At 45.9% G+C, this 57,671-nt stretch carries 55 protein-coding genes (1 of these 55 running past the window's edge); 16 read left to right on the forward strand and 39 right to left on the reverse strand.

Annotated elements, in window-relative coordinates; translation table 11 throughout:
- The 9 genes from AB4133_RS15835 to fkpA form a co-directional block, all read right to left on the reverse strand.
- Positions 1 to 142, reverse strand: a 142-nt coding sequence (locus tag AB4133_RS15835; RefSeq protein WP_242456805.1) for a GTP-binding protein, incomplete at its 3' end; no start/stop codon positions are given.
- 147 nt (positions 143 to 289) lie between these two features.
- Positions 290 to 2,386, reverse strand: a complete 2,097-nt coding sequence (fusA, locus tag AB4133_RS15840; protein WP_017061101.1) for an elongation factor G — start codon at positions 2,384 to 2,386, stop codon at positions 290 to 292.
- Positions 2,387 to 2,552: 166 nt separating this feature from the next.
- On the reverse strand, positions 2,553 to 3,023 hold the full coding sequence (gene rpsG / locus AB4133_RS15845) for a 30S ribosomal protein S7 (RefSeq protein WP_010435163.1): 471 nt from the start codon (positions 3,021 to 3,023) through the stop codon (positions 2,553 to 2,555).
- A 107-nt stretch (positions 3,024 to 3,130) separates the two neighbouring features.
- A complete protein-coding gene (gene rpsL / locus AB4133_RS15850) occupies positions 3,131 to 3,505 on the reverse strand; it encodes a 30S ribosomal protein S12 (protein WP_004737194.1) in 375 nt (124 codons plus the stop codon).
- Positions 3,506 to 3,687: 182 nt separating this feature from the next.
- Positions 3,688 to 3,963, reverse strand: a complete 276-nt coding sequence (gene tusB, locus AB4133_RS15855; protein WP_017063711.1) for a sulfurtransferase complex subunit TusB — start codon at positions 3,961 to 3,963, stop codon at positions 3,688 to 3,690.
- Between the two features lie 8 nt (positions 3,964 to 3,971).
- Entirely contained in the window at positions 3,972 to 4,328 is a 357-nt protein-coding gene (gene tusC / locus AB4133_RS15860) for a sulfurtransferase complex subunit TusC (protein ID WP_017063710.1), read from the reverse strand.
- The gene (gene tusD / locus AB4133_RS15865) at positions 4,325 to 4,714 is read right to left on the reverse strand and encodes a sulfurtransferase complex subunit TusD (protein WP_372104549.1); all 390 of its coding nucleotides are present in this window, start codon (positions 4,712 to 4,714) and stop codon (positions 4,325 to 4,327) included. Before tusD ends, tusC begins: the two co-directional genes overlap by 4 nt.
- Complete coding sequence (locus AB4133_RS15870; RefSeq protein ID WP_004729851.1) at positions 4,708 to 5,433, reverse strand: transcriptional regulator; 726 nt, start codon at positions 5,431 to 5,433, stop codon at positions 4,708 to 4,710. The genes tusD and AB4133_RS15870 overlap by 7 nt, the downstream gene beginning before the upstream one ends.
- 205 nt (positions 5,434 to 5,638) lie before the next feature.
- Positions 5,639 to 6,415 (reverse strand): FKBP-type peptidyl-prolyl cis-trans isomerase, encoded by a 777-nt coding sequence (gene fkpA / locus AB4133_RS15875; protein ID WP_017061105.1) that lies wholly within the window; start codon positions 6,413 to 6,415, stop codon positions 5,639 to 5,641.
- A gap of 131 nt (positions 6,416 to 6,546) precedes the next feature.
- Here fkpA and AB4133_RS15880 point away from each other — a divergent pair, with 131 nt between their 5' ends.
- On the forward strand, positions 6,547 to 7,524 hold the full coding sequence (locus AB4133_RS15880) for a WD40 repeat domain-containing protein (RefSeq protein WP_017063707.1): 978 nt from the start codon (positions 6,547 to 6,549) through the stop codon (positions 7,522 to 7,524).
- A 5-nt stretch (positions 7,525 to 7,529) separates the two neighbouring features.
- Positions 7,530 to 7,757: a SlyX family protein gene (locus AB4133_RS15885; protein WP_009848930.1), complete on the forward strand. Its 228-nt coding sequence runs from the start codon at positions 7,530 to 7,532 to the stop codon at positions 7,755 to 7,757.
- Between the two features lie 180 nt (positions 7,758 to 7,937).
- Here AB4133_RS15885 and AB4133_RS15890 read toward each other — a convergent pair whose 3' ends face one another.
- From AB4133_RS15890 to kefG, 5 genes are all read right to left on the reverse strand, one after another.
- Positions 7,938 to 8,903: an isoaspartyl peptidase/L-asparaginase family protein gene (locus AB4133_RS15890; protein WP_017066209.1), complete on the reverse strand. Its 966-nt coding sequence runs from the start codon at positions 8,901 to 8,903 to the stop codon at positions 7,938 to 7,940.
- A 217-nt stretch (positions 8,904 to 9,120) separates the two neighbouring features.
- The gene (gene slyD / locus AB4133_RS15895) at positions 9,121 to 9,711 is read right to left on the reverse strand and encodes a peptidylprolyl isomerase (RefSeq protein WP_017061108.1); all 591 of its coding nucleotides are present in this window, start codon (positions 9,709 to 9,711) and stop codon (positions 9,121 to 9,123) included.
- 94 nt (positions 9,712 to 9,805) lie between these two features.
- A complete protein-coding gene (locus AB4133_RS15900) occupies positions 9,806 to 10,006 on the reverse strand; it encodes a YheV family putative zinc ribbon protein (RefSeq protein ID WP_029235422.1) in 201 nt (66 codons plus the stop codon).
- Positions 10,007 to 10,162: 156 nt separating this feature from the next.
- Positions 10,163 to 11,959 (reverse strand): glutathione-regulated potassium-efflux system protein KefB, encoded by a 1,797-nt coding sequence (gene kefB / locus AB4133_RS15905; RefSeq protein ID WP_017063703.1) that lies wholly within the window; start codon positions 11,957 to 11,959, stop codon positions 10,163 to 10,165.
- Positions 11,946 to 12,530 (reverse strand): glutathione-regulated potassium-efflux system ancillary protein KefG, encoded by a 585-nt coding sequence (gene kefG / locus AB4133_RS15910; protein WP_017061111.1) that lies wholly within the window; start codon positions 12,528 to 12,530, stop codon positions 11,946 to 11,948. Before kefG ends, kefB begins: the two co-directional genes overlap by 14 nt.
- Positions 12,531 to 12,704: 174 nt before the next feature.
- Between kefG and AB4133_RS15915 the strand changes: the two genes are divergently transcribed.
- The 6 genes from AB4133_RS15915 to crp all read left to right on the forward strand — a co-directional run bounded on the left by AB4133_RS15915 (position 12,705) and on the right by crp (position 18,422).
- Positions 12,705 to 14,627: an ABC transporter ATP-binding protein gene (locus tag AB4133_RS15915; RefSeq protein ID WP_017061112.1), complete on the forward strand. Its 1,923-nt coding sequence runs from the start codon at positions 12,705 to 12,707 to the stop codon at positions 14,625 to 14,627.
- Positions 14,624 to 15,094 (forward strand): TIGR02444 family protein, encoded by a 471-nt coding sequence (locus tag AB4133_RS15920; protein ID WP_017066206.1) that lies wholly within the window; start codon positions 14,624 to 14,626, stop codon positions 15,092 to 15,094. The genes AB4133_RS15915 and AB4133_RS15920 overlap by 4 nt, the downstream gene beginning before the upstream one ends.
- Positions 15,095 to 15,302: 208 nt before the next feature.
- Positions 15,303 to 16,295: a hydrolase gene (locus tag AB4133_RS15925; protein WP_019825349.1), complete on the forward strand. Its 993-nt coding sequence runs from the start codon at positions 15,303 to 15,305 to the stop codon at positions 16,293 to 16,295.
- 95 nt (positions 16,296 to 16,390) lie between these two features.
- Positions 16,391 to 16,603, forward strand: a complete 213-nt coding sequence (locus AB4133_RS15930) for a YheU family protein (RefSeq protein ID WP_010435208.1) — start codon at positions 16,391 to 16,393, stop codon at positions 16,601 to 16,603.
- A gap of 77 nt (positions 16,604 to 16,680) precedes the next feature.
- A complete protein-coding gene (locus tag AB4133_RS15935; protein ID WP_010435210.1) occupies positions 16,681 to 17,550 on the forward strand; it encodes a phosphoribulokinase in 870 nt (289 codons plus the stop codon).
- Positions 17,551 to 17,789: 239 nt separating this feature from the next.
- Positions 17,790 to 18,422, forward strand: coding sequence for a cAMP-activated global transcriptional regulator CRP (gene crp / locus AB4133_RS15940; protein ID WP_004729651.1), 633 nt, complete (start codon positions 17,790 to 17,792; stop codon positions 18,420 to 18,422).
- A gap of 183 nt (positions 18,423 to 18,605) precedes the next feature.
- On the opposite strand, the gene AB4133_RS15945 is transcribed toward crp, so the two are convergent.
- The 18 genes from AB4133_RS15945 to pilM all read right to left on the reverse strand — a co-directional run bounded on the left by AB4133_RS15945 (position 18,606) and on the right by pilM (position 39,312).
- Positions 18,606 to 19,397 carry a DUF1338 domain-containing protein gene (locus AB4133_RS15945; RefSeq protein WP_017071309.1) on the reverse strand — a complete coding sequence of 264 codons (792 nt, stop codon included), beginning with the start codon at positions 19,395 to 19,397 and terminating at the stop codon, positions 18,606 to 18,608.
- A gap of 211 nt (positions 19,398 to 19,608) precedes the next feature.
- Positions 19,609 to 21,066 carry a succinylglutamate-semialdehyde dehydrogenase gene (astD, locus tag AB4133_RS15950; protein ID WP_102319996.1) on the reverse strand — a complete coding sequence of 486 codons (1,458 nt, stop codon included), beginning with the start codon at positions 21,064 to 21,066 and terminating at the stop codon, positions 19,609 to 19,611.
- A 39-nt stretch (positions 21,067 to 21,105) separates the two neighbouring features.
- The gene (gene astA, locus AB4133_RS15955; RefSeq protein ID WP_372057606.1) at positions 21,106 to 22,125 is read right to left on the reverse strand and encodes an arginine N-succinyltransferase; all 1,020 of its coding nucleotides are present in this window, start codon (positions 22,123 to 22,125) and stop codon (positions 21,106 to 21,108) included.
- 107 nt (positions 22,126 to 22,232) lie between these two features.
- Positions 22,233 to 23,444 (reverse strand): aspartate aminotransferase family protein, encoded by a 1,212-nt coding sequence (locus AB4133_RS15960; RefSeq protein WP_372225020.1) that lies wholly within the window; start codon positions 23,442 to 23,444, stop codon positions 22,233 to 22,235.
- Between the two features lie 464 nt (positions 23,445 to 23,908).
- Entirely contained in the window at positions 23,909 to 24,487 is a 579-nt protein-coding gene (locus AB4133_RS15965; RefSeq protein ID WP_009848915.1) for an aminodeoxychorismate/anthranilate synthase component II, read from the reverse strand.
- A 200-nt stretch (positions 24,488 to 24,687) separates the two neighbouring features.
- On the reverse strand, positions 24,688 to 27,282 hold the full coding sequence (locus AB4133_RS15970) for an ExeM/NucH family extracellular endonuclease (protein WP_372137670.1): 2,595 nt from the start codon (positions 27,280 to 27,282) through the stop codon (positions 24,688 to 24,690).
- 385 nt (positions 27,283 to 27,667) lie between these two features.
- Positions 27,668 to 28,684 carry a tryptophan--tRNA ligase gene (gene trpS, locus AB4133_RS15975; protein ID WP_016796005.1) on the reverse strand — a complete coding sequence of 339 codons (1,017 nt, stop codon included), beginning with the start codon at positions 28,682 to 28,684 and terminating at the stop codon, positions 27,668 to 27,670.
- A 150-nt stretch (positions 28,685 to 28,834) separates the two neighbouring features.
- Positions 28,835 to 29,521, reverse strand: coding sequence for a phosphoglycolate phosphatase (locus AB4133_RS15980; protein ID WP_017061120.1), 687 nt, complete (start codon positions 29,519 to 29,521; stop codon positions 28,835 to 28,837).
- 102 nt (positions 29,522 to 29,623) lie between these two features.
- Positions 29,624 to 30,298 (reverse strand): ribulose-phosphate 3-epimerase, encoded by a 675-nt coding sequence (gene rpe, locus AB4133_RS15985; RefSeq protein ID WP_010435263.1) that lies wholly within the window; start codon positions 30,296 to 30,298, stop codon positions 29,624 to 29,626.
- Between the two features lie 200 nt (positions 30,299 to 30,498).
- The gene (locus AB4133_RS15990) at positions 30,499 to 31,347 is read right to left on the reverse strand and encodes a Dam family site-specific DNA-(adenine-N6)-methyltransferase (RefSeq protein ID WP_017061122.1); all 849 of its coding nucleotides are present in this window, start codon (positions 31,345 to 31,347) and stop codon (positions 30,499 to 30,501) included.
- 69 nt (positions 31,348 to 31,416) lie between these two features.
- Positions 31,417 to 32,934 (reverse strand): AAA family ATPase, encoded by a 1,518-nt coding sequence (locus tag AB4133_RS15995; protein WP_017068836.1) that lies wholly within the window; start codon positions 32,932 to 32,934, stop codon positions 31,417 to 31,419.
- A gap of 79 nt (positions 32,935 to 33,013) precedes the next feature.
- Complete coding sequence (gene aroB, locus AB4133_RS16000; protein WP_123310792.1) at positions 33,014 to 34,102, reverse strand: 3-dehydroquinate synthase; 1,089 nt, start codon at positions 34,100 to 34,102, stop codon at positions 33,014 to 33,016.
- 25 nt (positions 34,103 to 34,127) lie between these two features.
- The gene (aroK, locus tag AB4133_RS16005; protein WP_017061125.1) at positions 34,128 to 34,646 is read right to left on the reverse strand and encodes a shikimate kinase AroK; all 519 of its coding nucleotides are present in this window, start codon (positions 34,644 to 34,646) and stop codon (positions 34,128 to 34,130) included.
- Between the two features lie 176 nt (positions 34,647 to 34,822).
- Positions 34,823 to 36,541: a type IV pilus secretin PilQ gene (locus tag AB4133_RS16010; RefSeq protein WP_137001068.1), complete on the reverse strand. Its 1,719-nt coding sequence runs from the start codon at positions 36,539 to 36,541 to the stop codon at positions 34,823 to 34,825.
- A 35-nt stretch (positions 36,542 to 36,576) separates the two neighbouring features.
- On the reverse strand, positions 36,577 to 37,095 hold the full coding sequence (locus AB4133_RS16015) for a pilus assembly protein PilP (protein WP_017061127.1): 519 nt from the start codon (positions 37,093 to 37,095) through the stop codon (positions 36,577 to 36,579).
- A complete protein-coding gene (locus AB4133_RS16020) occupies positions 37,082 to 37,711 on the reverse strand; it encodes a type 4a pilus biogenesis protein PilO (protein WP_017061128.1) in 630 nt (209 codons plus the stop codon). The genes AB4133_RS16015 and AB4133_RS16020 overlap by 14 nt, the downstream gene beginning before the upstream one ends.
- Positions 37,704 to 38,303: a PilN domain-containing protein gene (locus AB4133_RS16025; RefSeq protein WP_017061129.1), complete on the reverse strand. Its 600-nt coding sequence runs from the start codon at positions 38,301 to 38,303 to the stop codon at positions 37,704 to 37,706. The genes AB4133_RS16020 and AB4133_RS16025 overlap by 8 nt, the downstream gene beginning before the upstream one ends.
- The gene (pilM, locus tag AB4133_RS16030) at positions 38,287 to 39,312 is read right to left on the reverse strand and encodes a type IV pilus assembly protein PilM (RefSeq protein WP_372225024.1); all 1,026 of its coding nucleotides are present in this window, start codon (positions 39,310 to 39,312) and stop codon (positions 38,287 to 38,289) included. Before pilM ends, AB4133_RS16025 begins: the two co-directional genes overlap by 17 nt.
- Before the next feature lie 151 nt (positions 39,313 to 39,463).
- Here pilM and AB4133_RS16035 point away from each other — a divergent pair, with 151 nt between their 5' ends.
- Positions 39,464 to 42,025 (forward strand): penicillin-binding protein 1A, encoded by a 2,562-nt coding sequence (locus AB4133_RS16035; RefSeq protein ID WP_032546261.1) that lies wholly within the window; start codon positions 39,464 to 39,466, stop codon positions 42,023 to 42,025.
- A gap of 111 nt (positions 42,026 to 42,136) precedes the next feature.
- On the opposite strand, the gene oxyR is transcribed toward AB4133_RS16035, so the two are convergent.
- Positions 42,137 to 43,030: a DNA-binding transcriptional regulator OxyR gene (gene oxyR, locus AB4133_RS16040; RefSeq protein WP_017061132.1), complete on the reverse strand. Its 894-nt coding sequence runs from the start codon at positions 43,028 to 43,030 to the stop codon at positions 42,137 to 42,139.
- Here oxyR and AB4133_RS16045 point away from each other — a divergent pair.
- The 3 genes from AB4133_RS16045 to AB4133_RS16055 all read left to right on the forward strand — a co-directional run bounded on the left by AB4133_RS16045 (position 43,029) and on the right by AB4133_RS16055 (position 45,721).
- A complete protein-coding gene (locus AB4133_RS16045) occupies positions 43,029 to 43,208 on the forward strand; it encodes a hypothetical protein (protein WP_017096544.1) in 180 nt (59 codons plus the stop codon). The genes oxyR and AB4133_RS16045 overlap by 2 nt on opposite strands.
- A 44-nt stretch (positions 43,209 to 43,252) precedes the next feature.
- Positions 43,253 to 43,981, forward strand: a complete 729-nt coding sequence (locus tag AB4133_RS16050) for a glutathione peroxidase (RefSeq protein WP_017061133.1) — start codon at positions 43,253 to 43,255, stop codon at positions 43,979 to 43,981.
- Positions 43,982 to 44,254: 273 nt separating this feature from the next.
- On the forward strand, positions 44,255 to 45,721 hold the full coding sequence (locus tag AB4133_RS16055) for a dihydrolipoyl dehydrogenase (protein WP_372225027.1): 1,467 nt from the start codon (positions 44,255 to 44,257) through the stop codon (positions 45,719 to 45,721).
- A gap of 282 nt (positions 45,722 to 46,003) precedes the next feature.
- Here the strand turns inward: AB4133_RS16055 and AB4133_RS16060 are convergent, their stop codons facing one another.
- Positions 46,004 to 46,351 (reverse strand): RidA family protein, encoded by a 348-nt coding sequence (locus AB4133_RS16060; RefSeq protein WP_004729674.1) that lies wholly within the window; start codon positions 46,349 to 46,351, stop codon positions 46,004 to 46,006.
- A gap of 87 nt (positions 46,352 to 46,438) precedes the next feature.
- On the opposite strand from AB4133_RS16060, the gene AB4133_RS16065 reads away from it, so the two are divergent.
- Positions 46,439 to 46,687, forward strand: coding sequence for a DUF3624 domain-containing protein (locus AB4133_RS16065; RefSeq protein ID WP_029235423.1), 249 nt, complete (start codon positions 46,439 to 46,441; stop codon positions 46,685 to 46,687).
- A 255-nt stretch (positions 46,688 to 46,942) separates the two neighbouring features.
- On the opposite strand, the gene argH is transcribed toward AB4133_RS16065, so the two are convergent.
- The 4 genes from argH to argC form a co-directional block, all read right to left on the reverse strand.
- Complete coding sequence (gene argH / locus AB4133_RS16070; RefSeq protein WP_017061136.1) at positions 46,943 to 48,817, reverse strand: argininosuccinate lyase; 1,875 nt, start codon at positions 48,815 to 48,817, stop codon at positions 46,943 to 46,945.
- Between the two features lie 347 nt (positions 48,818 to 49,164).
- The gene (locus tag AB4133_RS16075) at positions 49,165 to 50,376 is read right to left on the reverse strand and encodes an argininosuccinate synthase (protein WP_017061137.1); all 1,212 of its coding nucleotides are present in this window, start codon (positions 50,374 to 50,376) and stop codon (positions 49,165 to 49,167) included.
- Between the two features lie 113 nt (positions 50,377 to 50,489).
- A complete protein-coding gene (gene argB / locus AB4133_RS16080; RefSeq protein ID WP_017061138.1) occupies positions 50,490 to 51,278 on the reverse strand; it encodes an acetylglutamate kinase in 789 nt (262 codons plus the stop codon).
- Between the two features lie 12 nt (positions 51,279 to 51,290).
- Positions 51,291 to 52,295 carry an N-acetyl-gamma-glutamyl-phosphate reductase gene (gene argC, locus AB4133_RS16085; protein ID WP_017061139.1) on the reverse strand — a complete coding sequence of 335 codons (1,005 nt, stop codon included), beginning with the start codon at positions 52,293 to 52,295 and terminating at the stop codon, positions 51,291 to 51,293.
- 153 nt (positions 52,296 to 52,448) lie between these two features.
- Between argC and argE the strand changes: the two genes are divergently transcribed.
- The 3 genes from argE (at position 52,449) to AB4133_RS16100 (ending at position 57,362) form a co-directional block, all read left to right on the forward strand.
- Positions 52,449 to 53,585 (forward strand): acetylornithine deacetylase, encoded by a 1,137-nt coding sequence (argE, locus tag AB4133_RS16090; RefSeq protein WP_009848891.1) that lies wholly within the window; start codon positions 52,449 to 52,451, stop codon positions 53,583 to 53,585.
- 252 nt (positions 53,586 to 53,837) lie between these two features.
- Positions 53,838 to 56,474 (forward strand): phosphoenolpyruvate carboxylase, encoded by a 2,637-nt coding sequence (gene ppc, locus AB4133_RS16095; RefSeq protein ID WP_017063683.1) that lies wholly within the window; start codon positions 53,838 to 53,840, stop codon positions 56,472 to 56,474.
- Between the two features lie 348 nt (positions 56,475 to 56,822).
- Entirely contained in the window at positions 56,823 to 57,362 is a 540-nt protein-coding gene (locus AB4133_RS16100) for a PadR family transcriptional regulator (protein ID WP_017061141.1), read from the forward strand.
- Between the two features lie 124 nt (positions 57,363 to 57,486).
- On the opposite strand, the gene metF is transcribed toward AB4133_RS16100, so the two are convergent.
- A protein-coding gene (metF, locus tag AB4133_RS16105) for a methylenetetrahydrofolate reductase (RefSeq protein ID WP_004729683.1) crosses the window boundary here: on the reverse strand, positions 57,487 to 57,671 show its end. It continues 715 nt past the right edge of the window; the window shows 185 of its 900 coding nt (coding positions 716–900); its start codon lies off the right edge, out of view — the gene reads right to left on this strand; it ends in the stop codon at positions 57,487 to 57,489.

Genomic DNA, 57,671 nt, shown 5'->3' on the forward strand with positions numbered 1-57,671 from the left:
CGAAATCTTTAGCAACACCGCCGTATACTTTTGCAAGAGTAGTACAGATAGCAGCAGTTAGAGTTGTTTTACCGTGGTCAACGTGGCCGATAGTACCAACGTTTACGTGCGGTTTCGTACGTTCAAATTTTTCTTTAGACACAATCGTGTTCCTTCCTAGTTATGATTCGCCACGTTCATTATTGAGCGAGACGCGCCAGAAATTGCTATTTTATGCGCCAACTCTCGTTAGCGCAATATTTGGACGCATTGTTCTTTCAAAAAATGAAAAAAAATGCCTTCCTTTTGTTTAACCACGCTCTGCAATGATTGCTTTTGCAACATTGTTAGGCACTTCAGCGTACTCACTAAACTCCATAGAGTAAGAAGCACGACCTTGTGTCGCAGAACGTAAATCAGTTGCGTAACCGAACATGACAGACAACGGAACTTGTGCACGAATTATCTTCAGGCCAGCTGTCCCCTCGTCCATACCTTCGATGATGCCGCGACGACGGTTAATATCGCCAACAACGTCACCCATCCAGTCTTCTGGAGTAGTTACTTCAACTTTCATCATAGGCTCAAGCAGAACCGGTTGCGCTTCAAGTGCACCCGTTCTGAAAGCCATAGAGGCAGCGATTGTAAACGCCATCTCACTTGAATCTGTTTCATGGTAAGAACCATCATATAGTGTAGCTTTGATATCCAAAACTGGATAGCCAGCAAGCACACCATTGTTCATCTGCTCTTCAACGCCTTTAGCAACTGAAGCGATAAACTCTTTCGGTACGATACCATTGGCAATTTCATCCACAAAGACAAAGCCTTCGCCAGCTTCTGATGGTTCTAGTTTCAGCCATACGTGACCGTACTGACCTTTACCACCATGTTCACGGATAAATTTACCTTCCGCTTTCGCTGTACCACGAATAGTCTCACGGTAAGCCACTTGCGGGTTACCAACGTTGCAGTTCACGCTAAATTCGCGCTTCATACGGTCAACGATGATATCTAAGTGTAGTTCACCCATACCAGAAATCAGAGTCTGGCCAGTTTCCGCATCCATATCAACGCGGAACGATGGGTCTTCCGCTGCTAGTTTACCTAGAGCGATAGTCATTTTGTCTTGATCAGCTTGAGAGCTTGGCTCTACAACGATCTGAATAACTGGGTCTGGGAACTCCATGCGCTCAAGAACAATCTTATGGTTCTGGTCACAAAGGGTTTCACCAGTAGTCACATCTTTCAGGCCAATGATGGCTGCGATGTCACCTGCTCGTACTTCTTTTACTTCTTCTCGCTTGTTTGAGTGCATTTGAACAATGCGACCTAAGCGTTCACGTTGTTTCTTCACAGAGTTATAAGCTGTTTTACCGCTTTCAACAACACCAGAGTAAACACGGATGAAAGTTAAAGTACCAACGAATGGGTCTGTTGCAATCTTAAATGCTAGCGCTGAGAACGGTTCTTTGTCGTCTGCGTGACGCTCTGCTTCGTTCTCATCTTCATCGATACCTTTAATTGCAGGTACATCGACTGGAGAAGGAAGGAAATCAACAACTGCATCTAGAACAGCTTGTACACCTTTGTTTTTGAATGCACTACCACAAGTAGCAAGTACGATTTCATTATTAAGGGTACGAGTACGAAGACCTTGTTTAATTTCAGCTTCTGTTAGTTCACCTTCTTCAAGGTACTTATCCATCAGCTCTTCATTTGCTTCTGCAGCAGCTTCAACAAGTTCTGTACGATATTCTTCAGCCATTTCTTGCATGTCTGCAGGAATATCTTCGTACGTGAAAGTCATGCCTTGGTCAGCTTCATTCCAGTTAATTGCCTTCATCTTGATAAGATCGACAACGCCTTGGAAGTTTTCTTCAGCACCAATGTTCAGTTGAATTGGAACAGGAGTTGCGCCTAAGCGGTCCTTGATCTGTTCAACTACGCGCAAGAAGTCAGCGCCGGTACGGTCCATTTTATTAACGAAAACCATACGTGGAACTTGGTACTTATCAGCTTGACGCCATACTGTCTCTGACTGAGGTTCAACACCAGATGAGCCACAGAACACAACAACTGCACCATCAAGTACACGCAGAGAACGTTCTACTTCGATTGTGAAGTCAACGTGCCCAGGAGTGTCGATGATGTTGATACGGTGGTCCGAGAACTGAGCTTCCATACCACGCCAAAACGTAGTAGTTGCTGCTGAAGTGATCGTAATACCGCGCTCTTGCTCTTGCTCCATCCAGTCCATGGTTGCTGCACCATCGTGAACTTCGCCGATTTTGTGAGAAAGACCGGTATAGAACAGAATACGTTCACTTGTGGTTGTTTTACCTGCATCTACGTGAGCAACGATACCGATATTACGGTATTGCTCTATAGGAGTTTTACGAGCCACGGTTGAATCCTCTTATTAGAGACTTAGGGACTATTGCTATGTCTAGATTAGGCGTTAAAAGCGATGCTTCGCTAAAAATTGCTTGCCCTAGAAATAGCAATAGTTCCTAGCATAAGCATAGGAACTAAAGAAGTGCTGCAAGGAACCTTGCAGCACTAAAAAGGTATTACCAACGGTAATGTGCGAACGCTTTGTTTGCGTCAGCCATGCGGTGAACGTCTTCACGTTTCTTAACCGCAGTACCTTTGTTCTCAGACGCGTCTAGCATTTCAGCAGCTAGGCGTTGAGCCATAGATTTTTCACCACGCTTACGCGCAGCTTCAACTACCCAACGCATAGCAAGAGCGTTACGGCGAACCGGACGAACTTCTACAGGTACTTGGTAAGTTGAACCACCTACACGGCGAGATTTAACTTCTACCGCTGGGCGAACATTTTCAAGAGCTTCTTCAAATACAGCTAAGTGGTCTTTACCAGACTTCTCAGCCATTGAATCTAGTGCAGTGTAAACGATTTTTTCTGCAGTAGATTTCTTTCCGTCAACCATAAGGATGTTAACGAATTTTGCCAGCAATTCAGATTTGAACTTAGGATCTGGAAGGATCTTACGCTGACCTATTACGCGACGACGTGGCATGGATATTCTCCGTTGTCTTCTTCAGGTTTTTTCCAAAACTTTTCAGAATAATAAATAAAATAGTGTTTGGCCTTACTTAACGATTTCTTTTTAAAAAAGAGAATCAATTAAGACTTAGGACGTTTCACACCGTACTTAGAACGGCCTTGTTTACGGTCGTTAACGCCAGCACAGTCAAGTGCGCCGCGAACAGTGTGGTAACGAACACCCGGAAGGTCTTTTACACGACCGCCACGGATTAGTACAACACTGTGCTCTTGTAGGTTGTGGCCTTCACCGCCGATGTACGAAGTTACTTCGAAACCGTTAGTTAGACGTACACGACATACTTTACGTAGTGCCGAGTTAGGTTTTTTAGGTGTAGTAGTGTAAACACGAGTACATACACCACGTTTTTGTGGGCACGCTTCTAGTGCAGGCACGTTGCTTTTAACAACTTGCTTTACACGAGGTTTGCGAACCAACTGGTTAATAGTTGCCATTAACTAGCTCCTGAAATTTACTTGAAAGTAAGCTTTGTGAAAAATCTATCCCTAATCACAAGTCGTAATTAGGGACGCAAAATTCTATTCAGCAGTGGGAGGTGTGTCAAGAAATATACAGATCTTTTTTAGCCGTCTAGAGCTCAGGATGGTCTACTTTTAACCAAACTGATAAAACACAGCTACCAAGTGACTGATTTGTCGTTCAAAACCGTCAGTTTAACGAAGCCATCGAAGTCAACTTGATCAATGGTACTTGAGACAAGTAGTTGTAAACCTCGGCTATCGAGATCTGGTTTTAACACCGACACCTGCTCTACTGCGCAGATTTGAGTGAATAACTCATGATTGGGAAGGCAAACATACACCGCATCTTCCACCAAAAGATACTGATCTTGTGGCTGAGAATAGGTCAATGCGAGTTTAAGTTTGTCGACTGATTTTACAATATGAAGCATAGCGTCCCCTAGAAAGTCAGTATCTGTTGGCACTGAGCTAACTTCTGCGTTAACTCGTCGGCTTCAACGGTGGTCACATCGATCAGCAGGTTGTCTGCTGAAAGACCAAACTGACTCAGACTACGCTGACACACATACACCTGTTCGATGTCGTACAGGTCCATAAGTTTGAATGCAGAGATGTAGTCACGCGATAGTGTTTCGTCGGGCTGCTGCGCTTTGAGAAGCTGTGTCACGCCATCGCCAACAAAGAACACGGCAATGTCTTCACTATATGCGGACGCAGCAAGCAGGGCGTCTAACCCTTCTCTACCCGCAGCGGTCGTATGAGGGAAACTGTTAAATATAAAGGCTAACTTTCTCAAAACTGCACAACCCTATCTTGCGTTAGTAGCGCTTCCGATAAGCTCCCTAATCCGGCTTGAGTAAATCCAGTGGCTAGGTTAGAGGCACTTAGTTGATGTTGCTCTGCTTCTTCAAAGCTAATCACTCCGCGTCTTAGCGCAGCTGCCACACAGGTTTCAAGGCTAACATCGTGTTCATCAGCCAGCTTTTGCCAAGCAGAAGCTAAATCAAATTCATCGTTAGCCGGTACGGTAAGGTCTGAGCCGTTACTGACGCCATCTTGATAGAAGAACACACTGTGAAGTTTGTGGCCCTGTTTAATCAGAGCCACGGCAAACTGGTAGGCACTTCTTGCTGACTGTGAGCCATAGACTGGCCCATTCACTAGGAGTGTATAGCTTAGCAACCCTCTTCATCCTCTGTTTTACGTTGGCGGATGTATAGGTACACGGTGTGCTTAGAGATGTTCAGTCGCTCAGCAACGCGGTTGATCGCGTCTTTAATATCGAAAATACCTTTGTCGTACAGCTCCATCACGATCTGACGGTTCTTAGTATTGTTCGATACCGATTTGTCAGCGTTAATTTCTTCAATGGTGCGTTCAACCGTTTGGTCGACAAGTTCTTCAACGTCACTAGCGAAGTTAACCGATGATGCGGCTTCGTCTGCGTCTTGTGTAGGCATGAACGATTGCAGCACTTGTGAGAATGGCGCGTCTAGATTCACGTTAATACACAGTAGGCCAATCACTCGGTCTTCACCGTTGCGGATAGCAACCGTGATCGACTTCATCAACACTCCGCCTTTAGCGCGAGTGAAGTATGAACGTGAGAAGTTACGCTTAGAACCTTCAATATCTTTTAGCATCTTCAATGCAAGATCGGTGATCGGCGAGCCAACCTGACGACCTGTATTTTCGCCGTTGGCAATTTTAATCGCAGAAGTATTGAGGTCTTCTAAAGAGTGCAAAACGATTTCACAAAACGGACCAATAAGGCTCGCAATACCGTCAACAACGGCCTCATAAGATCTTAGAATGATTTTATCGTGTTCACTGAATGGCATAACGTGGACTGATTCCATTTCAAGTAACACATCTGCATTGACTGTTTCTGTAGTAGTCACTTATTCCTTACCTTCGTGTGAAAAATCAACAAATTTATGTAAGTTTATCAGAAAATTTTAATTGCACACCTAGCTAACATTGCAACTAGTGATTTAGAACAAGTTTAAAAATCAAATACTCATCTTCAAATCATAAAAAAAGCCTAACTCAAAGTTAGGCTTTTTATTCAATCAACGTATTTTAGTACGAGGCTTTTAACCGATATTACTGTGCAGGAGCTGCTTCAGCGTTATCGATGTTTAGTAGTTCTACTTCGAATACTAGCGTTGAGTTAGCAGGGATAGTCGGTGTGTCTTGCTCACCGTATGCTAGCTCTGGCGGGATAACGAACTTGTACTTAGAACCAACTTGCATCAGTTGTACGCCTTCAGTCCAGCCTGGGATTACGCGGTTAAGTGGGAATGTTGCTGGTTCGCCACGATCGTAAGAGCTGTCGAACTGAGTACCGTCTGTTAGCGTACCTTTGTAGTGTACTTGAACGGTATCAGTGTCTTTTGGAGAAGCGCCTTCACCAGCAGTCATTACTTGGTAAAGTAGACCAGATTCAGTTTGCTTAACGCCTTCAGTTTTAGCGAACTCAGCGCGGAAGTCATCACCGGCTTTCTTCACTTCTGCAGATTTTTCTGCCGCTTGTGCTTGCATCGTTTCAGCAACACGCTTGTCTAGAGCTTCAAGAGCTGCGCGAGTTTCTTCTTCGTTAAGTGCTGTTTTCTCTGCGAATACGTCTTCGATACCTTGAAGAACCATATCTTTGTCTAGGTTGATACCTAGCTCGCTTGGCTTATCAATGCTTGTGCTTAGGTAGTTAGCGAAAGATACACCGATTGCGTAAGCCGCTTTGTCATCTTCTGTTTTAAAGTTTACTGCTTCAACTTTAACTTCTTCTACCTGTGGAGCTTCTGCCTTTGGTTCTTCTTTCTGACAACCAACTGCTAGCATAACCGTTGCGGCAAGCAGTGATACTTTTAAAACTGATTTCATTGAATTCTCCAATTAATGGCCAAGCCATTGGTTATTGTGCACAAATCTAATGATTAGATTGGTGTGAATACGTTAGTTATAACAATATACTAGTCATATGTCTTTCGACACAAACCGGATTATTAGATGTGATGCGAATATTTTTCCACTCATTGCTATGTACAATTGTCATCACCTTGTTAAATGGTTGCTTTTTCTTCCAAGATGATGAGCAGCGTTGGGAAATTGAGCCCAATGGTGCCACCAGCTTTGCACTCAGCAGAGATGGACGCTTCGCCCTGCTCTACTCTCAGCAAAAGCAACTGCTCCTTTGGGACCTCGCCGAAGACCAAGAGTTGGCTCAGCTTGGTCCACAAGACCAGTTAGAAAACCAAGTATCGCGTATCCGTATCTCGGACAATGGCCGTTTTGCCATTACCGCTAGCCAGATGAACTTCGCCGTTTGGGACCTCTCTTGGACTCAAGCACAAGGGCTTTGGTCTATCTCCGATGGCTTAATTCGCGATGTCGATATCTCTAGCAATGGTGAAAAAGTATTGCTTGGCCTGTCTAATGGCAAAGCGATCTATGTGGACTTAGTCACCGGACGCCGTCTTGAGTTCCTTGCTCACCGAGAAAAAGTTAATTCTGTTTCCCTTTCTTCCAATGGTCGCTACGCATTATCAGGTGGCAACGACTATAAAGCCTACCTGTGGGATACCGAGTCAGGCTTGGTATTACGCACCTTTGAGCATGAACAAAGAGTAGTACGAGTCGCGCTACAACGCGATGGCGAGCTGGCTTTTACCTCTGATGGCGGCAATCAAGCGATGATTTGGGATCTTGAAACGGGCGAACCTCAAGCGCAATTGCAAAGCTGGTCTCGACAGTTGATTTTTTCGAGTGCTCGTTTTTCTGATGACGGCAGCATGTTGGTGACGGGCACGCCATCCAGCCAAGTGAGTGTGTGGAATACTCAGGATGGCAAACGAATTTCTCGCCACGATGCTGAGCCACTAAAAGATGCTCGCCCTCCTCGTGCGGTAGTGTATGATGCAGCCTTTGATGATAAGAACCGTGTGATATCGGGCACCTCTGCGGGCATTGCCCAAGCTTGGAATGTGGATTAAGAACGATGACAGAAAAGCGAGTTGAACAACTAGAAAGCCGCGTAAATGACCTAGAGTGTCAGCTAGCTTTCCAAGAACAGACCATTGAAGAACTCAATGAAGCGCTTAGCCAACAACAAATGTTAATCACGAGAATGCAAGATCAGATGAAGTTCGTGGTTGGCAAAGTAAAAAATATGGATGGCTCTAATCTAGCTGACGCATCAGAAGAGACGCCACCTCCACACTATTAAGTGCGGTTCAAAATAACCAATTAAATCTAACGACGCATATCGTTAGTTTCTCGTCCTCAATGTGTAAACACATTTCAGGACGGGACATAGAAAACTAAAAGGGCGACAGATACTTATCTGTCGCCCTTTTGTTTATTTCATCTCAGTGAATAAGCTAAAGCCAATTAAGCCGATACCAACTTAGTCGTCGGCATAAATCTTCACTTCAACACGACCTTGAGTATCAACGCTTGCACGATACATTCCTGAGCTGTTCATACCAAAATGTATATCGCCTTGGCCATCGATAGCGATCAAGCCACCTTCTCCACCCATGGTTTTCAATTCACCTTGAATGATCGTTTCACAAGCGGTGTGCACATCTTCTTTCAGATAACGCATTCGTGCTGCGACATCACTGGCGACCATTTTACGTAGGAAGAACTCACCCATCCCGGTTGTTGAGACGGCAACATTGCCATTTTCAGCGATGGTTCCTGCACCAATGATCGGAGAGTCACCCACACGACCGTATTTCTTATTGGTCACGCCACCGGTACTGGTTGCTGCCGCTAAGTTACCCGCTTGGTCTAATGCGACCGCACCAACCGTGCCGTACTTTTTATCGTCAGGGTATTTCTCAGCTTGCTGCTGATCATATTTCGCTTCAGACAGAGCAAAGATGCCTTTCTCTTTCATCGACTGAAGTTGGTCATAGCGGCGCTCAGTAAAGAAGTAGTCTTGCTCGGTAAAGGTGTAGTCATGCTCAAACGCAAACTTCTCGGCACCTTCACCAATCAGCAACACATGGTCGCTTTTCCGCATCACATCACGTGCAAGCTCAATTGGGTTTTTGATATGGCGAACGCCTGCAATAGCACCTGCATCCATTTCGCGGCCATGCATCACAGAAGCGTCCATCTCAACAAATTCATCATGCGTTAAAACAGAGCCCCTACCGGCATTAAAGTGTGGGCTGTCTTCCATCACCTTAACCGATGCCACTACCGCATCCAGAGCATCACCACCCGATTGCAATATTTGATAACCAGCCAAAACCGATTTTTCCAAAGCCTCGGTAATACCCGCTTTTAATTCATAGCTCATTTGCTCGCGCAAGATGGTTCCTGCACCACCATGAATGGCAATTGAAAAAGGCTGTGACATACAAACTCTCCACTGACGTCGTCTTATAATGTTGTGCTATCAATACCACATCCATGGTTCGATGTCTGATAACGAAAACCAAACTTTTACGAATGCTTAGATTTGCGGACACTTAGTTTGGTAGAGAAAAGCGAGGTCAAAAAGCGAGACTCCTAAACGCAAAAAGCCTCCACAAGGGAGGCTTTCAAGATTCTTAAACTAAACCGTTAATTCGGTATTAGTGAGAACCACAGCTACCGCCGCCGCAGCAGCCGTCTTTTTTCTCTTCACCGTGGTCATGGCCTTCGCCACCACAGCAACCGCCTTCGTGGTCATGATCGTGGTCGTGACCGCCACAGCCGCCTTCTTGGTGTACGTGACCGTGTTGAACTTCTTCTTCAGTCGCTTCACGAACCGCTACAACTTCAACGTCAAACGTTAGAGTTTGGCCAGCTAGCATGTGGTTACCATCAACAACAACTTCGTCGCCATCTACTTCAGTAACTTCAACTGGGATTGGACCTTGGTCAGTATCCGCTAGGAAACGCATGCCAACTTCGATTTGCTCAACACCTTGGAATACGTCAGCAGGAACACGTTGAACTAGTGCGTCGTTGTGTTCGCCGTATGCGTCTTCTGGAGTAACAGTTGCAGAGAACTTGTCGCCAGCTACTTTGCCTTCAAGCTCTTTTTCAAGACCTGTAATTAGGTTGTTGTGACCGTGAAGGTAATCTAGTGGAGCTTCTGCAGTTGATTGGTCAACTACTACGCCATCTTCAAGTTTCACTTGATATGCAACACTAACTACTACGTTCTTTTCAATTTTCATGAGAGCTCCAAGGAGGTTTGGACTAAGCTCGAACAGTTGAGCTTAGGAAAAATTCTGTACCGGGATATTATGGGGATCAATTAACGAAACTCAATCATTCTGGCTTAAAAATACCGATCATTTCTTGATTCGCGTGTTCAGATTTCTCTACAGTTTTCGGTTTACGCTGTTCTGTGAAGTCACAATCGACACATTCCACCAGCTCGATATTATTTTCAATCCACCAACGGAGTGTGTCTTGAGTGTTGCAACTTGGGCAGCTTGCCCCTGCGATAAAGCGTTTTTTCTGTTTCACGTTCATATCCTTTACTGCTCTGGATTCGCGGTTCTTCCCACTCACTTTATTGATAAGTTAAGCAGAGACCGCGTTTATTATTAGGTTAGTTCTATAGTCTGTTATTTCTATGCCCAAGCTCTATTTCTAAGCTCAAGCATGAGTTATCACTTCAAGCTACTGCCAATAGTTTCGAGATTGGTGATCGTTTTCCATCTCGTGTCCAAAGATCTCTTCAAGTTCTTTACGAGCCTCTTTCGCTCTTTGGGCTAACTCGGCATCTTCGTTATGCTGAGGCAGCAACTCTTTCAGCATACCATTATCCAACTTTCTAAAGTGTGCTTCTGCTCGCTTCGCTTTATATGGATGCATGCCAAGTTCAGTCAATGTTTGACGACCTAAATCCAATGCTCCAAGGAAGGTTTCACGCGAATAGTTACTCACACCGTGGTTAAGTAGTTGATACGCTTCAACACGGCTTCGTGCACGCGCCAAGATCTTTAAGCGTGGGAAGTGCTGCTTACATAAATCGACGGTTTTCATGATTTCATCTGGGGAGTCAGTACACAACACAATCGCCTCTGCTTTATCAGCACCGGCTGCGCGTAATAGCTCTAGGTGAGTCGAGTCTCCGTAAAACACCTTGTAGCCGAACTTTCTAAGGATGTGTATTTGGCTGGCATCACTTTCAAGGACAGTGATACGAATCTTGTTGGCATACATCAGACGACCAATGATCTGACCAAAACGACCAAAGCCCGCAATAATCACTCGAGGGCTGCGATCAACCACATCCGAAGACATCGCACTTTCACTGATTTGATTAAGCTGACGTGCAAAGAATCGGTCTTGCAGTTTAAGCATCAATGGCGTGGTCACCATAGAAAGGCTCACAACCACCAGTAAGAACGACACTTGTTCGCCACTTAAGATGCCTTGAGCACTCGCCGCAGTAAAAATAACGAAAGCGAACTCACCACCTTGGCTAAGGATCATCGCCATTCGGCTGCGTGCTTTAGCTTGAGTGCCGAAGATACGAGCCAGCGCATACAGCACCAAACCTTTCAATACGACTAGCGACGACACTGCAATAAGTATTGCGAATGGGCTTTCTGCCAGTAGACCTAGATTTACCGCCATACCCACAGAGATAAAGAACAGACCAAGCAGTAAACCTTTGAATGGATCAATCGCGATCTCAAGCTCGTGTCGATATTCACTTTCAGCCAGAAGTACGCCCGCTAGGAAGGTACCTAATGCCATCGACAAGCCAATCCGTTGCATGATCACAGCAATACCAATCACAAGTAACAGCGCCGCGACGGTGAATAACTCACGCACACCACTCATCACTACGTATCGGAAAAGTGGTCTCAACAAGAAGTGGCCACCGACCAGTAGGCCAATCACGCCACCCAGCATCCACAGCATGTCAGCCCAGCTACCGCCGGTATTACCCGCAAGTAGAGGCAACATTGCTAGCATTGGAATAACAGCGATATCTTGGAAAAGCAGTACTGCAAAGCCCGACTGCCCTGCTTCTTTGCCGCCGAGCTCTCGCTCTTCAATAACACGCAAGGCAATCGCAGTCGAAGACAGCGCCAAACCCATACCTATCACGAGACTGGTTTGCCAGGTTAATCCAAATAGACAGGCGATGGCGGTAATAATTAGAGTGGTGATCAGCACTTGCGCGCCGCCCAACCCGAGAATGGGGGCTCGCATCTGCCACAGTTTTTTCGGGTTAAGCTCTAAACCAATCAGGAAGAGCAGCAGTACCACCCCGAATTCGGAGAAGTGCAGAATCGCCTCTACATCACTGATTAAGCCCAGCCCCCATGGGCCAATTGCCACACCTGCTAATAGGTAACCGAGTACTGAACCCAAACCGGCGCGCTGTGCGATAGGAACCGCAACCACAGCAGCCGCTAAAAATATAACGCTACTTTGTAGAAAATCATTAGTCAGAGCCATCATCTGCTCCTATATCTTGTAGCGGGTCTCGCAACCAATTTCGATACGCTTCGGCGTGTTGGTAACGCGTCATATCGGTGACATTTCGTGCCCAGTGTAAAACCAAAGGGGATATCCAGTTCATTTGACACAAAGCAGCGGTGAGCTCGAATGGTTGCAAGATCTCTTGTAATGGATATTTATTATAACCTGCGGCACCAAACGCCTCTTCTTTACCACCGGTAGTAATCACACTGCGCCAGTGTTTGCCTTTAAGCGCACTTTGCTCACCAAAAGCAAAGCCCTTGCCTAACACGCGATCAAACCACTCTTTTAACAATGAAGGACAGGAATACATGAACAGAGGATGCTGAAACACGATCACATCGTACTGAAGGAGCAATTCATGCTCATAAGGCACATCAATAAAGAAGTCAGGGTAGATGGCGTAGAGATCATGAACTTTGACATGACCGAGCGACTCTACCTTCTTAACCATCATCTGGTTAGCAATAGAGGTTTGCGGCTCTGGGTGCGCGTAGATGATCAACACCTTTGGCACGACTTTGTCTGTCGAGGGAGTATTACTCATTCCTTTGAAACATTCCTTTGAGGGCTAAACGGTGGCAAGGCCACAAGAATTTAAGCAAAAGTTATTAATATGTTATTGGCATCATAACGCAAATTGCATTGTGATCGACTTTTATCTGGTTTCAGCCTACTATGCAGGCGTCTGTTCACCTCTAATTTCTATGCTATTTCAATTATGATTACTTTCTCTGATATTCAATTGCTACGCGGCGGTAAGCCACTCCTCGACCAAGCATCTGCGACTTTTCACCCTGGCGACAAGATCGGTTTGGTTGGTAAAAACGGCTGTGGTAAATCTACGCTATTCGCCTTAATTAAGGACGAACTGTCTATTGATGCGGGCTCATTCAGCAAACCTGCCCATTGGGAAATGGCTTGGGTTGCTCAAGAAACCCCTGCATTAGAAAGAACAGCAATTGAATACGTGATTGATGGTGACCGTGAATACCGCGGCCTTGAAGATCAACTAGAGAAAGCTGAACAAGCCGACAATGGCACATTGGTAGCAGAGATCCACGGCAAGATTGAAACCATTGGTGGTTACAGCATAAAGGCACGTGCTGCCGAGTTACTGGATGGCCTAGGCTTTAGCCAAGAACAAATGACATGGAACCTGACTCAATTCTCAGGTGGTTGGCGTATGCGTTTGAACCTAGCGCAAGCCCTACTGTGTCGCAGTGACCTACTGCTACTCGATGAGCCTACCAACCACTTGGATTTAGACGCAGTAATGTGGCTAGAGCGTTGGTTACAAAGCTACCCTGGCACGCTAGTGCTTATCTCGCACGATAGAGACTTCTTAGACCCTATCGTCAACCGCATCGTGCACGTTGAAAACCAACAGCTCAATGAGTACACGGGTAACTACTCATCGTTCGAAACCCAACGAGCGCAAAAACTGATTCTGCAACAAGCGATGTACCAAAAGCAGCAGAAACAGATGTCTCACATGCAGAGCTACATTGACCGTTTCCGTTACAAAGCTTCAAAGGCTCGCCAAGCGCAAAGCCGTATTAAAGCGCTAGAGAAAATGGAACAAGTGCTGCCTGCTCAGTTTGATAATCCATTCAGCTTTGAGTTTAGAGAACCAGACGCGCTACCAAATCCAATCATGATGATGGATGAAGTATCAGCGGGCTATGATGACAATCTGATTCTAGAGAAAATTCGCCTGAACCTAGTACCGGGTAGCCGTATTGGTCTACTTGGTCGAAATGGTGCTGGTAAATCAACACTGATTAAACTGCTTTCTGGCGAACTTAAACAGCAAGGCGGTGAACTGAGTTATTCGCAAGGCGTTAAGATTGGTTACTTTGCACAGCACCAGTTAGAAACGTTGCACCCAGAAGAAACACCGCTGCAGCACATGATGCAGATTGCCCCTAAACACACCGAGCAACAATTGCGTGATTACCTAGGTAGCTTCGGTTTCCAAGGTGAAAAAGCGCTCGATAAAGTGGCACCCTTCTCTGGTGGTGAAAAAGCGCGTTTAGTTCTGGCGCTACTGGTATGGCAAAAACCGAACCTGTTGCTACTCGATGAACCAACCAACCACTTGGATCTCGACATGCGTCAAGCGCTGACTTTTGCCCTGCAGACGTTTGAAGGCGCAATGGTTATCGTATCGCACGACCGTTACCTACTGCGTGCAACTACCGATGATTTATACCTTGTACACGACCGCCAAGTCGCACCGTTTGATGGTGACTTAAGCGATTACTACAAGTGGCTAACCGAGCAACAGAAAGTTGAGCGCAAAGAAGCACAAGCATTGGCACCAGCCAAAGACGGCGCCAACAGTGCAGCAGCGAAAAAAGAGCAGAAACGTAAAGAAGCCGAGTTCCGTAAACTGACGGCACCACTTCGTAAAAAGCTCACTCAATTTGAAAAGCAGATGGATAAATTAACGCAGGCTCTTGAAGAAGCTGAGCAAGAATTATCCGACACATCACTGTATGAAGCTGAAAATAAGGCTAAACTGAATAAAGTACTCGCTCTCCAAGCGAGCAGTAAGTCACAGCTAGAAGAAGTTGAAATGGATTGGATGTCCACTCAAGAAGAGCTTGAGCAGATGGAACAGGATATGGATAGCTTATGAGCCCAGAGCACGCCCCAATATCACTAACACTGGAACGACTATGGCAATTTAGCCTTCAGTATTACAGTGTGCGCGGTGTAAAGGATGCGTGCTTAGCTTTGCAAAACCAGTTCCACGGCAACGTCAATCTACTGCTGCTGCTCAAATGGCTTGATGAGCAGCAATTGTCTTTTGCTGAAGAAGAGTGGCATAAAGTTCAACAGTGTTTAAGCCGCTCTGAAACCCTGCTTCATAGCTATCGAGAGCTACGTAAACATCTCAAAGCACACGTTGTCGACTCTCTATACCGTGAAGCGCTAAAGTTTGAGTTACAGCTTGAAAAGCAACAACAGTCCGATCTGGTCGACTGTATAAACTCCCTACAACTGTACGCTAACCAGCAATCACCGCTCACTTTTCAGTACTGTCGTTTATTAGGGGCTGAAAACCTCTGCGACGCTTTTTCTGAACCAGCACCACAGCCCTAGCTCGTTCTCTTTCCCTTTTATTCAATCAAGATCCAAGCTTAACCTTGATATTATTCAAACGGTTACCCATAGTCTGTTTTTGTATCTCGTATAAGTGAAACCCTTGCGCTTATACCGAGAATCAACCAAGCTCAAATAAAAACGTGGGCGTTTCGTTACAAACTCAACACGTTATCAAAACCCGTATAAAGAAGCATGGATCGTTTTTATGACAATATTTACCGCAGCTGCTGGTCTCTCTAATCCGCACTTACAAACCTTAGTGCCACGGTTTATTAGGAAGCAGGCGCTGTTTCATCCTCACTGGCAAACCTTAGAAACACCCGATGGTGACTTTCTTGATCTTGCTTGGAGCGAATCACCAGACGGTGACACCTCAAATAAAAATGATCGCAGTAGCAAGCCGATATTCGTTCTATTCCACGGTTTAGAAGGTAGCTTTGAGAGCCCTTATGCCAATGGATTAATGAATGCGTTTGCTAAAGATGGTTGGTTGTCCGTGATGATGCACTTCAGAGGCTGCAGCGGAAAACCCAATCGCCTGGCTCGCGCTTACCATTCAGGTGAAGTCGAAGATGCGCGCTTTTTTCTAAGACACCTGCACGCCCAGTTTCCGAATAACCCTAAGGTTGCGGTTGGCATATCTTTAGGTGGAAACATGCTGGCGAACTATTTGGCTGAGTACGCAGACGACCCATTGCTGTCGGCGGCGACCATCGTATCTGCTCCTTTTGACTTAGCGTGTTGCTCTAGTCGTATTGAGCGTGGTTTCTCCAAGCTCTATAAGAAGTATCTGCTCAACTCTCTAAAATCGAATGCGCTAAAAAAGGTTAACCTGCTGCAGGAAAAACTTGGCATCACCGCTGAAGCCATCAAGAACATCACCAAACTGTATGAGTTTGATGAACGAATCACTGCGCCTCTGCACGGCTTCAAAAATGCCCAAGATTATTATGCGCAATGTTCTGCTCTGCCTAAGCTCAATAAGATCAAACTACCGACTCAGATCATTCATGCCAAAGACGACCCTTTCATGACCGATGATGTGATCCCAAAATTTGTTCTGCCCGATAACATCGATTATCGACTGTTTCAAAAAGGCGGCCATGTTGGGTTTATTACTGGCAGTACACTCAAGCCAAGGTTTTGGTTAGAAGAAGCCTTGCCTGCCTACTATGAAAGTATCCAAGATTCGGCATAATGACCGAGCCTTAGTAAATAGAAGTAAAACAATACTAAGCACACGCATTTCTACATCAATAAACCTATTTATGAACATAAAAGAGAGAAGTATTTATGATCATCCCATGGCAAGACATTGCGCCAGAGACACTGGAAAACCTCATCAAAGAGTTCGTGCTGCGTGAAGGCACAGACTACGGCGACGTAGAGGTTTCACTGCAAAACAAGATTGATCAAGTGAAACATCAATTAGCTTCAGGAGAAGTCAGCATTGTGTTTTCTGAGCTCCATGAAACCGTTGATATTCAAGTCACAAAACGCTTCTAAGCTGCGCTCATAAAGGAGCCGTGTTATAGTGGTAAACGATTGCTAACAAGTAAGTTACTCAAAAGACAAGGGTTGTCATGTCCGCTAAACATCCAATTATTGCGGTGACGGGTTCATCTGGAGCCGGCACCACCACCACCTCAGAAGCCTTCCGTAAAATGTTCAATATGATGGACGTGAAGGCCGCTTGGGTTGAAGGGGATAGTTTCCATCGCTTCACTCGCCCAGAGATGGATGTCGAGATCCGTAAAGCGCGCGAGCAAGGTAAGCACATCAGCTACTTTGGTCCTCAAGCCAACGACTTTGGTGCGCTAGAAGAGTTCTTCCGTAAATACGGTAACGAAGGTACAGGCAAGGTACGTAGCTACCTGCACACGTTCGATGAAGCCGTTCCTTACAATCAAATGCCAGGCACCTTTACGCCATGGCAAGAGATCCCAGAAAATTCAGATGTGATGTTTTACGAAGGCCTGCACGGCGGTGTGGTTGATGGCGATATCAATGTTTCTCAACACGTCGACTTGCTGATCGGCATGGTACCTATCGTCAACTTAGAATGGATCCAGAAATTCGTTCGCGACACACGCGATCGTGGTCATTCTCGTGAAGCAGTAATGGACTCGATTGTTCGCTCGATGGATGATTACCTTAACTACATTACTCCTCAGTTTTCGCGTACTCACATCAACTTTCAGCGTGTTCCAACGGTAGACACATCAAACCCTCTCAACGCTAAAGGGATCCCAAGTTTAGACGAAAGCTTCGTTGTTATACGTTTGCGCGGCATCAAAAACGTCGATTTCCCTTACCTTTTAGCTATGATTGATGGCTCATTTATGTCTCGCCACAACACGCTTGTGGTACCAGGAGGGAAGATGAGTTTTGCTATGGAGCTCATTGTAAGGCCGATCCTACAACAACTCATCGAAACCGGAAAAATTGGTTAACAGAGCACCATTCTGGTTGATTACTTTTCATACCGTGATCATGTGCACAATTTTGCGTAAAAAATCGTAGCTTGGTCACGATTAAAATCAAGAAATAGTACCTGAAAAAGGATACTATTCTTAAACGAAACACAAGATAGCTTGCAGCGCTCAACGAGTGCTCTTATCCTACAAGTCAATCCAGGCTTAGCTAAAATACGGAAAGCGGCAAGCATACCCTGCAGAGGAAGTGAGATATTATGGTTCTAGGTAAACCTCAAACCGATCCAACATTAGAGTGGTTCCTTTCACACTGTCATATTCATAAGTACCCATCAAAAAGTACTTTGATTCATGCTGGTGAAAAGGCAGAAACCTTGTACTACATTGTTAAAGGTTCTGTGGCAGTTCTTATCAAAGACGAAGAAGGTAAGGAAATGATTCTTTCTTACCTAAACCAAGGCGACTTCATCGGTGAGCTAGGCTTATTCGAAGAAGACCAAGAGCGTACAGCTTGGGTTCGTGCAAAATCTCCTTGTGAAGTAGCTGAAATTTCTTTCAAGAAATTCCGTCAACTTATCCAAGTGAACCCAGACATCCTAATGCGTCTATCAGCGCAAATGGCAAACCGTCTACAAGTAACTAGCCAAAAAGTTGGTGACTTAGCGTTCCTTGACGTAACTGGTCGTATCGCACAAACGCTACTAAACCTAGCAAAACAACCAGATGCAATGACTCACCCTGACGGCATGCAAATCAAGATCACTCGCCAAGAGATTGGCCAGATCGTTGGTTGTTCTCGTGAGACCGTTGGTCGTATCTTGAAGATGCTAGAAGAGCAGAACCTAATTTCTGCACACGGTAAAACTATCGTGGTATATGGCACTCGTTAATCTCGATTAACTGAGCCTAAAATTTGAAAGCCACCAAATGCAAATTTGGTGGCTTTTTTGTTTTCTGAAGACCCAGAGAGCAGATGCGAGATACGATAAAAACTCACAGAATCCTATTTGTAAACTTCCTCGAAGCGAAGCGTACTCGAATCTCTAGGACAAAGTCCGTGCTTGTACCTTTTGTTAACCGTTGGTGCTCTCAAAGATTTTGTCAGCTGATGCTGCAACAAAACCTGTGTAAAGCTCACCGTTGACCATCGCATAACGCTTAGCGAACTCATAGAAGCCGCCAGGAATCATCTCATTGCCTTCAACAAATGAAACTGGGACTTTGTCTGCCATTGTTGATGATTGCTCTAATAAGACCTCTGGAGAGCCTTTAACCTGACCGCCAGATGCATTGATCGTGAAGCCTGACTCGCTCAGGTAGTCATTCACCGCCTGCACTTCATCAAATTCATTTAGCTGGTTCACACTCACCGTAAAGTGGTTTGCACCATATCCATGAGCCGCGAGCCAAGACGCGTATTCGCTCTCTTTCGCTAGTACTTGGAAGTCAGCGAAGCTCAAATCCCAAAGACGACCACCAAACAAGAACTCATGACCTTGAAGCTTACTTGAGTCCACTTGCTCAACCAACTTAGCAACGATCTGTTGCAAGTCACTTGAACACTCTTCTACCTTCAACTCACTAATGAACACTTTTGGTTGTTTTGGATCTGGGTGCTCGTAATGCTTAGCCACCAACTTCTTGCTCTCAAACAAGTAGTCGCCACACGCCTTATAGCCTAACTCTAGGAAAGGCTTCGCTAATGTTTCAATACCCAAAGGAGCAACATTGAAAGTACGCAATGCAATGTGATCATTAATCAGCGCTTCGTCTTCTTTCAGCAAGTGATGTACTTTCTCAGCCGATGGACAAAGCCTGTGAATGTAATCGTCCCAAAGTGATTTAAAGAGTAGATCGGGCGTCATGGTGACTCCTTGTCAGAGGTTCTAGCAAGCTAGTAATTTGGATTAGAAAGGGAGAGGCTGAGACACAGAGTCAGCAGCCATCAGCCTGTGACATACTTTTCTATTATTATCTACCGCCCAATCTAGGTGTTGGGCGTGATGGAAAAAGGAAGCGATAGCACCGCTTCCTATTTCAAACTTAACGCATAAGCCTAAGACTCATTAGCCTAAATTAAAGCTCAATACCTGGGCTAAACGTTGCCGGAAGTTGAGTTTCGCCACCTTCCATTGAAGCCATAGGGTAAGCACAGTAGTCAGCCGCGTAGTAAGCACTTGGGCGTAAGTTGCCCGAAGCACCTGGACCACCAAATGGAGCATCGCCACTTGCGCCTGTTAGCTGGCGGTTACGGTTAACAATGCCCGCACGGATATGGTCAACAAAGTATTCCCATTCAGAATCATCTGTTGATACTAAGCCAGCAGATAAACCAAAGCGTGTGTCGTTAGCTAGCTCAACCGCTTGCTCTAGCGATTGATAACGGACCACTTGTAGCAATGGACCAAAGTACTCTTCATCCGGCAGTTCAGCAATGTTGGTTGCGTCGATAATACCAGGAGAAACAAACGCCGCTTGACCCGCTTTTGCTTCTACTAGACTTACACCGCCTAACGATTGCAGATTCGCTTGTGCGTCCAGAATGAACTTAGCCGCAGCTTCAGAGATCTGTGGGCCCATGAAGGGTGCTGGCTCAGCGAATGGCTGATCGACACGAATTTTCAAGGTCGCAGCAACGAGCTTATCCAGTAGTTGATCGCCCTTATCTCCTATTGGAACATACAAGCGACGAGCACATGTACAACGCTGACCAGCACTGATGAACGCCGATTGGATGATAGTGTATACCGTTGCGTCTGCATCACCGTATTGGTCGCTGATCACCATAGGGTTGTTGCCGCCCATTTCTAGTGCCAGCATCTTGCCCGGTTGGCCCGCGAATTGACGGTGAAGGATATGCCCAGTATTAGCGCTACCTGTGAACAGCACGCCATCAAGACCTTTAGCATCAGCCAGTGCGATACCTGTCTCTTTAGCGCCTTGCACTAGGTTGATTACGCCAGCAGGAAGACCCGCTTCTTGCCATAGCTTCATTGCGAATTCACCCGTCCAAGGTGTCTGCTCTGAAGGCTTGAATACTACGGTGTTGCCCGATAGCAGAGCTGGAACAATATGACCGTTAGGTAAGTGACCAGGGAAGTTGTAAGGCCCAAATACCGCCATCACGCCCAATGGACGGTGACGAAGTACAATTTGGTTGCCAGCCGCTTCACGTGAAGCTTCACCTGTACGCTCGTGGTAAGCACGGATAGAGATAGCAATTTTGCCTGCCATCGCGCCCGCTTCAGTGCGAGTTTCCCAAATCGGTTTACCCGTCTCTTTTGCAATAATCTGTGCAATCTCTTCGCTGTTCTCTTTTACCTTCTCAGCAAAGTTCAACACGATCGCTTCACGCTCTGCAAAGCTCAATTTTTTCCAAACCAAGAAGGCTTCACGAGCTGCTGCTACTGCAGATTCAACCTGCGCTGGTGTTGCGCTATCACCCTGCCACACTACTTCATTGTTGTATGGGCTTACTGATGTCATGGCGTCACCTTGACCTGCCACCCACTGTCCTGCTATCCACTGAGTCATACTTCTATCCTTAAAATCTTCGACAGATAATCGCCGCTCTTACTGAGCCAACATGCGAACGAATTCGCCTTCTTTTACTTCAAGAGCGCTCGCTACTTCAGATGATAAAATCACTGTGTCGCTTGCTTGGTCATACGCACCTTTCGCGGCTACTGCGCGGAAGTTCTCAAACGAGGTATTACCAATTAGGAAGTCTTTAGAGCTAGAGTGCTCTGCAATTTGAACCTGTGCTCGAATTGAGTGACGCACAGATTCGATGTTTCTTAGATCACACTCAACCGTTGGGCCTGCATCAAAGATGTCGACATAACCACGGTTGGTGAAACCTTCACGTTCCAGCAACTTAAGTGCAGGGCGCGTATTGTCATGTACCTCTCCGATCACCGCTTGAGCTTCTTTGCTCAGTAGGTTCACGTAGATAGGTAGCTTAGGCATTAGGTCAGCAATGAAGCCTTTCTTACCAATACCGGTTAGGTAATCGGCAAGCGTGAAGTCAATCGAGAAGAAATGTTCTTGCAGCCATTGCCAGAAAGGAGAATTGCCTTCCGCATCTGATACACCACGCATCTCAGCAAAGATCGTTTTTGAGAAACGCTCTGGGTGCTCAGCCATCAGTAGGAAACGACACTTAGACATCAGTCGACCGTTTAAGCCTTTGCGGTAATCAGGACGTAAGAACAGCGTACAAATTTCGCTGCAGCCTGTGTAGTTATTACCAAACGTCAACAGCTTAACCACGTTATTCACTTTAAGGCGCTGTGAAGAGTGAACCACTTTACTGATGTGGTACGAGTAAAAAGGCACATCCCAGCCAATCGAGGCTTCTATGCCGGTCGTACCCGCCACTTCTCCGGTTTCGGTATCGTAGCCAACCATCAGGTAGCCTTCATCACCGGGCTCGGTCACGCCTTGTTTCGCGAAGCTGTATTCAGAGTGAGTAATACGATTGGTTAACAGTTCTTCGTTAACCGGAAGAGATGTGAATCCATGTCCTGATTCAACTGCACAGGTGTGCAGCGCATCGTAATCAGACAGTTTTATTGGGCGAACAACTAGCATCAATATTCCCTCCAGATGCAAAATAGGCCCAAAACCAGAAGCTTGGGCCTTTAGCAGAACGTCATGGGATCGCTCTATTGGCGATCATTCCTATGACGCCGCTCAGGCTAAACTAGCGTAGCGATTGCTTTGTCTAGTTTTGATAAACCTTCTTCAATTTCTTGTTTAGTGATAACCAGTGATGGCGTAAAACGAACCACGTTTGCACCCGCAACCAGTACCATTAGGCCTTGCTCGCCTGCTGCTACTAATACGTCACGCGCACGCCCTTGCCATTCGTCATTCAGTGCAGCACCTAACAATAGGCCTTTACCACGAATCTCACTGAAAATTTGGTATTTGTCGTTAATCTTAGTTAGACCATCACGGAATAGCGCTTCACGCTCTTTTACGCCTTCTAGAGTCTCAGGTTGGCTAACTACGTCAACCACTGCTTCAGCTACCGCACACGCCAGTGGGTTACCACCGTATGTAGAACCGTGCGTACCAACCTTAAGGTGTGTAGCCAGTTCAGACGTCGTCAGCATTGCGCCGATAGGGAAACCGCCACCTAGAGACTTCGCTGTGCTTAGAATGTCTGGCGTCACGCCCAGACCTTGGTAAGCATAGAAGTTACCAGTACGACCATTACCTGTTTGTACTTCATCAAAAATCAACAATGCATTGTGCTTGTCACACAGTTCACGAACCGTATTCACGAACTCAGCCGTTGGAGAGATGATACCGCCCTCGCCTTGCAGAGGTTCCATCATGATGGCACAAGTGCGATCAGAGATATGCGCGTCTAGAGCGGCAATATCGTTGTAAGGTAGGTGAGTTACATCGCCAGGTTTTGGACCGAAGCCATCTGAGTAAGCTTCTTGACCACCAACGGTTACAGTAAAGAAAGTACGACCGTGGAAACCTTGTTTGAATGCAATGATTTCAGATTTCTCAGGACCGTGAACATCCGCAGCCCAACGACGAGCTAGCTTAAGTGCTGCTTCGTTCGCTTCTGCACCAGAGTTCGCAAAGAATACTTTTTCTGCAAAACATACGTCAGTTAGCTTCTTCGCTAGACGCAGTGCAGGTTCGTTAGTCATTACATTACTTAGGTGCCAAATCTTGTTTGCTTGCTCGGTAACAGCATTAACCATTGCTGGGTGACAGTGACCCAAACAGCTCACAGCGATACCACCAGCAAAGTCGATATACTCTCGGCCTTGTTGGTCCCAAACGCGTGCGCCTTCCCCTTTTACTGGGATCATTTCCATTGGGTTATAACAAGGCACCATCACCTCATTAAACAGACTACGTTCTACTTTATTTTCCACTGTCATCGTACATTCCTTCTCGATACCGCAAGCTTCGCAAATAAGCGTAATGGTTCATAAGTTAGACAAAGATATTTTGTCTCGCCATAATCCCGCTGCAGCATTATATTTACATTTAATTAACCTTTTCAATAGTAGATTATTCTTTAGCCATCCCTTACAACCAGCTAAACGTCACTACCTATGACTATTTATGCATCAATTAATCTGTTTTATGAAGCTTTTTTTACCTAAACGTATAACCAGCAACAGCAAAGCCTTACTGGCATTGCGGTATATTGGGTTCGAGACGAAATAACGCGAATAATTTTGCATAGGCTAAAAACTTAGCCTGACGAGGGAGAAATGTTATAAAAAGTGATCGGCGTCAGAGGGATGAAGACGCGTAGCGCCCGAATTTAAACGCTTAACGGGTAATGGAATACGTTAAACTGGCTTATTTAGACGGAGAAAGAGTCAAATTTAAACACTCAGCGTGCTAGGAAGTTAGCGAGAAGCTGGTGTCCTTGCTCTGTTTTAATCGATTCAGGGTGAAATTGGACGGCATCAATCGGCAAGGTTTTGTGTTGATAACCCATGATCTCATCCATGCTACCATCTTCAAATTCCGTCCAAGACGTCAGCTCAAAACAGTCTGGTAATGTGCCGTTTTTCACCACTAAAGAGTGGTAACGAGTCACAGTCAGAGGGTTATTGAGACCTTGAAAAACACTCTTCCCGTTATGACGAATAGGCGAGGTTTTACCGTGCATCACTTGTCTGGCTCTCACCACTTCACCACCAAAGACTTGAGCAATGGCTTGATGACCAAGACACACACCTAAGATCGGCAGCTTACCAACGAAGTGTTCAATCACCTGCAGCGAAATTCCCGCATCATCGGGCGTACATGGGCCCGGCGAGATAACAAGATGGCTAGGATTTAGCGCTTCGATGCCCGCAATATCAATCTCATCGTTGCGAACAACTTTTACAGTTACCCCTAACTCACAGAAATACTGATACAAGTTATAGGTAAAAGAGTCGTAGTTATCGATGATAAGTAACATGGGTCGAAATCGTTTGCTAAATACTAAATGATTGGGAGATATAGGGGCGGTATTGTGCAATACCCATGGCGAAAGGCAAGTGGAAACTGCATTTCGCCAATAATTAAGGCCAACCTAAGTTGACCTTAATTGTTTACAGATAGCCTTAAGTTATCTGAATTGGCCTGCTTGTATAGCAAGCCAATCTATTTGTGATTGAGCTACTTGCGACGACGCCACATTGCTAAGCCAAATAGTGACATAAGAGCACCGAAGCCAAATGAACCGCCTACTCTTAGCTCAAGAACGGCAGGATCATGATCCGATGAACGGAAGTGATCTTGGTACTTAGGTAGGTCACCTTTGTACTCTTCGTTGTAGTCAAACAACGTCGACTCACCACCATTGATGTGCCAATCGGTAGCATCGACAACCCTATCTTTCAGGCTTTCGCTGATCAGCAGGTGGTCTAGAGCGCCAACTTCATCATTGTATGAGTAGCTCCAGCTGTCTGGGTGCTTTTGAGCTACAGCATTAATGTAACCGTAGTTCTTAGTAATCACCGCACCGCTATCACCAAACTGTTCAACACCATCAATGTAAGTGTTACGCGCCGCTTTAATTTGCTTTCCGTATTTCTCTTCAGAGTAATCCGTTAGCACCAACATTGGATCTTCCATGCCATACGAATTCATATCACCCAGAATCACTTTATGACCTTCAATGCCATCGAGTGCTTCGCCCAGTGCCACCGCCGCAGCTACGCGGAAGTTCTCACATGAGCCTTGCTTGTCGGCATCAACACCACCTTGACCGCCCTGTTCAACCGGTGCTGCATCTTCCCAACACTTAGATCCTTTCGATTTAAAGTGGTTAATCGCTACGGTGAGTTTCTCTTTGGTACCTTTAACCTTGAAGGTTGGCGCTAACGAGTCACGCTGGTAGTTCTTACCATCTTCAATCACCTTACCTGAATCGTCTAACACCTCTGGTGCTTGCTGGCTTGGCATCGCGATAACGCGGCTGTCTTTAAGCTTCACTACCTTCTTGCGATAGATGACACCCGTTGTGATTACGTCAGTACCAATCGAGTCCATCTCGTCGGTTACACCATCTTCATTTGAATCAACTGCGACAAACGTATAACGGTCTTTCTTACGCTCAATGCGATCATTCAACTGATTCACAAGCTGTTGAATGGCAGAACCTTCACCAAAGCCGTTGTTCTCAATTTCCATCAAACCAATGATGTCAGCGTCTAGACGAAGGATCGCGTTCACAATCTTCTCTTGCTGCATCTCAAACTCAGTGATGGTGTTCGCGCCACGGTTATTGCCGTGCTGATTCGCGTCGCCACCAAATGGAGAGTTGAAGTAGTTCAATACGTTGAAGGTCGCAATACGTAGGTCGCCTTCATCCATGTCTGGTTTGTCGGTACGCGGATCGTTACGCACATAGTTTTCAGCCGAGATCTGGTTAGTCGCAATTAAACGGTACTCACCGTAGCTGTAAGTCAGCACGCCTTCTAGGCCAACAATGGTGTCATCAATGCGGATGTAATCTTCTGTTGAACCATCTTGGTCGATATCAGTGCGGCCAAAATCTGGGTAGAAAGGGACTTGTCCATCAGCCGCTTTTTGATCGGTTTCAACGAAAAGACGGCGGTCTGCGTTGTCTTCAGTTTGCTGCTTCGCTTCGTCAGATCCCGCGGCGAAAAGCTGGTTCGGCTGCATGTTAATACGCTCATGCGCCAGTACCATGTTGTTACGACGACCTGCGTAGTCATAACCAAAGGTACGCGTCACACGCATATCAAGCGCTTCGGTTGTTTTCACCAACATGCCTTCGTAGCGTTCAAGCGTTGCAGCGAAGTTCTCGTCACTGTCTAGCACTTCAATCGCCGTAGCTTCAGGTGCCTGCTGCTCGCCCTGTTTTAGCCATTGGTTGTTTTCTACTTTCAGCTGAGTGTGGCTGTAGTATTCTTGAACCTTGCCTTTCACACACACTACATCACCGGCTACTAGCTCTGAGCTCGACTGGTTGGTATGAATAAATAGACCCTCAGAAGTGCTTGAGTTGAAATCATCCTCAAGTGCTTGCAGGTAGAAGCCTTTAGTTAGGCCTGTTGTTACCGCACTTACCACACCTTTTACGAAATATTCATCGTCGGTGATGTACGGGTAGCCATCGATGAATGGCGATGTAGCGCCCTCACCTTGGATTTCTTGAATGGTGGTGAATACTGGATCAGAGCCATCTTGTGTACAAGTGAACGCTTCTGGCAGTTCAACGCTGTCTAGTGAACCTAGGCCTTCAATGCTGTCTTTTGGTAGCGATACCCATTGTGAAGCATCAAACGTCGCAGAAGGTGTTTGTGTCGCACGAACCAAAGTAACATCTTTGCCCCAGTCCACATCGCCCATCAAACCAACAACATCATGTACCGAGCCGTCTGAATTCAAGATAGCCAGCGGGTCGTCACCATTATGATTGGCGATAGAGGCATTAATGATGTCAGCTTGAGCTTTAATCTCATCACTCGCACTAGAATGTGCGACCACGAGTACTTCACCGGGTGCTAAAACGTGTCCATCTAAAGGTAAAGTGGCACCCCATGATCCGTTGCCATTGGCAGATTTCGCCAATGAGTAACCATCTAAACTAATGCTGCTATCGCCACTATTGGCAATCTCAACCGCTTTGTTATAGCTGCCGCCTTCCACATATTGTGAAATAAACAAATCAGCGTGTGCGCTTGTAGTTAACAAGCTACCAATTGCCACTGCTAGCAATGAAGGTTTGTGTAAAAGAGCCATCCGTTTCACCTGAGTTCATCGAGTTATAGTCACTGCCATCTATGGGCAGTCATGTATTTTGTGGTAACTATCAGGTTTATTTATGAAAGGAATAAGTCAGTTGGCAAGAAAATGAGGAACTTATCACTTTGGAATCATCAATTGTTTGGCACGTTATATATTTCCAACATATATAGAAACGAGTGTGATTTTATAAAGCTTGAGGGTACCAAATAAGATCATCTGCACAGCATTACAGCGATGGATATGCTAGCTAAATACTGGGTAAATTATCAATTCAAACAAGGGGGTTTCGAGGAAGGCAAATGGAATGGGCATGAAAAAGCCCAAAGTAAACAACAGCTACTTTGGGCTCAAATTCTCAAGCGAGTTGTGTTAGTTCACCCTATGGGCGAGTAACAAAACCTACTGCTTCGTATGCTTTTTTCAGTGTCACTGCAGCACGTTCAGAGGCTTTTTCAGCACCGGCTTTCATTACTGCGTCCATGTAGGCACGGTCAGCACGGATACGGTGATATTCAGCTTGAATCGGCTCAAGCATCTCAACCAATGCTGCGCCTACGTCTTTCTTGAACGGACCGTACATTTCAACGCCTTGGTACTGCGCTTCGATCTCTTCGAACGTTTTACCCGTCGCTGCAGAGTACAGACCCATTAGGTTAGAGATACCCGCTTTGTTTTCCCAATCGTGAGCAATGCGTGGTGGTGTTTCTGCATCGGTTTGCGCTTTGTTGATCTTCTTGATGATCGACTTAGGCTCTTCTAGCAGAGTAATCACGTTCTTACGGTTGTCGTCCGACTTAGACATCTTCTTCGTCGCGTCTTGCAGGCTCATTACACGTGCATTCACTGTTGGAATGTAAGGTTCTGGTACTTGGAAGATTGGCGTTTCAGGACCGTAGATGTTATTGAAGCGAGTTGCGATATCACGCGCTAGCTCTAGGTGTTGTTTCTGGTCGCTACCTACAGGTACTTGGTGAGCACCGTAAAGCAGGATGTCTGCAGCCATCAACACTGGGTAGTCGTATAGGCCTACGTTTACGTCGTTTGAGTGACGTGCAGACTTATCTTTAAACTGAGTCATACGGCTCAGTTCACCCATTTGTGTGTAACAGTTAAGAAGCCAACCAAGTTGAGCATGCTCTGGTACGTGTGACTGAACAAATAGCGTGCTCTTCTTTGGATCAACACCGACAGCAAGACAGATTGCTAGTGCGTCTAGAGTCGCTTCATGCAGTGCTTTCGGGTCTTGGCGAACCGTAATTGCGTGAAGGTCTACAACACAGTATTGGCAATCGTAATCATCTTGCATCTGTTGCCATTGACGTAGAGCACCCAAGTAGTTACCGATACTTAGTTCACCAGATGGTTGAACACCACTCAATACGATGGGCTTGCTCATGGTTTTAATTCCTTTGCTTATTCGCTAAGTTTATTGAACGCTTAGCTTCTTAACTTAAATATAGAAAAGCCGCACAGCTCTTCTGTACGGCTCATCCAGTGTACTCATTGATAAGTATTTTGCTAGTAGGTTAGCTAACTTTTGTCCGCTTTATGCTGAAACTAGAACGACATCTAGTAATTGCGCGACGTTATCCGCGACATAGTCAGGGTTTGATGCTGAAATCGGCTCGCCGTGGTTATAACCGTAAGTCAGACCAAACGAGTGACAACCTGCATTCTTAGCCGCTTTAATGTCGTTGCTTGAATCGCCAACCATCAACATCTCTTCCGCTTTTACATTGTGCTTTTCTAGCAACCAGTTCAGAGCGACTGGGTTCGGTTTTTTCTCTGGGAAAGAGTCGCCACCCAACACATCAACAAAGTACTTATCAATACCGTGTTGCGCCAGTACGTCTGGTACAAACTTCGATGGCTTGTTGGTAACCAGCGCCATAGTGAAGCCGGCTTTATCCAGCTCAGCCAGCGTCTCTTTAACCGATGGGTAAAGGTGACTTAGCTTGTGACCGCCCTGCTCATAGAAATCATCAAACAGGATGCGTGCTTTTTTCAGTAGCTCTGGCTCTAGGCTTGGGTCAACCGTCAAGTTACGGCTGAGTGAACGTCCGATAAGAACATCAGCACCATTACCTACGTAGTCGCGAACTTGTTCTTCGCTCACTGAAGGGAAACCCAACTCCTGACAAGCTTGGTCAGCAGCAACGGCCAAATCAGGCACGCTGTCTAACAAGGTTCCATCCAAATCAAAGGCGATCAGTTTTATTGAGCTTAATGACATCTTACTTTCCTATTTATTATGTTCGTCTTATGAGTTGAGCTATAAGACGTAAAAAAGGGGCAAATTAGCCCCTTAATATTCAATCTATCTGTAGTTTTACGATTATGCGTTTACTTTTGCAAGCTCTGCACGCATCTCATCAATCACTTCTTTGTAATCTGGTTGATTGAAGATAGCTGAACCCGCAACGAACATATCTGCGCCCGCTTCTGCGATTTCACGGATGTTATCAACCTTCACGCCGCCATCAATCTCAAGGCGAATGTCACGGCCTGACTCATCAATCAGCTTACGAACAGCACGTAGTTTATCTAGCGTGTGCGGAATGAAAGATTGACCACCGAAGCCTGGGTTCACAGACATCAGTAGAATCATGTCTACTTTGTCTAGGATGTAATCTAAGCAAGAAAGCGGCGTTGCAGGGTTAAGAACCACACCCGCTTTACAGCCGTGCTCTTTGATTAGCTGTAGAGTGCGATCGATGTGCTCTGAAGCTTCAACGTGGAAGGTAATCATTGATGCGCCGGCTTTAGCAAACTCAGGCACGATGCTGTCTACTGGCTTAACCATAAGGTGAACATCGATAGGAGCCGTAATACCGTAGTCGCGCAGCGCTTTACAGATAGGCGCGCCAAAAGTCAGGTTAGGTACGTAGTGGTTGTCCATCACATCGAAGTGCACAACATCAGCACCAGCTGCGAGTACTTTTTCTACGTCTTCACCAAGACGAGCAAAATCTGCAGACAAAATCGATGGAGCGATTAGAAAATCTTTCATACCAAACCTCTTAAGAGTGAGTAAATTGCGAATATCACCGCCTTGTGACATCTCATATACAAATACAAGACTCAATTCCAAGACTATTTGGTGTGCAATTCTACCTAAGCAACTAAGCAGATCCTAGCAGTTCGAAAGATTAGTTTATGAAAGTACCCGTTGGTCACTCAATTTAATGAGTTCGAGGGTTATGTTGGCCGCTACAATTCTTCTGAAGCGTGTTGCTGGTTTTTCTCTTTATGAAAAAGTGCCAGTAACTCATCGACTTTATTGCGCCCTGCGCCATTACGGCTAATGGTGCGCTTAACCTTGACCACGTTCAGTTCTGCACCATGGTATAAACGGCGCGTTAAGGTGGTGTCATGGTTTGAGATCAAGACAGGGATGCCTCGTTCCATCGCTGCTTTTTCAGCAACATCCGCCAGTGCAGCTTGGTCATCTAAGCTAAAGCCATTACCTGCGTAAGAGGTAAAGTTTGCCGTGTTCGACAGTGGTGCGTATGGAGGATCGCAGTAAACCACACAGCCTTTGCGCGCGCGGCTAAAGGTTTCATGGTATCCCTCACAGACGAAAGTGGCTTTTTTCGCTTTCTCGGCAAAAAATTCCAGCTCAGCTTCTGGGAAGTAAGGTTTTTTATAAGAACCAAATGGAACGTTAAAACCGCCCTTCTTGTTGTAACGACATAGGCCATTGAAGCCAAATCGGTTCATATACAAGAAAGCCAATGAACGATACATGACGTTATCTGTACCATTGAACTCAGCGCGAATATCTAAGAAGGCTTCTTTACGGTTGTTCTCAGGACAGAACCAGCGCTTCGCTTCCGTGATATAAGTTTCAGGATCGGTTTTAAGCAGGTTGTACAGGTTGATAAGATCGGGATTGATATCTGCAAGCAGGTACTGTTCAAAGTCAGTATTCAGAAATACTGAGCCGGCACCGACAAACGGTTCTACCAATTTACGAGCAGGTGGCAGGTGACGTTGGATGTCTTCAACTAGGCCATATTTACCACCAGCCCATTTTAGAAAGGCACGCTGCTTTTTCATTTACTGCTCTATCTATCAACTCAAAAATAAGGCTGCGGAATGTAACATATTTTGAGGCTAAGCTCAGGGTTATTTCGCACGTTCTATCTCTCGATGCACTTGATTCATCGATTTTGCCCAAGGTTCCAACTGTTGAAGGGGTTTTGATAACGCACTTACCGCGTCTCTCGCCACTTGAATCGTTGGGTAATCTTGATAAGTGATAATAAACCACTTGGTGTCGTTGCGAAGTGTTGGGTAAATACGAACCTTGTTCTCAAGGTCATACTCTTCAATGAAAGACTGTACGTCGTCCAATGAGGTCATCGCACTCAACTGCAAAGTATAAGCTCGCGGAGAGATAGCTTGTAACTCTTCGCGAGAAAATGAGAATGTAATTTTCTTAGTCGGTGGCGTGGACTGTGTTAGGTCTGTTGCTTCATCGGCTGAAGGCTGTGACTCCACTTTGTCTGCATCTGATTGCGAACTCACCGCGGCACCTGTGTTTTCTTCAACAGCAGCATCAATCGCACTGGTATCGGCACTTTCAGGTTTATCATCAAGCAAGGCATCAACCACATCAGAGGTGATTACGACACGCTGCTGATCTTGTTCGACTTCTCCAACACTCGCGGTATCTTCAACGACAGTCGGTGGCAAAGATGAGCTGTCGTCATCAGCACCTTGATAACTCATGTCAGCTTCGGCTTCAGAATCGTCCATTCCGTCGATTCCAGCTTGCTCGGTACCACTTTCCACTTCAAAAGTTGGGATAGCTGTCTGTTCAATCGGAGCGATAAGAGATTGCGCTTTATCGTCAGGGGTTGGTTGACTGAACATCCACCAATAACCACCACCAATTAAAATCAACAGCAAGGCCACCACAATCGCGATATTGATGGGTGAGCCAATAATTGAGCGAATAATAATCCTTTTTTCCACTTTCAATTCTCCTAAAGCCATTAACTCACCGGGCAGAGGTTGCGCTTTATTAAACGCGCGTCGCACGCAAGTTTCAGACTCATCATCAACATATCGAATCACCAGTGATTCAAAGAAATGTTCAGCTTCTGGTTGCGAAAGGTCATCGATCTCAAGATCGATAGGTTTGTGTTGTTGACCGTAGCTCAAACGCGTTAATAACGTATCTAAGTGGCCAGGTTCCGAGAAGAGAACGATATTGATCGTCCATTGAGGGTTTGATTGAGCTTCCAGTACCAACATCCATAATTCGGATACCAATAGCTCAGAAAGTCGTTGGGCATCATCAACGACGATAACCACATTACACGGTTCTCCATCCAGTAACCTTGTTAGGCTATCCGATAAAGAATCATGTTGATTAAACAGGGGATCAGAAACAATTTGGCTAAGAATGAGCGCACGGCGTTGTTGATCGTCTTGGCTTGGATGACAAAGCAGTAAACACTGATTTTTTTCTGTCGACCATGCTTCAAGATAACGCTGAGCCAACCAAGATCGGCCAGAGCCAGCTTTGCCCGCCACCGTCACAAGGTTTGAACCAAAGTTAGTCAAAAGCTGTAAGCGCTCTAGCAGCTCAACTTGAGATTCTAACTCTAATACTCTTAATTCATGAGCCAAACTCATTGGGGATCCCTACTGATAAGATCGATCAGTAAAACGCTTCAGTTGCCTAGAGTTTAGCTAGGCAACCTCACAACCAAATTTAAAGAGTACGGCAGAAATCGATCGCTTGTTTAATGATGTCTTGAGGCACATCAGCAACCACTTCAGCAGTACCAATACTTGTTGGTAATACCAAACGCAACTGACCAGACAGCACTTTTTTATCGCGCATCATGTGCTTCATAAAGTCTTCAAAAGACATGCTTTCTGGCGTATGGATTGGTAGTTTCGCATTCTTGAGTATAGAAATAATTCGCTCAAGTTGCTGCTGAGAGATCAGTCCCTGTAATTGAGCTGTTTTAGCTGCCATTACAGTGCCTGACGACACAGCTTCACCATGTAGCCAATTACCATAGCCTAGTTCTGCTTCAATCGCATGACCAAATGTATGACCTAGGTTCAATAACGCTCTGATTCCTGACTCTTTTTCATCTAGAGCCACCACTTCAGCCTTAATTGCACAACAACGAGCAATCGCGGTAATCAGTGCTTCTTCATCAAGTTGATAAAGTTTCTCTAGATTCTGCTCCAACCAATCAAAGAAGGCTTCATCGTAAATGATGCCGTATTTGATCACCTCAGCAATGCCCGCTGCAAACTCACGCTCTGGAAGCGTTGATAAACAGTTGGTATCGATGATCACAGATTTCGGTTGGTAAAAAGCGCCGATCATATTCTTACCAAGAGGATGGTTTACTGCGGTTTTACCACCAACAGAAGAGTCCACTTGAGAAAGAAGGGTCGTCGGGATTTGAATGAAATCAATACCGCGCTGGTAACAAGAGGCAGCAAAACCGACCAAGTCACCGATAACACCACCTCCTAAAGCAATCACCACCACATCGCGGCTGTAATTTCCTTCAAGCATGTAGTTCATCACTGAATTGAACGTTTCAAGGGTTTTGTACTGTTCACCGTCTGGCAGCTCGAGAAGAGATGTCTGACAGCCGACTTGATCCAATAGCGATAAAATTTTATCAGCATAAAGAGGCGCTACTGTCACATTACTGATAACAACAACTTTCTGCTTACCTGATAAAAAAGAAAGGTACGCCGGGTCTTCAAATAACCCGGCGCCAATAGAGATAGGGTAGCTACGCTCAGCTAGATTGACCGTAATCCGTTCCATGGGTTTGCTCTCCGAAAAAATGAACTTAACGTTCTTCTAGCATTTTTACGATCTGGTTGGCTACCACTTTTGCACTTTGGTCGTCAGTACGAACTGTGTAGTCCGCCACTTCTTCGTATAGTGCGTTGCGAGATACAGCTAGATCTTCTAGCACATCACGCGGGTTGTCTGTTTGAAGTAGAGGGCGTTTCTTGTCGCGGTTAGTGCGAGCAAGTTGCTTTTCAATTGTTGTCTCTAGGTATACAACAATGCCTCGTGCAGATAGACGGTTACGGTTTTCTTTGCTCAACACTGAACCACCACCTGTCGCAAGAACAATACCTTGTTCTTCTGTCAGATCATTGATTACAGATTCTTCGCGCTTACGGAAACCTTCTTCGCCCTCAACATCAAAAACCCATGCGATGTCTGCGCCAGTGCGCTCTTCGATCACAGTGTCAGAGTCTAGAAACTCCATATGAAGTTGGGAAGCTAGGTGTCTACCAATTGTACTTTTGCCGGCGCCCATTGGGCCAACAAGAAAAATATTGCGTTTCTCAGCCATGTTTTTAGCAGTAATTTACAACGTTAATTCAATGACATCGCCACAAGGTAGGTCAGTACAAGTACTGAAATTAAAAGGCCCGTGGCACCGATTCCTCACAGATAATTCGTGATAAGACCCGAAATTATCAAGGTTAGGTGCCACTAATGCAACTTTATTTTTAATCTAATTGTTCATTACTGAATCACAACTTTGGGTGTGACAAAAATAAGTAGTTCACTTTTACCCACATTTTCATAGCTGCGACGGAACAATGCGCCCAAAACTGGCAGGTCCCCCAACAGAGGAACTTTATCCACTGTACTGCTCACGCTGTGCTGAAATATCCCGCCAAGCACGACAGTTTCACCATTATTAACAAGCACTTGCGTACCTATTCTTTGCGTATCAATGGCGACCGCTTCACCGGTTCCAGTTTTTACCACTTGCCCTGGCCTATCTTGAGTCACGCTCAAATCCAATACCAAACGATTATCGGGCGTGATCTGCGGTGTCACCTTAAGACTCAACACGGCTTTCTTAAATGCAACCGACGTAGCGCCACTTGAAGATGACTCTAAGTAAGGAATTTCAGTACCTTGCTCAATATAAGCCGGCTTTTTATTGGTGGTGATTAAGCGTGGACTAGAAATGATTTCAGCTTTTGACTCTTGTTGCAGTGCCGACAGTTCAAGATCGAGTAAGGTATCTGAACCCAGTTTGGCCACCTGAAACGCAATACTCGAGGCGTTCGGCGATGTTGCCCCTAAATTGACGTTGAGATAGTCATCAATCACGCTGCTGCCGCTATCGTCGTCATACGGCGTAATCGCTGATGGGTGGTTACCTTCGATTGAGCCACCAACGGTGAAGCTTCCGTTGGTTGAGGAAACGCCCCAGCGCACGCCAAGCTCATCAAGATTACCCTCAGTAACCGTGACAATACGTGCCTCTATCTGTACCTGCTTCACGGGAATGTCTAACGATTCAATGATGCCTCGGATCACGGCAATGTTTTCTTCCAATTCACGAATGAGCAGTGAGTTGGTGCGCTCATCAATGGTAATCGAACCACGATCGGACAACATGCTGACCGCACCTTCACCTCCAATCATGTCAGCGATGTCGGTGGCTTTAGCAAAGTTAATCTTGATGATTTCCGATTTAAGCTCCCCTAACTCCTCTTCTAAGCGCGATTTCTCTAACGCTTGTTGCTCTCGAAGGTCGAGCTCCGCTTTCGGCGCGACCAAGATAACATTGCCATCAACACGCTTATCCAAGCCTTTAACTTGCAAGATAATGTCGAGAACTTGCTGCCAAGGTACGCCATCTAAGCGTAACGTCAGGTTTCCGGCTACCGAATCAGACACCACGAGATTGAAGTCGTTGTAATCAGCAATCAGTTGCATTACATTTCGTACCGGGATATCCTGGAAGTTAATCGATATCAGCTTGCCCTCTTTCTCTAGAACGCTTTTTTCTTTGGTCGCTTCATCGAGCACCGGTTTGCTGATCACCACCTCAATAAAGCGCCCCTTTAGGTTGTATTCATACTGATAGTCATTGCTAATCGTCGCTAGAAGCCGAGTGCTTGGTGTCTCTTTATAGACTTCAATGCCTTCAACCAAGGTAGCGAAATCCTTCACATCCAGCAGGTAGAGCTTGTCATCATCAACTTGAGTATTGATTAGCTCGATACTTAACCCTTCCTGAGCTCGTTGAACATCCACCACTGCTGTGCTGGTCGCCAGCTCAATAATGATGACGGCGTCTTTATCCTTATTGACCCTAAAATCAATATTCTCCAATTTGTTCGGTAAGCTCTCGGCATGGCTGAGCACGCTAACAACCAACATCACAGACACAGCAAAACCTTGTAGAGCCTTGCTCACTAATCCACTTATTCCTTTAATCATATTTACATCTCATATCCACATCATGTGACATTGGTTTACTTCAGAGCCAGCCTAACGTTGCGCTTATGCCAACAACCTAAGCCATCTGGAAGAGTTTCATTAATCTGAACGTATTGGCTCGTCACCTTAGTAACTCGGCCATTGTTTAAGCCGATAAACTGGCCTTTCTTGACGTTTACCACGTTGCCTTTGGGTGTTTGCACTAAGCCAAACACGCTTGAGCCATTGCCCATCACGCCTCTTAAACGAAGCTTACTCAGCGGGTACTTCTCTAACTTGCCATTACGAGAACGGGCGCTGGGTTGCCAACAGTCTTTCTTAACCAAGGGTTGGTTTTGCACAATGGCTTCTTTAGGCAGTTCAAAGGGAGGACGCAAAGATCGGCGCTGATAAGTCGCCGCCGTGAATTCAGTTGCTGGGACAAGTTGCTCGACATCTTTTCTCGCCTTGGCTTCAACCTGCGCCACAAAATCTTGCAGTGAGTCTTGATTAGCTTTGCAGCCTGACAACGCAAGCATCAATACGATTGAGTAAAACGCGCTATTGGGTTTCATCATTAACCTCCGATTTAAACTGGTAGGTATAAGCTCGAACCCTAAAGTGCAGCGTGCTACTTTCTTGACTGACTCGCTGCCAATTCACATCATCAAAGCTAATAATACGCGGCAGCTTGGCGATGGCAGCAGAGAAGTCACCAATCTCGTGATAGTCACCTGTCAGCTCTATATTGAGAGGCAATCGATAGAGAAACTCCTTATTCTGCTTTTGCCCCCAATCGATTCGTGTGAAGGTCAACGAGTTATCCAAGCCGAGCTCATTCACGGAGGCCAACATGCTCGCTAACTCCTTTTGAACGGGCAGCTGCTCTAATAGATAATCGTAGCGACTAGTTAGCTCATCCAACTGGCTCTGCAACTTAGGCAAGGCTGCAACCTTATTCGCCTTTATCCTCAAGGTCGTTTTTAAGGTCTGCTCCTGTTGCTTCATCTGTTTCAGTTCCTCGTCGAGCGGCAGCAGATACAGCCAAGTGCCAACACCTTGGATTAACACCATCAACACCAGAATCACGAGAAGCTGAGGCAACAATGGCCATTCGGTGATCTCATCAACATCGAGATCTTGCAAGCTCATCCTGTTTTGCCTACTAATCCTATTTTGAAGGTTAGCCATGATGCGCCCCCTTATCTTTTCTGCTCGCGGTTGTGTTTTCTAAAGACACAGGGCTAAACACAAAAGAGACCTTGAAGGTCTGAAACTCTTTATTGAAGCGCTTGCGGTTATGAACGATAGAGTGCATCTCGACCCCTTTCAAAGAATCTGAACGTTCGAGGTTGTCCAACATGGTGGCGAGACGAGCAGTGCTGTCGCTGATGCCCGACATTTCAATCTCCTGACCATTCATCTTTATCTTGTCGACATAGACACCCTCTGGAATCAGCTCCGGCATCAAGTTCATGAAGTCGGTGGTCTTATTACGGCCAAGCTGCAGCGACTCAACCACATCAAGTCGAGTCAGAATGGCTTTGTGTTCTTGCTCTGCGACTTTTAACGACTGAATTTGTCGGTCGAGCTCAGCAATGTACTGATTGAGGTAATTGAGGCGAGCTTGCTGCTTGGCTTGTTGATCGTGAAAATAGTGACCAACCGCCCATTGCCCTATAAGCGCAATGATGACGCCAAGAATGACCAGATGGATAAAACGCTTCTTGTGCTGAGCACGAATCTCATCACGCCACGGCAGCAGGTTAATTTGATGCAACATGCTTCTCTCCCTGCCACTTGAGCCCACTCATCGCCATACCCGCCGCGATACCAAAGTGTTGCCAGTCAATCGGCAGTCGGCGTCTCTTGGCGACCTTATTCTCAAACAGAGACAAAGGATTCAATGACTCGCAGCTCAACTGAAAATGGCGTTCTAGCTCTTCGGTTACCATAGGGATGCTGGCGCCCTCGCCCATCAACCAAATCCCTGAGATAGGTTGCTCCGCATTTCCCGATGAATAGAGCTGCAATTGACGCTTGAGCTTCTCAATCAGGTTAACAATGAATTGATGTGTCTCTTCCATAGTACCGAACACGCTCTCGATATCACTCGGGTCATCTGAGCTGCGAAGATCTTGAGTGCCAAAGGCGATGTCTTTATAGAAAGGCGCCGAATTCTGCGGGATAACCCCTAGCGAGGTTTGGTCGATTCCAACATCCACTAGCAACCAGTTTTTCTTATCGGGATACAGGCGCGAGGCCAATTGCCAGATATTAAGTAGCCCATGCGCCTGTGTATCCACCACCACAGGTTTGAAGCCAGCCTTGGTTAATGCATCCGCTCGGCTATCCACAACTTCTTTACGAGTGGCGTATACCTGATAACTGCTTGTCGAACCTTTACCAAATCGTTTGTCTTCCAGCTTTACAAAATCTAAACTCAGCTCCTCGATAGGAAAGGGAGATTGATGGGCGAAGGTTTGATAGATAGAAAACTCTTTTTCTCTGTCTTCTAACTCACTCTCTATTTGCAGTACTTTGCTGATCACCGTGTTATCAGGTACCGAAATGGCGACGTTGCGACAGCCAAAAGGCAGTCCTTTCCTAAGTTCTTTAAGTTTCTTAACAGTTTTCTGATACTCCAAAGTATGGTTAGCTGTAAAAATGTCGTCCGAAATCGGCAGCTCTTTGTATCCCACTAGGGCATACAACTCCCCCACGGGTTTTAGTACCACGGCTTTGATGCTGTGATGATTTATATCTATACCTGTAATTAATGATGAACCCATGTGACCTAGCTCCTGAAGTGCCAAGCATTTCGTTGATTATCTAGGGGTTGTGATTATTAGTTAAATAAGCGTTAATAAACGAAAGCTAAGTTTTTAGCCTAGAGTACAAGGGTTTGCTGCTTATCAGCCTTAACTAATCAGGGATTATCCGGTGAAGTTCATAAAGCGATTATTCATATTTACATTGATTTGCATGATTCTTGGAGTCAGTACAATTTTCGGGTTTTATTTTTACGTAAAACCAGAGTTGCCTGATGTTGCCACTTTGCGCGACGTAGAACTCCAAACGCCGATGCAAGTCTTCAGTCAAGACGGTAAGCTGATCTCTCAATTTGGTGAAAAGCGTCGTAATCCAGTCACTTATGACGAGATTCCTCGCCACTTAGTTGAGGCTCTGATTGCCACCGAAGATAGCCGTTTCTATGAACACCCAGGTATTGACCCAATCGGTATCACACGTGCAGCACTCGTGGTTGCAATGTCGGGTTCAGCCAAACAAGGTGCGAGTACCATTACTCAGCAGCTTGCGCGTAACTTTTTCTTATCTAATGAGAAAAAGATTATGCGTAAGATCAAAGAGATCTTCATTGCGATCCACATTGAGCAACTTCTTAGTAAAGAAGAGATCATGGAGCTTTACGTCAACAAGATCTTCCTTGGTCACCGTTCGTATGGTTTTGGCGCGGCAGCACGTGTTTACTTCGGTAAAGATCTTCCTGATCTCACGCTGAGTGAAATTGCGACCCTTGCGGGTATGCCAAAAGCACCTTCGACAATGAACCCTATTTACTCTGTTGAGCGCGCGACTAACCGTCGTAACGTTGTATTGCGTCGTATGTTAGACGAGAAATACATCACTCAAGCAGAGTTCGATGACGCTCGTAGCGAAGAGCTTATCTCGAAATACCACGGTGCAGAGATCGAACTGAGCGCGCCATATGTTGCTGAAGTTGCACGTGCTTGGATGGTGGAACGCTATGGTGAAGAAGCTTATACATCAGGCATGAAGGTCTACACGACCGTTGATTCGAAACTGCAAAAAGCAGCGAACCAAGCCGCAATTAAGAACCTACTTGGCTACGATGAGCGTCACGGCTACCGTGGTGCTGAAAAAGTATTGTGGCAGACTGCGCAATCAGCGTGGGATCAAGAACAAATCGTTAAACACCTTAAGTCTCAACCAACCTATGGTGACCTAGTCCCTGCTGTTGTTACCGCGGTTGATTCGAAAAGTGCTCAAATTTGGGTTAAGAACCAAGGTGAAGGCACTATCGAATGGCAAGGCATGAACTGGGCGCGTAAATTCCTAACGGATAACCGCCAAGGACCAGCGCCTTCTCAAGCGAAAGAAATTCTGGCGGTTGGTGAACAAATCTGGGTTCGCCATGAAGCCGTTACCGGCGATGAAGTCTCTGAAGAGCCGACAGAAGAGTCAGCGACTGCAGAATCAGAAACACCGATTGTATGGCGACTAAGCCAAGTACCGAATGCGAACACAGCATTTGTTGCAATGAACCCGAACAACGGCGCGGTATTGTCGATGGTCGGTGGCTTTAACTTTGTCCACAACAAGTTCAACCGTGCAACGCAATCTATTCGTCAGGTGGGTTCTGGTATCAAACCCTTTATCTACTCAGCAGCGATTGAGAAAGGCTTAACGCTAGCCTCACTGATCAACGATGCACCGATTAACCAATGGGATAAGAGCCAAGGTACCGCATGGCGACCAAAGAACTCGCCACCGACTTACGTGGGTCCAACTCGTTTACGTATTGGCTTAGCTCAGTCTAAAAACGTAATGGCGGTACGTGTACTGCGCGAAGTAGGTCTAGATGATACTCGTAACTACCTAACTCGATTTGGCTTTGATATTGATGAAGTTCCGCGCTCTGAAACCATTGCTCTGGGTGCGGGTAGCTTAACGCCAATGAAAGTAGCTCAAGGTTACTCAGTATTCGCTAATGGCGGCTACTACGTTGAACCTTTCTACATCAGTCGCATTGAGACACCATTTGGTGAGACTGAATTTGAAGCGACACCAAAAGTGGTTTGTAAAGACGATTGCCAACAGCAAATGACCTCAGACCCAATGGCTGATGAGTTTGCAGAGCAAGATGTGGATGCCAAAGTACAATACGCACCTCAAGTTATCTCTGAACAGAACGCATTCCTTGTTCGTGAAATGATGTACAGCAACATCTGGGGTGGCGGTGATTGGAGCGCTGGCACGGGTTGGAACGGTACTGGTTGGCGTGCACAACCGTTGAAGCGTCGTGACATTGGCGGAAAAACGGGTACCACCAACGATTCTAAAGATACTTGGTACAGCGGCTACGGCCCTGGCATGGTGGCTACGGTATGGGTTGGTTTTGATAACCACAACCGAAACCTAGGCCGTACTAAAGCGAACTCGAACCTTGGTAAAAATCAGATTACTGGTGCAGAAGCTGGCGCGAAAACAGCAGAACCTGCATGGGTTGATTTTATGGGTACGGCGTTAGCGGGTGTTCCAGCTGAGCGTAAAGAAATTCCGGAGAACATCGTCCGTGTTCGAATCGACCGTGAAACTGGCTTACTGACCAACAAGTTCGATAGCTCATCAATGTTCGAGTACTTCGAGAAAGGCACAGAGCCAACCGAGTACATCACTGAGCGTTTCAATGATGACATCTACTCAACCTCATCAGGTGAAGCAGTAGAAGAACTGTTCTAACTAGGGTTTGTAGAACCTAGTAACATGAACCAACAAAAAGGGTTGATATGAATTCATATCAACCCTTTTTATATATCTATATCTGACCAGACTAGGCTCTAAATTCAAGCGCTAAGCCGTCTTCTCCAGTTGAGTTCGAATCGTCTCAGCCAATTGCTCGAAACGTCCCTTCAATGGAGAGCCCGGACGGTAGGCAACAACAATGCGACGTGAAGGTGTTGGATTCACAGCAGGTACGTAACACACACCGTCTTTCTGCTTCTCTTTCGGCACCGATAGCTGAGGAAGCAAGGTAATCCCCGCCCCCGCCGCGACCATGTTACGCAGCGTTTCTAAGCTGGTTGCCTTAAAGCGCTCATCATCTTTGGCGCCCGCAGCAAAACAGAAGCCCAAGGCTTGGTCTCTCAAACAGTGACCGTCACCTAGCGCAAGTACGGTTTGTCCATTTAGCTGCAGCATATCGACAGTGTCTTGCTGAGCCCACTCGTGGTCACATGGAACGGCAACACTTAACGGCTCGTCATACACATCGATCTCTTTGAACACCGCCGTTTCATCAACCGCAGCCAGTACTAAGCAATCAAGCTTGCCATCTTCAAGTTGGCTCACTAACTGATGGGTCTGAGCTTCATGCAGGTAAAGCTCAAGATCTGGGAAGCTCTCTTTAAGATGAGGAACAATCTTAGGCAAGATGTAAGGACCCACGGTTGGAATAAAACCAATGTGCATTGGCCCCGTCATCGCTTCACCGTGTCCACTCGCCATATCTTTAAAAGTTTTCACTTCATTGAGAATACGCTTGGCTTGTTCAACAAGTTGTAACCCTGATTCTGTAAATATCACCTTCCTTGGACTACGCTCGGTTAACTGAAGTCCAATTTCATCTTCGAGTTTGCGTATTTGACCGCTTAGTGTCGGCTGACTGACAAAGCACGCTTCTGCCGCTTTTCGGAAGTGTTTATGCTCTGCGAGCGCCACCAAGTATTCAAAGTCACGAATGTTCATGATCAGTCTCTTACCTCAGGTTTTAATAAGAACAAGGGTTCTAATAGAAACATTTAAAAGAAAAATGCTATTGATAGAATTTACCTATCAAAACCATAACATCAAACGATTAGAGCTATCAAAGGATTTATCTAATAATGGGCTCAACGAAACGAAACAGAGCGAAGAAAAACGTTAAGCTCTGATAGAACAAAATTAAAAATACTATTTAAGGAAATCAATATGTTTGCATCTAAAGAAGGTCAATCAATCCCTCAAGTAACATTCCCAACTCGCCAAGGTGATGCATGGGTTAACGTAACTACTGAAGAGCTATTCAAAGACAAGACAGTTATCGTATTCAGCCTACCAGGTGCGTTTACGCCAACATGTTCGTCAAGCCACCTACCTCGTTACAACGAGCTACACTCTGTATTCAAAGAAAACGGTGTTGATGACATTCTGTGTGTTTCAGTAAACGACACATTCGTAATGAACGCTTGGAAAGCAGACCAAGAAGCGGAAAACATCACATTCATCCCAGATGGTAACGGTGATTTCACAGACGGCATGGGTATGCTAGTTGAGAAAAACGACATCGGCTTCGGCAAACGTTCATGGCGTTACAGCATGCTGGTTAAAAACGGCGTGGTAGAAAAAATGTTCATCGAAGAAGACGTACCAGGCGACCCGTTCAAGGTTTCTGATGCAGATACTATGCTTAACTACCTTGCTCCTGAGCACAAAGAGCAAGAGTCAATCACAGTATTCACTAAGCCAGGCTGTCCTTTCTGTATGAAAGCAAAACAGAACCTAATCGACAAAGGTCTGAACTACGAAGAAGTGGTTCTAGGTAAAGATGCAACAACAGTAAGCCTACGTGCAATCTCTGGTCGCACTACCGTTCCTCAAGTATTCATCGGTGGCAAACACATCGGTGGTAGTGAAGAACTAGAAACTTTCCTAGGCTAATCGCTTCATCGCCGATATAGGCTTAGAAGTATCAGCTAACCCACCCTCTTGTGGGTTAGCTATTCCAAACACTCTTATCTGAGTTTTGGGAAAAGAATATAGCTGGTGACTCGCCTGTCTTTTACTAACCTATAGTTAGCAATAAAAGCAGAGTCACAAGCTAAATCTAATAAAACAGAATCACAAAACTGACCCGCAATCCTGACTCTCAAAAAATCATCAGAGTTGGAGGGGTTCGTTCAAACCAAATTTAGCCATTGCGAGAAAATTATTATGAAACAAGTCAATGTAGATGTAGCAGTTATCGGGGGCGGTACGGCAGGTTTAGGTTCTTACCGCGCTGCAAAAGCACACACTGACAGTGTCGTGATGATTGAAGGTGGCCCTTACGGTACAACCTGTGCTCGTGTTGGTTGTATGCCATCTAAACTGCTTATTGCAGCTGCGGAAAGCGTACACCAAATCGAGAAAGCTCCGGCTTTTGGCGTTCACCCACAAGGTGATATCGTGATTAACGGCCGTGAAGTGATGGACCGAGTGAAGTTTGAGCGTGACCGTTTTGTTGGTTTTGTTTTAGAAGGTGTTGATGAAATCCCAGAGCAAGACAAGATCTCTGGTTACGCAAAATTCTTAGACGATAACACGCTACAAATTGATGACCACACGGTTGTCACCGCTAAGCGTATTGTTATCGCGACCGGTTCTCGCCCTGCATACCCTGCCGTTTGGAATGAACTTGGCGATCGCCTGATCATTAACGACGACGTGTTCAGCTGGGATGATTTACCAGAATCGGTTGCGGTATTTGGCCCTGGTGTTATTGGTCTTGAGCTTGGTCAGTCACTGCACCGCTTAGGTGTGAAGACCAAACTGTTCGGTTTGGGTGGTCAAGTTGGCCCAGTAACTGATCCAGAGATCATGGCTTATGCAGATAAAGCTTTCAATGAAGAGTTCTATCTCGATGCCGACGTGAAAATCGAAAGCATGAAGCGCATTACCACTGAATCGGGTGAGCCACGTGTCGAAATCCAGTTCATCAATAAACAAGGTGAATTAGAAACTAACGTCGTTGAATACGTACTAGCAGCAACAGGTCGTCGCCCTAACACTGACAAGCTTGGCTTAGAGAATACCTCTCTAGAGCTTGATGAACGTGGTGTGCCAATCGCAGACCACTACACGCTACAAACATCACAACCATCAATATTTATCGCTGGTGATGCGAGCAACCAACTGCCTCTACTGCATGAAGCAGCAGACCAAGCTCGTATTGCGGGTGACAATGCAGGTCGCTTCCCAGAGATTCGTGCAGGCCTACGCCGCTCTAAAATCTCGGCAGTATTCTCTGACCCGCAAATCGCGATGGTTGGTGAAACCTACAAAGAGATCACCACACGCTTGGGCACATGTGGCTGTTTCGCAACGGGTGAAGTGTCTTTCGAAAACCAAGGTCGTTCTCGAGTGATGCTGCGCAACAAAGGTATTCTGCACGTATACGGCGAGCAAGGTACAGGCCGCTTCCTTGGTGCTGAGATGATGGGACCAAACGCAGAACACTTGGCTCACTTGTTAGCATGGGCACACCAGAACAAGATGACGGTTTCTGAGATGCTAGACATGCCGTTCTACCACCCAGTAATCGAAGAGGGTGTACGAACTGCCCTACGTGACCTGAATGCGAAACTGCACCTAGGCCCAGAGATGGTGAAACACTGCCTAGATTGTGGCCCTGGTTGTTAATCTCAGACTAGCGCCAGTCAATTAGCAGTTAACAAACGTTAGATACTAAAAAGGAAAGCCATTGGCTTTCCTTTTTATGTTTTGGCAACGAGCAAATAATAGATTCCCGACCACGCTCCTTCGTCGCTTTCGGGAATGACGCTGCTTTGAATACAGAGCAAACCCGAAGCGCAATAAGAACAACGCGTCAACTAAACCAAGCTTTAACTCGTCATTCCAGAACCGAGGGACGAGGTATCTGGAATCTCTTGAAGCAATTGCCGGTAGCTAAAGACTTAGCTATTACTTCTCAGCAGCAATCACAGAGATCTCAACAAGTAGCGCTTCGCGAGCCATGTCGCCAGTCACACATGCGCGAGCTGGAGCGTGGCCTTCTGGAACCCATGCATCCCAAACTGCGTTCATTTCTTGGAAGTCTTTCATGTCTTTCAAGTAAATCGTTGCTGACAGCATGTGCTCTTTGTCGCTGCCTGCTTGCTCAAGTAGGGCTTCCACTTTATCCAGCATCGTCTGTGTTTGCTCAGTGATGTCTTTGGTTGCATCAGCACACACTTGGCCACATAGGTAGATAGTGCCGTTGTGTTTCACAATACGGCTCATGCGTTGTTTGGTTTCTTGGCGCTCAATCATCGACTTTCTCTCTCTGTGTCACCGTGATCCAATATCTTGTGACGTGTTATTATCAGGGCAACAAGCATAACGCGAATCAAACCCAAGATGACATGCATTCATTGCAATAAAAGTGAAAAAATCCGTAACAAACTCGGTCGCTGCCAGCGTTGCATGAATCAGCTGATGGTGTTGTCGATTTTGAGTTGGGGAGTATGGTGGCTGTTTTTCAGAGAAGACCCAAAAACCATCAATGCCATCGCGTTGATGATGGCCGCTTTCGCGTTCAGTGGCTTGCTGTCGTTGCATTGGGTCATGAAGTTTGTGGTGCTACCGTTAAAGGGCAAAAAACGTTAGCTGGAAGTCTTTATTGGATAAAGAGTAGTGATTAGAGACAGGGCTAAACAATCCGATAATTCATCATAATTTTCGAGCTATTGTCATTTCCCGAACAGCAGATAGAAAAAAGCCCCAGAACCAATCGATTCTAGGGCTTTCTTAGAAAATTCTAAGAAAAAGCAGTGGTACTTTAATAGACCGGGCTTTTCTTAGTTTGTTCCCAAAAAAGATCAGATTTTTGATCTTTTTTTTAGGAGCTATAAAATCAATGCCTTATGCAACATTAACCTTAGCAATTATCTGCTCTACCAAGTTCACTTCCAATGCCACTTCATCACACGCATGTTGACGAGGACACTGGTCACAATCTTTCAGTACCTTCTCAGGCAGCAGAGATTTCGATGTTGGTAAGAAATCATGCTTCATAAAGAACTCTGGAGTACGAGTCAGCACAAACACCTTCTTGATGGCCATTTGTCGCGCTTTCTCAACCAAGTGCTGCACAATTGCGGTACCCTGCCCTTGACCTTGCCAGCCAGCTTCGACACCCAGTGAACGGATTTCCGCTAAGCCAGAGTCATAGACATAAAGCGATGCACAACCGGTCACCTCACCATGATGTTCTGCGACGGCAAATGAGCCAATATCACGCACCAGTTCATTACGAGAGCGAGGCAGGTTTTCACCCATGTTCGCCCAGTAAGCAACCATGCCTTCCAACGCTTCAATATCCGTCAGACGAGCAGGACGAACCTTCACGATGGAAGTGTCACGCTGTGATAAACGCTTCTCAGCTTGGTCAACCGCGTAAGCCACTTGCTGTGGTGATACACCGCCTAGCGCGCTACGTTTTTCAAGACACGATTCAATGGTTAGGATGTCATACACATCCTCTTCAATCACCTCAGAGAACTCTTTCATCTCTGCGATGGTTAACTCTTCTAATGCACAACCTTTAGCAATCGCCGCCACTACCGTCACACCAACAATATGGTGAGCTTCACGGAAAGGAATGCCTTTCGCTACTAGGTAATCAGCCAGTTCGGTTGAGTTCGCGTAGCCTTGTTTCGCTGCTTCAAGTGTCCGTTCGCCATTCACTTTAATGCCGTCAAAACAAAGAGCAGCCATTTCCATACAATCATTCCAAGTGTCTAAAGCGTCGAACAGACCTTCTTTATCTTCTTGCATATCTTTGTTGTAAGCCAAAGGCAGAGCTTTCACTGTCATCATCATTGCGGCTAATGAACCATAAACACGGCCAGTTTTGCCACGGATAAGTTCGAGCGCATCAGGGTTTTTCTTTTGTGGCATCAGAGATGAACCTGACGTCACGGTATCCGCTAACTCGATGAAGTTCGATTCACCTGAGTTGTAGAAAATCATATCTTCAGCAAGACGTGAAAGGTGAAGCATTGAAATAGAAGCGATCGACATCAGCTCCATCACATGATCACGGTCAGAAACTGAATCTAGAGAGTTGCGCGTTGCACGACGGAAACCTAAGTTGTGAGCTAACTCTTCACGGTCCATCGGGTAAGCAGTTCCTGCAAGGGCACCAGAACCCAGCGGACATGTATCTAGACGCTTAATCGCATCATTCAAACGAGAATAATCACGCTCAAGCATTTCAACGTAAGCCAAGCACCAGTGAGCAAAAGTTACCGGCTGAGCACGTTGCAAGTGAGTGTAGCCAGGAAGCACGGTTTCTTGATGCTGAGAAGCAACATTCACCATTTGGCTTTGCAGACGGTCAAGCGCGAGTAGCAGTTGGTTGCCTTGTTGACGACACCATAGTTTAAGGTCGGTCGCCACTTGGTCGTTACGAGAACGGCCAGTGTGAAGTTTTTTGCCCAAGTCACCGACTTTGCCGATAAGTTGCTGCTCAACCCAGCTGTGAATATCTTCTGCATCAGAACGTAGAATCTGTTCAGGATCTTCCATCACCTCAAGTTTTAGCTCATTCAGCGCTAACTCAAGCTTCTGTTGCTCTTCTTCTGTTAATACGTTGACCGACAGTAGAGCTTTAGACCAGGCAATTGAGCCCACAATGTCTTGCTCAGCCAATCGGTAATCAAAACGAAGAGAATCGTTAAAATCTTTGAACCGGGTGTCTGCTGCTTGGGTAAATCTACCGCCCCATAATGCCATTGTGTATCTCCTAATTGCACAGTGCTCACTGTTTTTGCAAATGATAATTCTGATTAAGATTCAGTATTTTTCTGATGGTTTAAACTTACGGCAATTCAAAATGAAAATAAAGTATTAATTCATTATTTTCACATATTTATTCACCAACAGTTCAATCCATTGATTATTTTTAGCGTGGAGCGCGAATTATATGCCATCCGATAGGAAAAACCGAAGCTGATTTATTAGGCAAATAGAAAGTAAAAAGCCCACTCACTAATCAATAGTGAATGGGCTTTGCATAATAATGTCTGTTTACTAACCTTCAATCTTTCATCAAAGGCTAGCTCACTAACTCATTGTTAAGATTACTTTTGGCTATTCAAAGCACGGATACGGCTTGATAGCGAGTAAAGGCGGATGAAGCCTTCAGCATGGCTTTGGTCGTAAACTTCATCTTCACCAAAGGTTGCAAACTCTTCTGAGTACAGGCTGTTGTCAGAACGCTTCTGAGTCACCGTTGCATGGCCTTTGTAAAGCTTGATAACCACTTCACCATTCACGTCTTGTGCTAGCTCTTCTGTCGCGGCAAGGATTGACTTACATAGTGGAGTGAACCAACGACCATCGTATACAAGGTGAGAAGCCTTAACACCGAGCTCTTCACGGAATTCGAATGCCGCTTTATCAAGAACCAGTTGCTCTACTGCACGCAGTGCTTCCATCATGATTGTGCCACCCGGAGTTTCGTAACAACCACGAGACTTCATGCCAACAAGACGGTTCTCTACGATATCGATACGACCAACACCGTGCTTAGCACCTTTCTCGTTTAGGTAAACCAGTGCGTTGTATGGCGTCATTGTTTCGCCATCAACCGCAACCACTTCGCCTTTTTCAACTTTAAGCGTCACTGTTTCAGATTCGTTTGGCGCTTGCTCAGGGTCTACAGTCCAAGCCCAGCAATCTTCGTTAGGTGCATTCCATGTGTTTTCTAGAACGCCGCCTTCTGTTGAGATGTGCCATGCGTTTGCATCACGCGAGTAAATCTTAGTAAGAGAAGCCGTACAAGGGATGTTACGCTCAGCCAGGTAATCTAGACACTCTTCACGACTCACTAGATCCCATTCACGCCATGGTGCAATTACGTGTAGATCAGGTGCTAGTGCAGCAAATGCGCCTTCAAAACGAACTTGGTCATTACCTTTACCAGTACAGCCGTGACACAGTGCGTCTGCACCTACTTTACGTGCGACTTCAACCTGTGCTTTCGCGATGATTGGACGCGCCATCGACGTACCTAGTAGGTATTTACCTTCGTAGTAAGCGCCCGTTTTCAGCGTTGGGTAGATGTAGTCAGCAACCATCTCTTCTTTAAGGTCTGCGATGTAACACTCAGATGCACCAGAAGCTTTTGCTTTCTCTTCGATACCAATCAACTCTTCGTCGCCTTGACCAACATCCGCAACAAACGCAACCACTTCACAGTCATAGTTCTCTTTCAACCATGGAATGATTACTGATGTGTCTAGACCGCCAGAGTAGGCTACTACAACTTTCTTTACGTTAACTTTGCTCATTTTCTTTCTCCTAGTTTCCATACTGCACATGGCGGTCAGCGTTGGAAATGACTTCATAATTATATGTTTATTTAATTTGTCTAAATTCTTTAAGTAGTGACTCGTTGTGAAACCTACTGAGGTAAAAACTGTGTTCCTATGCTTTTACCTGAAAACAGTTGTGTTAGCTTTTCTGGGTATCGCCAAGTGGCAACTTCGATTGGTCGTCCAAGGTCGTTAGCGGCTTCTAGTGCGGCTTGAACCTTAACGATCATGCCGTCGGTAATCACTTTGCCTGTAATAAGGTCATCAGCTTGTTGTTGATTAAGGCTTGGAATGAGGTGACCTTTGCCATCCAACACACCACTTACATCAGAAAGCAGTACCAGTTCAGCATCAAGTGCGCCTGCAACGGCAACCGCAGCTTGGTCGGCATTGACGTTCATCAGTTGGCCTTGCTCAGTCAGACCAATCGAGCTAATGATAGGCAGTGCGCCCGCATTAAGAATCGCTTGCAGAACGGTTGAGTCGCCCGGCTCCGCTTTTCCTACCGCCCCCAGTTCAGGGTTCAGTTCGCTCACTTTGCATAAACCACCGTCTGCTAGGCTTAAACCAACGGCATTGATACCGTCTTTAATCGCCTGACCTTGAAGTAATTTATTCGCCGTGCCCGCTAATGCACCAGCGATCACTGGGATCTGATCATAAGGAGTAACACGTAGCCCTTCTTTCTTAACGGTTTCGAGGTTCAACTTATTCATCAAATCATCAACAAGGTAACCGCCGCCGTGAACAATCACGATTGGTCGTTGTGCCTGTTGTTGGTAAGCAGAGATAGCACCAAATAACTTGCTAAGTGTTTCACCACAAGATAGCGCAGCGCCACCTAACTTTATGATTAATGGTTGATTATTAAGGCTCATATCTAGATTTCCTTACACTAACGCAGTTAATGGCGCAAAACCATAACGTAAATTCAAACACTGCATCGCTTGGCTAGATGCACCCTTTAATAAGTTATCAATCGCTGAAACAACGATGATGTGATGACCTTGAACCTTCCAACCTAAGTCGCAGAAAGGCGTCTGCTCTACATCTTGAATTCTTGGCAATGTCTCTTCGAGTAATCTCACCGCAGGTTTACCTTGGTAAGCTTGCTCGAAGGCATCTTGTATCTGTTGTTCTGTCACGCCTTCAGCCAATTTCATGGTAATGGTTGCCAAAATGCCACGCTTAAAGTTGCCGAGGTGCGGGGTAAAAATCACATCACATCCTAAATGTGCAGCCATTTCAGGTTGATGACGGTGATTGAAGACGCCATAAGCTTGCAGGCTTACTTCGCAGAAGCTGTTAACCATCGTCGCCTTGCGGCCTGCACCAGTCACACCGCTAGTCGCGTTAATCACTGGCCATTGGTTTTCATCCAGTAACTTGGCCTCAACCAAAGGTTTAATCGCCAGTTGTGATGCCGTTGGGTAACAACCCGCGACAGCGACAAGCTGAGCTTCTTTAATTTCTTGTTCGTTCCATTCCGCTAAACCGTAAGCCGCTTTGTCTAGCCATTGTTCGTGTTGATGTTCAAAACCGTAAAACTCTTGATAGAAGTTTTCGCCTTTAACTCTGAATGCTCCCGATAGGTCGAAGACTTGGCAATCGTTCTCTAGAAAGATTGGCGCTAGGTCGTGACTAACCTCGTGTGCCGTTGCTAAGAAAATCACATCAGACTGTTTAGCTACTTCTTCCGGATTTGTTAAAGGTTGTACTGGCATATCAATCAAACCAGCTAACTTACCGTGCAGTGCCGCAATAGGTTTACCTGCGTCTACACTATTGGCTGAGACATATAAACCTGATAGCGTGAGCTCAGGGTGTCTGTTTATCATTAGAGCCAGTTCTGCTCCTGTGTAGCCGCTTGCGCCAATGATCGTGGTTTTCAACATCTCAACACATCCATTTTTGAGGTAAGTTACATTTCAAATTTGACTATTCATACTTAATTTTTAGCTTTATTTGATTTCTTATGCATTAAATATGATTTAATATGTGTTTTACCGACTTATGGTTTTCCTGTCAATAGTAGAAGTGAAGTTATTATGCAATTACCGAGTTTTCTTGAGGTCTACAAAGGCCTAATTTCCACAGACTCTATTAGCTCGACCGATCCAAGCTGGGATCATGGCAACGAGAAAGTGATCGAAAAAATGGCTCAATGGTTTAAAGACGTAGGCTTTAGCGTTGAAGTCGTGGAAGTCGAACCCGGCAAGCATAATATGGTCGCTAAGATGGGATCGGGCGAAGGTGGCTTGCTACTCGCAGGACACAGCGACACAGTGCCATTTGATGAAGGACGTTGGAACTTCGACCCTCACGCACTAACAGAACACAACAATCGCTTCTATGGATTAGGCACAGCCGATATGAAAGGCTTTTTCGCTTTCGTTTATGAAGCGGCAAAGAAGATGGATTGGAGCAAACAGACCAAGCCGCTATATGTATTGGCAACCTGTGACGAAGAGACCACCATGCTGGGTGCGCGTCATTTCACTGAAAATGCACCGTTTAAACCGGATTACTGCATTATTGGTGAGCCAACCAGCCTTGTGCCGATTCGTGGCCATAAAGGCCATGTTGCTAACGCTGTGCGAGTAACGGGTAAATCAGGTCACTCTTCTGATCCTGCATTAGGTGTCAACGCCATCGAGATCATGCATGAAGTGTTGTTCGCTTTAATGCAACTGCGTGACAAGCTAGTCAAAGAGTATCACCACCCGGGTTTCGCAATTCCAAGCCCCACTCTAAACCTTGGCCATATTCACGGTGGCGACAGCGCGAACCGTATCTGTGGTTGCTGTGAGCTGCACTACGATGTACGTCCTTTACCGGGTATCAGCTTAGATGGTTTGGATAACATGCTGCGCAGCGCACTCAAAGAAGTAGAAGCAAAATGGCCGGGCAGAATTGAGATTACGCCACTGCACGAACCTATCCCGGGTTACGAGTGCCAACATGACCATCCATTTATCGGTGGCATGGAATCAGTTTGCGAAACTGAATCACAAACCGTGAACTACTGTACAGAAGCCCCTTTCCTTCAAGAACTTTGCCCAACCTTAGTGCTGGGTCCAGGCTCAATCGACCAAGCTCACCAACCAGATGAGTTCCTAAGCTTCGATTTTATCGATCCAACGATTGATGTTCTGAGTAAGTCGATCCGCAAATATTGTTTCTAGTTATTACTTTTCTTCCAATATTTTCGTATAAAAGCTACCCGAAAAGGTGGCTTTTATTCTGTTATCCCAGGCACAGCCTGATCTTGTAATTAAATTTCACTTTAATTCCGAACTATTGGGAAATTTACTTCTCCCGCATTTCGAAAACTAATAATTGCAAACTTAGAATGCTTTATTTGACTAGATACAGCACTTTTCGCTAGATTGTGTACTTAACAAGGAACAATGGATGTAATTTTTTTACGAGGCAGGATGACAATGAACGAGAAATACGCCGCTCTCAAGAGTAACGTAAGCATGCTGGGACGCTTGCTAGGTAACACAATCCAAGATGCACATGGTGACGTTATCTTAGAGAAAGTGGAGACTATCCGTAAACTTTCCAAATCCGCCCGCGCAGGCAACAAAGCTGACCGTGACAGCCTAGTTGAAGAAATCAAAAACCTGCCGAACGAACAACTCACTCCTGTTGCTCGTGCATTTAACCAATTTCTCAACCTCACCAACATGGCAGAGCAGTACCACACCATCTCTCGCCACTGTGAGGAGCATGTTTGCGAACCAGACGTGCTGCAATCTCTATTTTCCAAATTAAACCAGAATGACATCAGCAAGCTAGATGCGGCTCAAGCCGTTCGCGACCTGAACATTGAACTCGTTCTGACTGCACACCCAACAGAAATCACTCGTCGCACCATGATCAACAAATTGGTTAAGATCAACGAGTGTCTGTCTAAATTAGAATTAAGCGACCTATCACACAAAGAGCGCGTGAAAACAGAACGTCGCCTAGAGCAACTTATCGCTCAAGGTTGGCACTCAGATGTGATTCGTCAGCAACGCCCTACGCCACTTGATGAAGCGAAATGGGGCTTTGCGGTTGTTGAAAACTCACTTTGGGAAGCTGTACCAGATTTCCTACGTGAAATGGACGGCCGACTAAAAGGCTACCTTGGTGAAGGTCTACCAATTGATGCGCGCCCGGTACACTTCTCATCTTGGATGGGCGGTGATCGCGATGGTAACCCATTCGTAACGCACACCATCACCAAAGAAGTACTGCGCCTATCTCGCTGGAAAGCCGCTGACCTTTACCTAGGTGACGTAAACGAGCTGATTACCGAACTATCGATGACTAAGTGTAATGATGCCGTTCGTGAACTAGCGGGTGATGAGCATGAAGCTTACCGAGCAATCCTAAAGAGCCTACGTACTCTGCTGAACAACACGTTAGAAGTGCTGGATGCAAAACTGCATGATGCTGAAGTACCGAAGAAAGAAACACTACAGAACATCGACCAACTTTGGACACCGCTTTACGCGTGTTACCAATCGCTGCACGAATGTGGCATGGGCGTAATCGCAGACGGTTCTCTACTTGATACCTTGCGCCGCCTAAAAGCATTCGGTGTACACCTAGTGCGTCTCGATGTTCGTCAAGAAAGTACACGTCACTCAGATGTGCTGTCTGAACTGACTCGCTACCTAGGCATTGGCGACTACGACCAGTGGAGCGAGCAAGACAAGATTGCTTTCTTAACCAATGAATTAAGCTCTAAGCGCCCACTACTTCCTCGTGATTGGGAGCCATCTGAACAGGTTAAAGAGGTTTTAGACACCTGTAAGGTCATCGCTGCTCAACCTCGTGAAGCCTTCGGCGCTTACGTGATTTCTATGGCTCGTACTGCATCGGATGTACTGGCTGTTCACTTGCTGCTGCAAGAGTGTGGTTGCCCGTATCGCATGGACGTGTGTCCACTGTTCGAAACGCTAGACGACTTGAACAACTCAGAAGCAGTGATGAAACAGCTAATGAGCATCGACTTGTACCGTGGCTTTATCCAGAATCACCAAATGGTGATGATCGGATACTCTGACTCAGCGAAAGATGCGGGCGTAATGTCTGCAGGTTGGGCTCAATACGATGCAATGGACAAACTGGTTAAGGTTTGTGATGAAGAAGGCATTGAACTGACTCTATTCCACGGTCGTGGCGGTACGGTTGGTCGTGGTGGTGCTCCGGCGCACGCTGCTCTTCTTTCTCAGCCACCTAAGAGCTTGAAAGGCGGTTTACGTGTAACAGAGCAAGGCGAAATGATCCGCTTTAAACTTGGCTTACCAGATGTTGCTGTAAACAGCTTTAACCTATACGCAAGTGCGATTCTAGAAGCAAACCTTCTACCACCACCTGAGCCTAAACAAGAGTGGCGCGACCTAATGGAAGTGCTGTCTCAAGTCTCTTGTGAGGCTTACCGTAACGTGGTTCGTGGTGAAGAGAAATTCGTACCTTACTTCCGTCAAGCGACACCTGAACTGGAGCTAGGTAAACTGCCTCTTGGCTCTCGCCCTGCGAAACGTAACCCGAACGGCGGCGTAGAAAGCCTACGTGCGATTCCATGGATCTTCTCTTGGAGCCAAAACCGTTTGGTACTGCCTGCATGGTTAGGCGCTGGTGAAGCGATTCAGTACTCTGTAGATCAAGGCCATCAAGCCCTGCTCGAAGAGATGTGTCGCGAGTGGCCGTTCTTCTCTACCCGTCTCGGTATGTTGGAAATGGTGTACTCGAAGTGCAACATGGAAATCGCTAAGTACTACGACCAACGCCTTGTTGACGAAGAGCTATTACCATTAGGTGAGTTACTGCGTGAACAGCTGCAAAAAGACATCAAAGCCGTGCTAAATGTTGAGAACAACGAGAACCTAATGCAGAGCGACCCTTGGGGACTTGAGTCAATCCGCCTACGTAACATCTACGTTGAGCCACTAAACATGCTTCAAGCTGAACTGCTTTACCGTACTCGTAAGTGTGAAACACCACCAGCAGAGCTTGAAGAAGCGCTAATGGTGACGATTGCAGGCATTGCAGCAGGCATGCGAAACACTGGTTAATTAGTGATTCCTACCATTCAACAGACAAAAGGTCGCCTAGTGCGACCTTTTTATTTCACAAAATAAGCAATACTGAGTTTTTTGTCAGTTTTTTGGGTTATTTTGTCCATGTATTCTACTTTATGCTTATTATTTAGATATACTACTGCTCCGCTGCGGAAACACTCCAAAAAATAATCTGCAGCATCTTGACCAATAAACTGGTCAACCTAGGTGATAAACGGCTTTGTAAGGTGACATAACCAACCGATGAGTTGGTGCTACTTAGACATAACCAATATAACGTGCCATTAGAAGCACACTTGTTGTTTAAGTATTTGTTTACTGTTTACCATTTGGATTTCAGACATGTCATTACCACACGTAATTCTAACCGTTTTAAGTACACGCGATGCTACTGGTTACGATATCACAAAAGAATTCTCCGCAAGCATTGGTTACTTCTGGAAAGCTAGCCATCAACAAGTTTACCGCGAGCTAAATAAAATGGCTCAGAACGACCAGGTAACTTGCGTGCTTGAGCCTCAAGAAGGCAAACCTGATCGTAAAGTTTACTCTATCACTGATGCTGGCCGTGGCGCGCTAGGTGAATGGTTTGAACAACCAACTGCACACCCAACCGTTCGTGACGAGTTCTCAGCTAAGCTAATGGCTTGTGCTGTACAACCTTCTGACGCTTACCGTGTACAACTTGCTGAGCTAGTAGAAGAGTCTCGCAAACTGGTTTCTCACTACCGTGAAATCGAAGCAGCTTACTACGCAACGCCATCGACACTAGACAAGCAAGCACGCCTTGAGCGTCTAACACTTCGTCGTAACCTACTTATCCGTGAAGCATGGATTGTATGGGCTGAAGAAGTACTGCTTGAACTTGGCGCTCTAGCTTAAGTTAAGCTAGAAAAGCAAAAGGCTTGAACTCTATGAGTCCAAGCCTTTTTTGTATCTATAGGATTTGAAATGTTACTGCCAGAGGCTTTTTACAAGTGCTTAGGCTTTACTTCTTAGACTTTTCTTACAGCGCAGCGACTTGCGGACGAACACCTAGCGTATGGCAAAGTGCATAAGTCATTTCTGCACGGTTTAGCGTGTAGAAGTGGAAATCTTTCACACCTTCACGGCTCAGTGTACGAACCATATCAATTGCTTGGCTAGCACCAACAAGCTGACGAGTCGTTGGATCATCATCCAAACCTTCAA

This window comes from Vibrio sp. 10N.286.52.F8 (assembly GCF_041468745.1).
Classification (GTDB): Bacteria; Pseudomonadota; Gammaproteobacteria; order Enterobacterales; family Vibrionaceae; genus Vibrio; species Vibrio crassostreae_C.

Excerpts from the sequence above, each read along its gene's own strand:
- rpsG (WP_010435163.1), bottom strand. The coding sequence starts at position 3,023 with ATGCCACGTCGTCGCGTAATAGGTCAGCGTAAGATCCTTCCAGATCCT.
- rpsL (WP_004737194.1), bottom strand. The coding sequence starts at position 3,505 with ATGGCAACTATTAACCAGTTGGTTCGCAAACCTCGTGTAAAGCAAGTT.
- tusB (WP_017063711.1), bottom strand. The coding sequence starts at position 3,963 with ATGCTTCATATTGTAAAATCAGTCGACAAACTTAAACTCGCATTGACC.
- fkpA (WP_017061105.1), bottom strand. The coding sequence starts at position 6,415 with ATGAAATCAGTTTTAAAAGTATCACTGCTTGCCGCAACGGTTATGCTA.
- AB4133_RS15880 (WP_017063707.1), top strand. The coding sequence starts at position 6,547 with ATGCGAATATTTTTCCACTCATTGCTATGTACAATTGTCATCACCTTG.
- AB4133_RS15885 (WP_009848930.1), top strand. The coding sequence starts at position 7,530 with ATGACAGAAAAGCGAGTTGAACAACTAGAAAGCCGCGTAAATGACCTA.
- AB4133_RS15890 (WP_017066209.1), bottom strand. The coding sequence starts at position 8,903 with ATGTCACAGCCTTTTTCAATTGCCATTCATGGTGGTGCAGGAACCATC.
- slyD (WP_017061108.1), bottom strand. The coding sequence starts at position 9,711 with ATGAAAATTGAAAAGAACGTAGTAGTTAGTGTTGCATATCAAGTGAAA.
- kefB (WP_017063703.1), bottom strand. The coding sequence starts at position 11,959 with ATGGCTCTGACTAATGATTTTCTACAAAGTAGCGTTATATTTTTAGCG.
- kefG (WP_017061111.1), bottom strand. The coding sequence starts at position 12,530 with ATGAGTAATACTCCCTCGACAGACAAAGTCGTGCCAAAGGTGTTGATC.
- AB4133_RS15915 (WP_017061112.1), top strand. The coding sequence starts at position 12,705 with ATGATTACTTTCTCTGATATTCAATTGCTACGCGGCGGTAAGCCACTC.
- AB4133_RS15920 (WP_017066206.1), top strand. The coding sequence starts at position 14,624 with ATGAGCCCAGAGCACGCCCCAATATCACTAACACTGGAACGACTATGG.
- AB4133_RS15925 (WP_019825349.1), top strand. The coding sequence starts at position 15,303 with ATGACAATATTTACCGCAGCTGCTGGTCTCTCTAATCCGCACTTACAA.
- AB4133_RS15930 (WP_010435208.1), top strand. The coding sequence starts at position 16,391 with ATGATCATCCCATGGCAAGACATTGCGCCAGAGACACTGGAAAACCTC.
- AB4133_RS15935 (WP_010435210.1), top strand. The coding sequence starts at position 16,681 with ATGTCCGCTAAACATCCAATTATTGCGGTGACGGGTTCATCTGGAGCC.
- crp (WP_004729651.1), top strand. The coding sequence starts at position 17,790 with ATGGTTCTAGGTAAACCTCAAACCGATCCAACATTAGAGTGGTTCCTT.
- AB4133_RS15945 (WP_017071309.1), bottom strand. The coding sequence starts at position 19,397 with ATGACGCCCGATCTACTCTTTAAATCACTTTGGGACGATTACATTCAC.
- astD (WP_102319996.1), bottom strand. The coding sequence starts at position 21,066 with ATGACTCAGTGGATAGCAGGACAGTGGGTGGCAGGTCAAGGTGACGCC.
- astA (WP_372057606.1), bottom strand. The coding sequence starts at position 22,125 with ATGCTAGTTGTTCGCCCAATAAAACTGTCTGATTACGATGCGCTGCAC.
- AB4133_RS15960 (WP_372225020.1), bottom strand. The coding sequence starts at position 23,444 with ATGACAGTGGAAAATAAAGTAGAACGTAGTCTGTTTAATGAGGTGATG.
- AB4133_RS15965 (WP_009848915.1), bottom strand. The coding sequence starts at position 24,487 with ATGTTACTTATCATCGATAACTACGACTCTTTTACCTATAACTTGTAT.
- AB4133_RS15970 (WP_372137670.1), bottom strand. The coding sequence starts at position 27,282 with ATGGCTCTTTTACACAAACCTTCATTGCTAGCAGTGGCAATTGGTAGC.
- trpS (WP_016796005.1), bottom strand. The coding sequence starts at position 28,684 with ATGAGCAAGCCCATCGTATTGAGTGGTGTTCAACCATCTGGTGAACTA.
- AB4133_RS15980 (WP_017061120.1), bottom strand. The coding sequence starts at position 29,521 with ATGTCATTAAGCTCAATAAAACTGATCGCCTTTGATTTGGATGGAACC.
- rpe (WP_010435263.1), bottom strand. The coding sequence starts at position 30,298 with ATGAAAGATTTTCTAATCGCTCCATCGATTTTGTCTGCAGATTTTGCT.
- AB4133_RS15990 (WP_017061122.1), bottom strand. The coding sequence starts at position 31,347 with ATGAAAAAGCAGCGTGCCTTTCTAAAATGGGCTGGTGGTAAATATGGC.
- AB4133_RS15995 (WP_017068836.1), bottom strand. The coding sequence starts at position 32,934 with ATGAGTTTGGCTCATGAATTAAGAGTATTAGAGTTAGAATCTCAAGTT.
- aroB (WP_123310792.1), bottom strand. The coding sequence starts at position 34,102 with ATGGAACGGATTACGGTCAATCTAGCTGAGCGTAGCTACCCTATCTCT.
- aroK (WP_017061125.1), bottom strand. The coding sequence starts at position 34,646 with ATGGCTGAGAAACGCAATATTTTTCTTGTTGGCCCAATGGGCGCCGGC.
- AB4133_RS16010 (WP_137001068.1), bottom strand. The coding sequence starts at position 36,541 with ATGATTAAAGGAATAAGTGGATTAGTGAGCAAGGCTCTACAAGGTTTT.
- AB4133_RS16015 (WP_017061127.1), bottom strand. The coding sequence starts at position 37,095 with ATGAAACCCAATAGCGCGTTTTACTCAATCGTATTGATGCTTGCGTTG.
- AB4133_RS16020 (WP_017061128.1), bottom strand. The coding sequence starts at position 37,711 with ATGGCTAACCTTCAAAATAGGATTAGTAGGCAAAACAGGATGAGCTTG.
- AB4133_RS16025 (WP_017061129.1), bottom strand. The coding sequence starts at position 38,303 with ATGTTGCATCAAATTAACCTGCTGCCGTGGCGTGATGAGATTCGTGCT.
- pilM (WP_372225024.1), bottom strand. The coding sequence starts at position 39,312 with ATGGGTTCATCATTAATTACAGGTATAGATATAAATCATCACAGCATC.
- AB4133_RS16045 (WP_017096544.1), top strand. The coding sequence starts at position 43,029 with ATGATCAGTCTCTTACCTCAGGTTTTAATAAGAACAAGGGTTCTAATA.
- oxyR (WP_017061132.1), bottom strand. The coding sequence starts at position 43,030 with ATGAACATTCGTGACTTTGAATACTTGGTGGCGCTCGCAGAGCATAAA.
- AB4133_RS16050 (WP_017061133.1), top strand. The coding sequence starts at position 43,253 with ATGTTTGCATCTAAAGAAGGTCAATCAATCCCTCAAGTAACATTCCCA.
- AB4133_RS16055 (WP_372225027.1), top strand. The coding sequence starts at position 44,255 with ATGAAACAAGTCAATGTAGATGTAGCAGTTATCGGGGGCGGTACGGCA.
- AB4133_RS16060 (WP_004729674.1), bottom strand. The coding sequence starts at position 46,351 with ATGATTGAGCGCCAAGAAACCAAACAACGCATGAGCCGTATTGTGAAA.
- AB4133_RS16065 (WP_029235423.1), top strand. The coding sequence starts at position 46,439 with ATGACATGCATTCATTGCAATAAAAGTGAAAAAATCCGTAACAAACTC.
- argH (WP_017061136.1), bottom strand. The coding sequence starts at position 48,817 with ATGGCATTATGGGGCGGTAGATTTACCCAAGCAGCAGACACCCGGTTC.
- AB4133_RS16075 (WP_017061137.1), bottom strand. The coding sequence starts at position 50,376 with ATGAGCAAAGTTAACGTAAAGAAAGTTGTAGTAGCCTACTCTGGCGGT.
- argB (WP_017061138.1), bottom strand. The coding sequence starts at position 51,278 with ATGAGCCTTAATAATCAACCATTAATCATAAAGTTAGGTGGCGCTGCG.
- argC (WP_017061139.1), bottom strand. The coding sequence starts at position 52,295 with ATGTTGAAAACCACGATCATTGGCGCAAGCGGCTACACAGGAGCAGAA.
- argE (WP_009848891.1), top strand. The coding sequence starts at position 52,449 with ATGCAATTACCGAGTTTTCTTGAGGTCTACAAAGGCCTAATTTCCACA.
- ppc (WP_017063683.1), top strand. The coding sequence starts at position 53,838 with ATGACAATGAACGAGAAATACGCCGCTCTCAAGAGTAACGTAAGCATG.
- AB4133_RS16100 (WP_017061141.1), top strand. The coding sequence starts at position 56,823 with ATGTCATTACCACACGTAATTCTAACCGTTTTAAGTACACGCGATGCT.